Source organism: Trichocoleus sp. FACHB-40 (assembly GCF_014695915.1).
GTDB classification, from domain to species: domain Bacteria; phylum Cyanobacteriota; class Cyanobacteriia; order Cyanobacteriales; family FACHB-T130; genus Funiculus; species Funiculus sociatus.
In genome coordinates, this window is sequence record NZ_JACJPF010000044.1 from 57,672 (window position 1) to 115,342 (window position 57,671).

The 57,671-nt window shown below is 44.2% G+C and carries 54 protein-coding genes (2 of these 54 cut by a window edge); 35 read left to right on the forward strand and 19 right to left on the reverse strand.

Features of this window, described 5'->3' with window-relative positions; genetic code table 11:
* Positions 1-788 carry the beginning of a serine/threonine-protein kinase gene (locus H6F63_RS08035; protein ID WP_190636389.1) on the reverse strand. The gene continues 1,348 nt to the left of window position 1, outside the view, so only the first 788 of its 2,136 coding nucleotides appear in the window; it begins with the start codon at positions 786-788; its stop codon lies beyond the left edge, outside the window.
* A gap of 168 nt (positions 789-956) precedes the next feature.
* On the opposite strand from H6F63_RS08035, the gene H6F63_RS08040 reads away from it, so the two are divergent.
* The 4 genes from H6F63_RS08040 (at position 957) to H6F63_RS08055 (ending at position 7,091) form a co-directional block, all read left to right on the forward strand.
* Positions 957-1,142, forward strand: a complete 186-nt coding sequence (locus H6F63_RS08040) for a hypothetical protein (protein ID WP_190636391.1) — start codon at positions 957-959, stop codon at positions 1,140-1,142.
* Positions 1,132-2,904 carry an MASE1 domain-containing protein gene (locus H6F63_RS08045; protein ID WP_190636393.1) on the forward strand — a complete coding sequence of 591 codons (1,773 nt, stop codon included), beginning with the start codon at positions 1,132-1,134 and terminating at the stop codon, positions 2,902-2,904. The genes H6F63_RS08040 and H6F63_RS08045 overlap by 11 nt, the downstream gene beginning before the upstream one ends.
* A 179-nt stretch (positions 2,905-3,083) precedes the next feature.
* A complete protein-coding gene (locus tag H6F63_RS08050) occupies positions 3,084-5,321 on the forward strand; it encodes a PAS domain S-box protein (protein ID WP_190636394.1) in 2,238 nt (745 codons plus the stop codon).
* Positions 5,322-5,585: 264 nt separating this feature from the next.
* Positions 5,586-7,091 (forward strand): phenylacetate--CoA ligase family protein, encoded by a 1,506-nt coding sequence (locus H6F63_RS08055; RefSeq protein ID WP_190636395.1) that lies wholly within the window; start codon positions 5,586-5,588, stop codon positions 7,089-7,091.
* Between the two features lie 2 nt (positions 7,092-7,093).
* Here H6F63_RS08055 and H6F63_RS08060 read toward each other — a convergent pair whose 3' ends face one another.
* Positions 7,094-7,414, reverse strand: a complete 321-nt coding sequence (locus tag H6F63_RS08060) for a helix-turn-helix domain-containing protein (protein WP_190636397.1) — start codon at positions 7,412-7,414, stop codon at positions 7,094-7,096.
* 133 nt (positions 7,415-7,547) lie between these two features.
* On the opposite strand from H6F63_RS08060, the gene H6F63_RS08065 reads away from it, so the two are divergent.
* The 4 genes from H6F63_RS08065 (at position 7,548) to H6F63_RS08080 (ending at position 10,798) form a co-directional block, all read left to right on the forward strand.
* Positions 7,548-8,036, forward strand: coding sequence for a VOC family protein (locus H6F63_RS08065; protein WP_190636399.1), 489 nt, complete (start codon positions 7,548-7,550; stop codon positions 8,034-8,036).
* 477 nt (positions 8,037-8,513) lie between these two features.
* Positions 8,514-8,876 (forward strand): VOC family protein, encoded by a 363-nt coding sequence (locus H6F63_RS08070; RefSeq protein WP_190636401.1) that lies wholly within the window; start codon positions 8,514-8,516, stop codon positions 8,874-8,876.
* A 27-nt stretch (positions 8,877-8,903) separates the two neighbouring features.
* Positions 8,904-9,527 carry a type I restriction endonuclease gene (locus H6F63_RS08075; protein WP_190636403.1) on the forward strand — a complete coding sequence of 208 codons (624 nt, stop codon included), beginning with the start codon at positions 8,904-8,906 and terminating at the stop codon, positions 9,525-9,527.
* A complete protein-coding gene (locus tag H6F63_RS08080; protein WP_190636405.1) occupies positions 9,524-10,798 on the forward strand; it encodes a recombinase family protein in 1,275 nt (424 codons plus the stop codon). The genes H6F63_RS08075 and H6F63_RS08080 overlap by 4 nt, the downstream gene beginning before the upstream one ends.
* A gap of 153 nt (positions 10,799-10,951) precedes the next feature.
* Here the strand turns inward: H6F63_RS08080 and H6F63_RS08085 are convergent, their stop codons facing one another.
* Positions 10,952-11,230, reverse strand: coding sequence for a hypothetical protein (locus H6F63_RS08085; RefSeq protein WP_199297879.1), 279 nt, complete (start codon positions 11,228-11,230; stop codon positions 10,952-10,954).
* A 390-nt stretch (positions 11,231-11,620) separates the two neighbouring features.
* Here H6F63_RS08085 and H6F63_RS08090 point away from each other — a divergent pair, with 390 nt between their 5' ends.
* Both H6F63_RS08090 and H6F63_RS08095 read left to right on the forward strand, forming a co-directional pair.
* Entirely contained in the window at positions 11,621-13,240 is a 1,620-nt protein-coding gene (locus tag H6F63_RS08090; RefSeq protein ID WP_190636407.1) for a glycosyltransferase family 39 protein, read from the forward strand.
* A 199-nt stretch (positions 13,241-13,439) separates the two neighbouring features.
* A complete protein-coding gene (locus H6F63_RS08095; protein ID WP_190636409.1) occupies positions 13,440-15,386 on the forward strand; it encodes a chloride channel protein in 1,947 nt (648 codons plus the stop codon).
* A gap of 177 nt (positions 15,387-15,563) precedes the next feature.
* On the opposite strand, the gene H6F63_RS08100 is transcribed toward H6F63_RS08095, so the two are convergent.
* The gene (locus H6F63_RS08100) at positions 15,564-15,977 is read right to left on the reverse strand and encodes an AbrB family transcriptional regulator (protein ID WP_190418925.1); all 414 of its coding nucleotides are present in this window, start codon (positions 15,975-15,977) and stop codon (positions 15,564-15,566) included.
* A gap of 379 nt (positions 15,978-16,356) precedes the next feature.
* Here H6F63_RS08100 and H6F63_RS08105 point away from each other — a divergent pair, with 379 nt between their 5' ends.
* The 7 genes from H6F63_RS08105 to H6F63_RS08135 all read left to right on the forward strand — a co-directional run bounded on the left by H6F63_RS08105 (position 16,357) and on the right by H6F63_RS08135 (position 22,915).
* Positions 16,357-16,800 carry an Rrf2 family transcriptional regulator gene (locus tag H6F63_RS08105; protein WP_190418927.1) on the forward strand — a complete coding sequence of 148 codons (444 nt, stop codon included), beginning with the start codon at positions 16,357-16,359 and terminating at the stop codon, positions 16,798-16,800.
* A gap of 53 nt (positions 16,801-16,853) precedes the next feature.
* Positions 16,854-17,831 (forward strand): adenosylcobinamide-phosphate synthase CbiB, encoded by a 978-nt coding sequence (gene cbiB / locus H6F63_RS08110; RefSeq protein ID WP_190636411.1) that lies wholly within the window; start codon positions 16,854-16,856, stop codon positions 17,829-17,831.
* A gap of 234 nt (positions 17,832-18,065) precedes the next feature.
* Positions 18,066-18,683: a peptidoglycan-binding protein gene (locus tag H6F63_RS08115; RefSeq protein WP_190636413.1), complete on the forward strand. Its 618-nt coding sequence runs from the start codon at positions 18,066-18,068 to the stop codon at positions 18,681-18,683.
* 146 nt (positions 18,684-18,829) lie between these two features.
* Positions 18,830-19,366, forward strand: a complete 537-nt coding sequence (gene pyrR, locus H6F63_RS08120; RefSeq protein ID WP_190418933.1) for a bifunctional pyr operon transcriptional regulator/uracil phosphoribosyltransferase PyrR — start codon at positions 18,830-18,832, stop codon at positions 19,364-19,366.
* Between the two features lie 78 nt (positions 19,367-19,444).
* The gene (gene fni, locus H6F63_RS08125; protein WP_190636415.1) at positions 19,445-20,473 is read left to right on the forward strand and encodes a type 2 isopentenyl-diphosphate Delta-isomerase; all 1,029 of its coding nucleotides are present in this window, start codon (positions 19,445-19,447) and stop codon (positions 20,471-20,473) included.
* Between the two features lie 129 nt (positions 20,474-20,602).
* Complete coding sequence (gene sppA / locus H6F63_RS08130) at positions 20,603-22,417, forward strand: signal peptide peptidase SppA (RefSeq protein ID WP_190636417.1); 1,815 nt, start codon at positions 20,603-20,605, stop codon at positions 22,415-22,417.
* A 261-nt stretch (positions 22,418-22,678) separates the two neighbouring features.
* Positions 22,679-22,915, forward strand: coding sequence for a hypothetical protein (locus H6F63_RS08135; RefSeq protein WP_190418939.1), 237 nt, complete (start codon positions 22,679-22,681; stop codon positions 22,913-22,915).
* A 30-nt stretch (positions 22,916-22,945) separates the two neighbouring features.
* Here H6F63_RS08135 and H6F63_RS08140 read toward each other — a convergent pair whose 3' ends face one another.
* Both H6F63_RS08140 and H6F63_RS08145 read right to left on the reverse strand, forming a co-directional pair.
* Entirely contained in the window at positions 22,946-23,638 is a 693-nt protein-coding gene (locus H6F63_RS08140) for a GDYXXLXY domain-containing protein (protein ID WP_190636419.1), read from the reverse strand.
* Between the two features lie 83 nt (positions 23,639-23,721).
* Complete coding sequence (locus H6F63_RS08145) at positions 23,722-25,179, reverse strand: DUF2157 domain-containing protein (protein ID WP_190636421.1); 1,458 nt, start codon at positions 25,177-25,179, stop codon at positions 23,722-23,724.
* Positions 25,180-25,329: 150 nt separating this feature from the next.
* Here H6F63_RS08145 and H6F63_RS08150 point away from each other — a divergent pair, with 150 nt between their 5' ends.
* Complete coding sequence (locus H6F63_RS08150) at positions 25,330-26,274, forward strand: RsmB/NOP family class I SAM-dependent RNA methyltransferase (RefSeq protein WP_190636423.1); 945 nt, start codon at positions 25,330-25,332, stop codon at positions 26,272-26,274.
* Between the two features lie 164 nt (positions 26,275-26,438).
* Here the strand turns inward: H6F63_RS08150 and H6F63_RS08155 are convergent, their stop codons facing one another.
* Positions 26,439-26,849, reverse strand: coding sequence for a PPC domain-containing DNA-binding protein (locus H6F63_RS08155; RefSeq protein ID WP_190636424.1), 411 nt, complete (start codon positions 26,847-26,849; stop codon positions 26,439-26,441).
* 123 nt (positions 26,850-26,972) lie between these two features.
* On the opposite strand from H6F63_RS08155, the gene H6F63_RS08160 reads away from it, so the two are divergent.
* Both H6F63_RS08160 and H6F63_RS08165 read left to right on the forward strand, forming a co-directional pair.
* The gene (locus H6F63_RS08160) at positions 26,973-29,429 is read left to right on the forward strand and encodes a dynamin family protein (RefSeq protein ID WP_190636427.1); all 2,457 of its coding nucleotides are present in this window, start codon (positions 26,973-26,975) and stop codon (positions 29,427-29,429) included.
* Positions 29,430-29,580: 151 nt separating this feature from the next.
* Positions 29,581-29,964, forward strand: a complete 384-nt coding sequence (locus tag H6F63_RS08165) for a KGK domain-containing protein (RefSeq protein ID WP_190636429.1) — start codon at positions 29,581-29,583, stop codon at positions 29,962-29,964.
* A gap of 76 nt (positions 29,965-30,040) precedes the next feature.
* Here the strand turns inward: H6F63_RS08165 and H6F63_RS08170 are convergent, their stop codons facing one another.
* Positions 30,041-30,322, reverse strand: a complete 282-nt coding sequence (locus H6F63_RS08170) for a DUF4090 family protein (RefSeq protein ID WP_190636431.1) — start codon at positions 30,320-30,322, stop codon at positions 30,041-30,043.
* 33 nt (positions 30,323-30,355) lie between these two features.
* On the opposite strand from H6F63_RS08170, the gene H6F63_RS08175 reads away from it, so the two are divergent.
* Positions 30,356-30,598 carry an HNH endonuclease gene (locus H6F63_RS08175; RefSeq protein WP_190418955.1) on the forward strand — a complete coding sequence of 81 codons (243 nt, stop codon included), beginning with the start codon at positions 30,356-30,358 and terminating at the stop codon, positions 30,596-30,598.
* A 126-nt stretch (positions 30,599-30,724) separates the two neighbouring features.
* Here H6F63_RS08175 and H6F63_RS08180 read toward each other — a convergent pair whose 3' ends face one another.
* From H6F63_RS08180 to H6F63_RS08190, 3 genes are all read right to left on the reverse strand, one after another.
* Positions 30,725-31,690, reverse strand: a complete 966-nt coding sequence (locus H6F63_RS08180; RefSeq protein WP_190636433.1) for a DUF362 domain-containing protein — start codon at positions 31,688-31,690, stop codon at positions 30,725-30,727.
* A 133-nt stretch (positions 31,691-31,823) separates the two neighbouring features.
* Positions 31,824-32,123 carry a hypothetical protein gene (locus H6F63_RS08185; RefSeq protein ID WP_190448141.1) on the reverse strand — a complete coding sequence of 100 codons (300 nt, stop codon included), beginning with the start codon at positions 32,121-32,123 and terminating at the stop codon, positions 31,824-31,826.
* Positions 32,124-32,202: 79 nt separating this feature from the next.
* Positions 32,203-33,624 (reverse strand): aspartate ammonia-lyase, encoded by a 1,422-nt coding sequence (locus H6F63_RS08190; protein WP_190636435.1) that lies wholly within the window; start codon positions 33,622-33,624, stop codon positions 32,203-32,205.
* Between the two features lie 258 nt (positions 33,625-33,882).
* Between H6F63_RS08190 and H6F63_RS08195 the strand changes: the two genes are divergently transcribed.
* The 4 genes from H6F63_RS08195 to H6F63_RS08210 all read left to right on the forward strand — a co-directional run bounded on the left by H6F63_RS08195 (position 33,883) and on the right by H6F63_RS08210 (position 39,589).
* Complete coding sequence (locus H6F63_RS08195; RefSeq protein WP_190636437.1) at positions 33,883-34,824, forward strand: tetratricopeptide repeat protein; 942 nt, start codon at positions 33,883-33,885, stop codon at positions 34,822-34,824.
* 296 nt (positions 34,825-35,120) lie between these two features.
* Positions 35,121-36,101 (forward strand): protein-methionine-sulfoxide reductase catalytic subunit MsrP, encoded by a 981-nt coding sequence (msrP, locus tag H6F63_RS08200; protein ID WP_190636439.1) that lies wholly within the window; start codon positions 35,121-35,123, stop codon positions 36,099-36,101.
* Positions 36,102-36,472: 371 nt separating this feature from the next.
* On the forward strand, positions 36,473-37,603 hold the full coding sequence (locus tag H6F63_RS08205) for a tetratricopeptide repeat protein (RefSeq protein ID WP_190636441.1): 1,131 nt from the start codon (positions 36,473-36,475) through the stop codon (positions 37,601-37,603).
* A 468-nt stretch (positions 37,604-38,071) separates the two neighbouring features.
* Positions 38,072-39,589, forward strand: a complete 1,518-nt coding sequence (locus H6F63_RS08210) for a carboxypeptidase M32 (protein WP_190636443.1) — start codon at positions 38,072-38,074, stop codon at positions 39,587-39,589.
* Between the two features lie 162 nt (positions 39,590-39,751).
* On the opposite strand, the gene H6F63_RS08215 is transcribed toward H6F63_RS08210, so the two are convergent.
* Complete coding sequence (locus H6F63_RS08215) at positions 39,752-42,505, reverse strand: cation-transporting P-type ATPase (protein WP_190636445.1); 2,754 nt, start codon at positions 42,503-42,505, stop codon at positions 39,752-39,754.
* 447 nt (positions 42,506-42,952) lie between these two features.
* On the opposite strand from H6F63_RS08215, the gene H6F63_RS08220 reads away from it, so the two are divergent.
* From H6F63_RS08220 to H6F63_RS08230, 3 genes are all read left to right on the forward strand, one after another.
* The gene (locus H6F63_RS08220) at positions 42,953-45,022 is read left to right on the forward strand and encodes a cation:proton antiporter (protein WP_190636446.1); all 2,070 of its coding nucleotides are present in this window, start codon (positions 42,953-42,955) and stop codon (positions 45,020-45,022) included.
* A gap of 158 nt (positions 45,023-45,180) precedes the next feature.
* Positions 45,181-45,780: a CAP domain-containing protein gene (locus H6F63_RS08225; protein ID WP_190636448.1), complete on the forward strand. Its 600-nt coding sequence runs from the start codon at positions 45,181-45,183 to the stop codon at positions 45,778-45,780.
* A 152-nt stretch (positions 45,781-45,932) separates the two neighbouring features.
* Entirely contained in the window at positions 45,933-46,754 is an 822-nt protein-coding gene (locus H6F63_RS08230; RefSeq protein WP_190636450.1) for an SDR family oxidoreductase, read from the forward strand.
* 104 nt (positions 46,755-46,858) lie between these two features.
* On the opposite strand, the gene H6F63_RS08235 is transcribed toward H6F63_RS08230, so the two are convergent.
* The 3 genes from H6F63_RS08235 to H6F63_RS30425 form a co-directional block, all read right to left on the reverse strand.
* Positions 46,859-47,200, reverse strand: coding sequence for a hypothetical protein (locus H6F63_RS08235; protein WP_190636452.1), 342 nt, complete (start codon positions 47,198-47,200; stop codon positions 46,859-46,861).
* Positions 47,201-47,778: 578 nt separating this feature from the next.
* The gene (locus tag H6F63_RS08240; RefSeq protein WP_190636454.1) at positions 47,779-47,925 is read right to left on the reverse strand and encodes a hypothetical protein; all 147 of its coding nucleotides are present in this window, start codon (positions 47,923-47,925) and stop codon (positions 47,779-47,781) included.
* Positions 47,882-48,004 (reverse strand): hypothetical protein, encoded by a 123-nt coding sequence (locus H6F63_RS30425; protein WP_277876363.1) that lies wholly within the window; start codon positions 48,002-48,004, stop codon positions 47,882-47,884. Before H6F63_RS30425 ends, H6F63_RS08240 begins: the two co-directional genes overlap by 44 nt.
* 440 nt (positions 48,005-48,444) lie before the next feature.
* On the opposite strand from H6F63_RS30425, the gene H6F63_RS08245 reads away from it, so the two are divergent.
* Together H6F63_RS08245 and H6F63_RS08250 are read left to right on the forward strand one after the other, a co-directional pair.
* Positions 48,445-49,824: a glycoside hydrolase 100 family protein gene (locus tag H6F63_RS08245; protein WP_190636456.1), complete on the forward strand. Its 1,380-nt coding sequence runs from the start codon at positions 48,445-48,447 to the stop codon at positions 49,822-49,824.
* A complete protein-coding gene (locus H6F63_RS08250; RefSeq protein WP_190636458.1) occupies positions 49,821-51,233 on the forward strand; it encodes a hypothetical protein in 1,413 nt (470 codons plus the stop codon). The genes H6F63_RS08245 and H6F63_RS08250 overlap by 4 nt, the downstream gene beginning before the upstream one ends.
* A gap of 184 nt (positions 51,234-51,417) precedes the next feature.
* Here H6F63_RS08250 and H6F63_RS08255 read toward each other — a convergent pair whose 3' ends face one another.
* A complete protein-coding gene (locus H6F63_RS08255; RefSeq protein WP_190636460.1) occupies positions 51,418-51,807 on the reverse strand; it encodes a hypothetical protein in 390 nt (129 codons plus the stop codon).
* A gap of 187 nt (positions 51,808-51,994) precedes the next feature.
* On the opposite strand from H6F63_RS08255, the gene rppA reads away from it, so the two are divergent.
* Positions 51,995-52,678, forward strand: a complete 684-nt coding sequence (gene rppA, locus H6F63_RS08260; protein ID WP_190636463.1) for a two-component system response regulator RppA — start codon at positions 51,995-51,997, stop codon at positions 52,676-52,678.
* A 54-nt stretch (positions 52,679-52,732) separates the two neighbouring features.
* Here the strand turns inward: rppA and H6F63_RS08265 are convergent, their stop codons facing one another.
* Positions 52,733-52,885, reverse strand: a complete 153-nt coding sequence (locus tag H6F63_RS08265; protein ID WP_190636588.1) for a hypothetical protein — start codon at positions 52,883-52,885, stop codon at positions 52,733-52,735.
* On the opposite strand from H6F63_RS08265, the gene H6F63_RS08270 reads away from it, so the two are divergent.
* The 3 genes from H6F63_RS08270 to H6F63_RS08280 all read left to right on the forward strand — a co-directional run bounded on the left by H6F63_RS08270 (position 52,845) and on the right by H6F63_RS08280 (position 56,603).
* Positions 52,845-54,128: a HAMP domain-containing sensor histidine kinase gene (locus H6F63_RS08270; RefSeq protein ID WP_190636465.1), complete on the forward strand. Its 1,284-nt coding sequence runs from the start codon at positions 52,845-52,847 to the stop codon at positions 54,126-54,128. The genes H6F63_RS08265 and H6F63_RS08270 overlap by 41 nt on opposite strands.
* A gap of 176 nt (positions 54,129-54,304) precedes the next feature.
* The gene (locus H6F63_RS08275) at positions 54,305-55,192 is read left to right on the forward strand and encodes a hypothetical protein (RefSeq protein ID WP_190636467.1); all 888 of its coding nucleotides are present in this window, start codon (positions 54,305-54,307) and stop codon (positions 55,190-55,192) included.
* A 52-nt stretch (positions 55,193-55,244) separates the two neighbouring features.
* Entirely contained in the window at positions 55,245-56,603 is a 1,359-nt protein-coding gene (locus H6F63_RS08280; RefSeq protein ID WP_190636469.1) for an amino acid permease, read from the forward strand.
* Here the strand turns inward: H6F63_RS08280 and H6F63_RS30430 are convergent.
* Entirely contained in the window at positions 56,600-56,734 is a 135-nt protein-coding gene (locus tag H6F63_RS30430) for a hypothetical protein (RefSeq protein ID WP_277876364.1), read from the reverse strand. The two genes, H6F63_RS08280 and H6F63_RS30430, sit on opposite strands and share 4 nt — an antisense overlap.
* Positions 56,735-56,756: 22 nt before the next feature.
* Between H6F63_RS30430 and H6F63_RS08285 the strand changes: the two genes are divergently transcribed.
* On the forward strand, positions 56,757-57,419 hold the full coding sequence (locus tag H6F63_RS08285; RefSeq protein WP_190636471.1) for a methyltransferase domain-containing protein: 663 nt from the start codon (positions 56,757-56,759) through the stop codon (positions 57,417-57,419).
* A 154-nt stretch (positions 57,420-57,573) separates the two neighbouring features.
* On the opposite strand, the gene H6F63_RS08290 is transcribed toward H6F63_RS08285, so the two are convergent.
* Positions 57,574-57,671 carry the final stretch of an amino acid ABC transporter ATP-binding protein gene (locus H6F63_RS08290; protein ID WP_190418997.1) on the reverse strand. 673 nt of this gene lie beyond the right edge of the window, so the window shows 98 of its 771 coding nt (coding positions 674-771); its start codon lies off the right edge, out of view — the gene reads right to left on this strand; it ends in the stop codon at positions 57,574-57,576.

The following is a 57,671-nucleotide window of genomic DNA, read 5'->3' on the forward strand; positions in this document are numbered from 1 at the left end:
AGCGTAAGCAAAACTAACAAACTTGCTGCCAAAGCGTACAAATCGCTGTTGGGAAAAACCAATCCCTTGTCCATCTGCTCGTCAGGAGCGTATCCCCGCTTTCCTAAGCGAGTAGCGATCAAAGGCGGGGAATTGCCACTTCCCAAAGTAAACTGCGATTCCACCGTTGCTGCAACTTCCTTCACGCCGCCAAAGTCAATCAGCACCGGAAGCTGATCGGAACTCCGCAAAATCATGTTTTCTGGAGAAATATCGCGGTGAATCACCCCCAGCGAGTGGATATACTCCAACACTGGCAGAATGTGCAGTAGAATTTGGCGTACTTCCCCTTCACTAAACCGTAACCCCTGAGATTTTCGAGCATCGAGCAACGAACGGTAGGTTTGACCCTCCACATAGTCCTGTACTAAAAACAGATATCCTTTGCTTTGCTGGTTCACCCGAAACATTTCTCGAAAGTTGGGGATTTGCGAATGTCGCAGCTTGTAGAGTACGCCCGCCTCTCGCTCAAATAGTTCCTCAGCTTTCTGCAAAGCATAAGCGCCTTGAACCTTGGGAGCAAATTCCTTTAAAACACAAGGTTCATTGAATCGGTTCAAGTCTTCCGCCAGATAAGTGCGTCCAAAGCCACCATGCCCCAGTTCGCGCACAATGCGATAGCGATCGCCTAAAATCATCCCGGTCACAATATTATTGCTGACGAACTCCGGCAGCGGTTCGCCACAATGCTGACAAAAGCGGCAATCGGTGGGATTCTCGTGTCCTTTGGTGCAATACAGGGGCATCATTAACCTGGGGCGATTCTGTGGAAGATTCAAGTTAGGTATAACAAATTGACCGAGAATATACCAACTGCTCCGTCTTTAAAAATAATTCTTTGTATTCTTCAAATCTACTTTCCCCTGCCTCAGTGGGAATACTAAATTCGAGGCATATCGTGGCGTTAGATATTAAAAATGAAATTTTTTGCATTGCCCAAATCGGCGGTACGGTTGACAGCCGTGGTGTTTGTTGCTGTCATCTACTATAGTGCTGCTAAACTTGGGCTTTTACTGGTTTCCCTCCCTGGAAACGTAACACCAGTTTGGCCTCCGGCAGGTATCGCCTTGGCAGCTATCCTACGGCTGGGTTATGGCGTTTGAGCCTGGTATCTGGCTGGAGGAGTTCCTTGCCGTCAGCACTTCGATCGACAGATCGCCAGCCGTGGTGTTTGCAGTTGCTAGTGGCTGTGCCGTGGGAGATGCCTTGACACCGGTGTTGGGTGCTTTTTTAATACACCGATTTATCGGGTACAGCAATCTGCTAAATCGGGTGAGTAGCGTTTTTAACTTTGTATTAATTGGAGGGATGCTGATCTGGTTAGTAGCTGCCAGCTTCGGCACCACCAGTATGTGTCTGGGTGGCATTGCACCTTGGAGTGCTTATAAAGCGATTTGGTGGACTTGGTGGCTTGGGAATGTAGGTGGCGTTCTCGTCTTCACACCAGTGCTGCTAATTTGGAGCCAACCAATTTCAAATTTTAGATTGCCGATTTTGGATTGGGCGTTGCTAAAAACAGGTAAAACCCGCAAGCAATTTAAAAATCGAAAATTTAAAATCCAAAATCTAAAATTCGTTGAGGCTGTACTTTTGGGAGCGCTGGTGATGTTCGTTAGCTATATCACCTTTAGGCATGGGTATTCCATCGAATATATGCTGATTCCCCTACTCGTATGGGCGGCGTTTCGGTTTGGTCAACGCGGCGCAACGCTGTCAATCCTCATGGTGTCCGGAATGGCAATTTTGGGTACGGTCAAAGGTTTGGGTCCGTTTGTCCGCGAGTCGCGCAACGAATCACTTTTATTATTGGATTCGTTTATCGGTGCCGTTGCCGTCACGACTCTGGTTTTGGCAGCAGCGATCGCAGAACGCGAACAGGCGCAGAACGCAATGCTACAATCAGAAACCAATTTGCGAGAAAAAGCTGCTCAGCTCGAATTTACCTTACGAGATTTACAACAAACTCCAGCTAAACTAATTCAAACCGAAAAAATGTCCTCTCTGGGGCAGCTGGTCGCCGGAGTTGCCCACGAAATCAACAACCCTGTTAACTTCATCTACGGCAATCTCACCTACGCAGATCAATACACCCAAGATTTGCTCAATCTCCTCTCCCTCTACCAGCAGCACTATCCTCAACCCGTTGCAGCAATTCAAGATAAACAAGAAGTTATTGATCTTGATTTCTTGATGACAGACCTACCTAAACTGCTTTCTTCAATGAAGGTGGGAGCTAATCGAATTCAACAGATTGTCCTGTCTTTACGCAACTTCTCCCGCGTAGATGAATCAGGAATGAAGTCGGTTGACATTCACGATGGGCTAGATAGCACTCTGCTAATCTTACAAAATCGATTCAAAGCCCGATCTGGGCATCCTGGTATTCAGGTGATCAAACAGTATGATTCCCTGCCATTAGTGGAGTGTTACGCAGGACAACTAAACCAAGTATTTATGAATATTCTTGCCAATGCTATTGATGCTTTGGAACTGGAAACTGGGAACATGGGACTAAGGGACGAGTGCACCTGTTCACCTCCTAATCCCCAATCCTCAATTTCCCATTCCCCAGTCACCACTCAAGAGTCCCCAATCCCTACAATTTCGATTTCTACCAAAGTTCGAGACGACAATCTAGCAGTTATTAAAATTGCAGACAATGGTTCAGGTATGACTGAAAATGTGAAAAAACAACTATTTGACCCGTTTTTTACTACGAAGCCAATAGGCAAAGGCACTGGTTTAGGTTTAGCTATTAGCTATCAGATTGTTGTAGAAAAACACCAAGGTAATTTAAAGTGTATTTCAGAAGTTGGACAGGAAAGACAATTTATTATTGAAATTCCGATTGTACATAAAAATTAAAATTTTGTGGCTTAGGCAAACGGTTTCGGCGCGTGGCTATGATCGCTTAGCGTCTGGTTGATTACAGTGATACAAAATCATTCTAATGTGTTTTCGATCACACTGGGAATTAAAGTATTGCCTTAAACAGATAGAGGGGGCAATTCTTATATTAGTAAAATATATAGGTCTGACAAGCAATGCAAATCAATACATCTAGCCAAAAATTGATTAACGAAGCTGCCCTGAAGCAACTAGAAGAAGCTCTACTGATGAGCGAGCAAAGATTCCATGCTACCTTTGAGCAAACTGTTGTTGGCATTGCCCATATAGCATTAGATGGAGGGTGGCTGCGAGTTAACAAAAAATTTTGTAAGATTTTAGGCTATAGCCATGAGGAATTGCTAACTTTATCGCTTACAGATATTACCCACCCGGACGATATTGATATTAATCTTTCATCTATAAGTCAGCTATTGACAGGCAAAATTCAGACGTTCTCAATTGAGAAGCGCTACATCCACAAAAGCGGTTTTTGTGTCTGGATTAATTTATCTCAGTCTCTTGTGCTTAAACCTTCTGGGGAACCAGACTATTTTATAGCAACTATCGAAGACATCTCGCGGCGCAAAGCTGCCCAGGAAGCGCTAGAGAAAGCAAATGAACAATTAGAACTCAGAGTAGAAGAACGTACAGCGGAACTGAAAAATACTATAAGTTTATTAAGCAACGCTTACGCCCAACTTAAAAGACAAATTAGCACTTCCTCTGAAAAGCAACATCAACAAATCATTCTTGATGCCATGCCAGCGATGATTTGGTTCAAAGATAGAGAAAATCGAATTTTAAAAATAAATAAAGCTGCTGCCGCATGGATGGGGATGAACGTGGAAGATATCGAAGGCAGATCTACCTATGATATTTATCCTGCTCAAGCAGCAAAATATCATCAAAACGACCTAGAAGTAATCAATTCTAGAAAGCCTAGACTTGGAATCATTGAAAAAATAAAAACCTACTCAGGAGAAAATATCTGGCTTAATCTAGATAGAGTTCCTTGGCATGATGACGAGGGAAATATTGGGGGTGTCGTAGTTTTTGCCAGAGATATTACAGCGCAGAAACTGGCAGAAGAAGCACTTTTATTGCTGAGAAAGGCCGTAGAATCTTCTAGCGATGCAATTGCTATGACCGATATTAATGGCACTTCCATCTATCACAACCATGCTTTTATAAATTTGTTTGGATACACTGTAGATGAACTAAACAATGCTGGGGGACAGGCGATAGTTTACACCGATTCGTTGGTAGTACAAGAGGTGTTTTCTACAGTGATGAAAGGTGACTCTTGGCGGGGGGAAGTAGAGATTAAAACAAAGAGCGATCGCATTGTACCAATTTCGCTTCGTGCTGATGCCATTAAAGACAAAACTGGCAAGATTATCGGGCTAGTTAGCATTTGTAATGATATCACCAAACGCAAGCACGCAGAGTCCCAATTAAAACAACAAGCGACTCAGTTGGAACAAACCGTGCGGGAACTTCAGCAGACACAATCCCAGCTGATTCAAACCGAAAAATTGTCTAGTTTAGGGCAGCTAGTTGCTGGTGTCGCCCATGAAATCAATAACCCCGTTAGCTTTATTCACGGCAATCTACCCCATGTTTGGGATTACGCCGAAGATTTACTGGGTTTAGTAACGCTTTATCAGCAAGAATACCCCAATCCCACACCAGAAATTTTGGATGAAATAGAAGCCATTGACCTCAATTTTATTAGGTCAGATTTGCCCAAAATGCTATCTTCAATAAAAGTGGGAACGCAACGCATTTGTGAAATTGTGCGTAGCTTGCGAAACTTTTCTCGCCTCGACGAAGCGATGATGAAAGGTGTTGATCTGCACGAAGGTATCGACAGCACTCTGATGATTTTGCATAACCGTCTAAGAGCAAGTCCAGATCATCCAGGTATTCAGGTAATCAAAGAATATGGAAAGTTACCCCTTGTTGAGTGCTACGCCGGGCCACTTAATCAGGTGTTCATGAATCTCATTGGCAATGCAATTGATGCTTTGGAAGAGTTAGTAGCCAGCCGTCAGTTGTCAATTGTAAATGGAAAAATTGCTGACAATCCCCAGATTCGTATTCACACTGAAGTTATAGAAAAAGACAAAGTTTCAATCCGAATTTATGATAATGGCTCAGGAATGCCAGAATCGGTAAGGAAGCGGCTATTTGACCCCTTCTTTACGACAAAAGCAGTAGGCAAAGGTACAGGTTTAGGCTTATCAATTTCGCACTCAATTATTGTACAAAAACACGGCGGAAATTTAAGATGTATTTCTGCACCAGGAGAGGGCACCGAGTTTATCATCGAAATTCCAATTTACCAACCAAATCAGGAACCGCCCCATGTGTTAGATGAAACTGAAATTTAAGTACAAAGGTTCACCAAGAAAATCGCAGTTAGTAGTAGCGCGTAAGGGCTGAAATGCTGGATTGATAAAATTCTCAAAATCCAAATTTCCAAGATTATAGGCTTGCTTTACCCAACAAATTAGGATAGACGCGCTAGTAGATTAGGGTTGAGGTGAGCATTACCCAACACAACATGATCATTTGTTAGGTTTCGCTGTGGCTCAACCCAACTTACTAGCGATCAGCACTATAAGGGGAAGCACTTTCAAAAAAGAGAGGCAACAATGCAGGAAGAACAAAGTCAACGGGCAATTATAGCTTTTCAAGCATTCCTAAATACACCCTTTCAGGAGTTACTTGAAGAGCATTGCAATTCTTCTCCAGAAGCTGCTGCTAGGCAATTATTTCAGGATGTTGCTGCTAGTATACCCGCTTACAAAGCTTTTCTGAAAGAACAGGGTGTCAATCCTTCATCTATTCAAAGTTACCAGGATTTTCAAAAGCTTCCCCTGATTACTAAAGAGAATTACCTGTCGCGTCACTCACTCCCAGACTTGTGCCGGAATGGGCAATTAGAAAGCTGCGACATAATTGCTGTTTCATCAGGTTCTACTGGCAAGCCTACATTTTGTCCTCGCTTTTTGAGTGATGAATTTCAGATTGCTACACGTTTTGAGCAAATTTTTTACGATAGCTTTTATGCTGACACGCGCCGCACCTTAGCTGTAATTTGCTTTGCTTTGGGAACTTGGGTGGGGGGAATGTACACAACAAATTGCTGTCGCTATCTTGCCAGTAAAGGCTACCCCATTACTGTTATTACTCCCGGAAATAACAAAGAAGAAATATTCCGAGTTGTGCAGGAACTTGGTTCAGCATTTGAGCAAGTTGTACTGTTGGGATACCCGCCGTTTATTAAGGATGTTATTGATAGCGGCATTGCACGGGGTGTAGAGTGGCAAAAATATCAAATAAAAATGGTTTTTACTGGAGAAGTTTTTAGTGAAGAATGGCGTAGTCTTGTAGGTGAACGAGTTGGTTCCCGTAATCCCTGCTATGACTCAGCTTCGCTGTATGGAACAGCAGATGCAGGCGTTTTAGGAAACGAAACACCTCTTAGTATTTGCATTCGCAGGTTTTTAGCAAATAATCCAGATGCGTCTCGTACTTTGTTCGGTGAATCGCGCTTACCTACCTTGGTACAGTATGACCCTTTGAGCCGCTTTTTCGAGGTTATTGATAGCACGTTGCTGTTTTCTGGCGATAACGGTATTCCCTTGGTGCGCTATAACATTTTGGATACGGGGGGTTTAATCTCTTATGATGCGATGCTCCAGTTCTTGGCAGAGTGGGGATTCAATCCTGTAGAAATATTGCAGCTACAAGGTGGGAGAGGAATTCATCCTCTACCTTTTGTCTATGTTTTCGGGCGCTCCAATTTTACAGTTTCTTACTTCGGCGCGAATATTTACCCGGAAAATGTGACGGTGGGATTGGAACAGCCAATTATTCGAGAGTGGGTGACAGGTAAATTCGTATTGCAAGTTAAGGAAGATGCAGATAAGAATTGGTTTTTGTCGGTTGTGGTGGAGTTAGCGCCTGGGGTGGAACAAAGTCAACAGAAGCAAGATGCGATCGCATCCTCCATTCTCAAACAGTTACTACGGCTTAACAGCGAATTTGCTAACTACGTCCCCGTAGAATACCAAATGCCGCAAGTTACACTAACTCTAACTGGCGATCCTGAGTATTTTCCCATCGGAGTTAAGCACCGCTACACCCGCAAGTAATTTCACAACTGGGTTCCGAATTCGTGCATAGCATCGATAATCGGTTTCAAACTTTCCCCTAAAGGTGTTAGGGAATATTCCACTTTGGGGGGGATTTGCAGATAAACCTCCCGATGGATAATTCCGTCTTCCTCCATTTCTCTAAGCTGCTGCGTGAGCATCTTTTGGGTGATTCCATCCAATGCTCGTTGCAGTTCACCAAACCGTTTAACTCCTGTCAGTAGTTCTCCCCAAATAAAAAGCTTCCAGCGTCCGCTAATCGCTTTTAAAGCGGTTTCCGCCGGACAAGTCTTTCTCTCGTGACTCTGGCTTTTGGCTTCCATAGTATCTTTTTGGGTACTAGCTTACTTTAAAGTGCATACTTTACATACTATCTTTACTGTTCTTAAAATTTAAGTATCCAAATACATCCAAAAATCGTTAGTCAAGATTTTACGTTTCAATGAGGTTAATTTTATGATTCCTGTCACAGGTTTAAACCATGCAGTCCTTTATGTTCGCGAACTTGAGCGTTCAGTTGAGTTTTATCAATCAGTTTTTGGTTTTGAAGAAGTATCTCGTCTACACGGAATGATGGCTTTTCTGCGAGTAAAAGGCTCAACAAATCATCACGATTTGGGATTAATAGCCTTGGGTTCTAATGCTCCATCTCCACCAAAGGGAACAATTGGACTTTATCATCTAGCGTGGGAAGTAAAGACAATTGAAGATTTAGCAAACTCTGCTCAAATTCTCAAAAATAACGGTTATTTTCGAGGCGCTAGCGATCACGGTGCCAGCAAATCAGTCTATGGTCAAGATCCTGATGGCTTAGAGTTTGAAATTACCTGGCATATCCCCCGCGAAGATTGGGGAAACTTTGAAAATCAGGCAATAGTTGCGCCGCTGAATTTGCAAAGCGAAATCGAGCGTTACGGTATAGAAAAATTAACAAGTAAAAATTGATAATTTCTTGCTCCTAAGTTCAGTCTATTAACGCTTTTAGCGAGGCTTAAGCCTCGCTTTTTTTCAGTTTGTGGAGTGAGGGAGAGCCTCAGAAGAAAAGGTTGTCAGGCTCAGCAGGGAAGCGTAAATTCAGTGTTCTGAATCACCTTCTGGCAGTTCCGCTGAAGTAGCTGGCTTATATAAAATTTCGGACTTTATAATTTTATTTGAATGCGATTTATAGCAATCCTATTTGAGTTGTGAGCCAGCCCTTTAGGTAGCCGACTTCTGTAATAAGTCGGCTATCTTGCCTTCATGAATCATTTAGGACTGCTATAGTTGCATCGCTATTAGTAATTTTTAGCTTATTTCTTCAAGCTAACTCTGAATGGCATTCACTGAGTTAGGCTAATTTGGATTTTCTCTGGTTTGAGAGCGATCGCGCATCCCTAACCTGCTGCATAATTAAAATTACGCCTATCTCTAACCAAACCAGCTATGCAAATTATCCAATGCCTCCACGCAGCTATTCTCGTTTCTGACTTAGAACGAGCAGAACATTTTTATGGCAAGGTACTGAGATTATCTAAAATAGATAGAACGCTTAAATTTCCGGGAGCATGGTATCAAGTCGGCGAGTTTCAAATTCACCTGATTGTCGCTGACTCTATACCATCGGATATGGTAAATTCCCAAAAGTTAGGTCGCAACCGACACTTAGCTTTTTCTGTGGAAAATTTAGATGCTGCTAAAGAGCAGATTATAAATAACAACTGTCCCGTACAAATGAGTGCCTCTGGTAGAGCAGCTTTTTTCACCCAAGATCCAGACGGTAATATAATTGAATTGAGTCAGGTATAAAAATGACAAATAACTACTGAAAAAAATATGGTTCAAACAATCCAAGCCAGTAAAATCACCATCGGATATCTGATAGATAAATTTGACTTGCAACGGGTGACTGATGACAAATTTTTTACCGAATGGTTAGCTGATTTGCCCGAAATATCCGAGATAGAAAAAGAAACTTTAGACCGTATTAAAAGCAATTTTCTTCATTTGATTGAACGCCAGCAAATGATAGAAAGTATCGTCAAAATGGTGGTACTGTCTCCGCTGCTGGAATTGGCAGGTTTTTATCAGCCTCCTTTTGAAATAGACGGAGAAAAAGGAGTAGAAATCTTTGTCGAAGATGAGGATGAAGTTATTAAGGGAGATATTGATGTTCTGATTTTAGGAAACCATTTGTGGATATTCGTCATTGAGTCTAAACGTAGTAGCTTATCCCTAGACGCAGGGATACCCCAAGCTCTAGCTTATATGTTAGGCAACCCTAACCTGGAAAAACCGTGTTTTGGATTTGTCACAAATGGCAGCCATTTCATTTTTCTGAAGCTGATCAAACAAGATACACCGCAATACGATATGTCCTATGATTTTTCAATCCGGCGAGGAAATGACTTGTATCGTGTTTTTAGTATACTAAAGCACCTTGCCGCCTTAGTGCAATGAATATTATTGCGTATTTGTACAGCGATCCTTTGTTGGAATCAACACCTAATCCGAATGTGTGGGGTTGGGAGGTGGATCGGGTTTATCAAGATTTGGGAGGTCGGGATCAGCTGCAACAGTTGTTAAAAGATTGCCAAGCAGAACCTGCTGAATATCTGCTGATTCGACGCTTAGAAGAATTGGGAGACTCGGTTGATGAAGTATGCGATCGCATCTCCAATCTTGAATCTCTCGGCATCAAACTCATTACCACTGAATCAGTAGGATATAATCAAACACCACTAGAATTATTAAAAGAAATTCAGGAAAGCCAGCGATCGCGCCGCCTCCGTAAAGGACACGCAAAGCGGCGACTCAAAGCTGCGCCGGGGCCGGGAAAAGCTCCTTACGGCTACAAGCGAGGTAAAGACCGTTACATACTTGACCGCAGTGCAGCGCCTGTGGTGAAAGATTTTTTTGAACAATATCTACTCTACGGTTCTCTGCGCGGTGCGGTGCGGTATCTAGAAAAGAAATACGGTAAGAAAATTTCCGTATCTACCGGACAACGCTGGCTCTCTAACCCAGCTTATCGGGGTGACACAGCTTATCAAAATGGTCAGGTTCTATCGGATACTCATGTCCCCATTGTTACCAGGGAAGAAGCGGCACAGATTGACCGACTAATACGCCGTAACCGCCATTTGCCACCTCGCACAGCAAGTGCAAATCGTTCTTTGGCGGGGTTGGTTGTGTGTAGGGAGTGCCAGTTACCGATGACGATAACTCGCGTTACAACTCGTGGCAAACAGGGAGAATATCTCTATTTGCGTCCAACCAAGTGCAACAAACAGCCTAAATGTGGTGCAATTTCCTACGAGCAAGTTTTGCAAGAAACTATTGAGAGAATTTGTCAGGATTTACCTTTTGCAGTAGCGGGGATGAATGTACCAAATATGAATGGAATTAAGAGCGCAATTACAAGTCAAATTGCTACAAAACAAGATATTTTAGCTCAATTGCCTAATTTAACTGCTAATGGCATTTTGGATTCAGAAACAGCAGATATACGCGCCTACAAACTTCGCACAGAAATATCTCAACTACAAGGAAAGTTAGCGAGTTTGCCGCCAGTAAATTTGCAAGCGATCGCGCAAGCAGTTTCCATCCCCCAATTCTGGCTAGACTTATCAGAATCAGAGCGAAGATTTTACTTTCGAGAATTCATTCGTCAAATTGAAATTACCCGACAGGCGGAAGCGTGGCAGCTAAAGCTGGTTTTTATCTTTTAGTAATTAACTCTTAGTTCAGATTGCGTCCGTTAAAGCAGTAAATCTTATATTTTTTAACTAAATAAATAATGGGACGAACCCCCGCTCAATCAGAGATTTCATCCCCAATCCCTTTATTTAATATCCCTAATGGATTTAAAAACAATTAGCACTTTAGCGTCTAGAATTTTGTTGGTCGTATTCGATTCCTCTATTAACTTCTGTAATTGCCTGGTTTGTTAAACGTAGCGCTGCTGCCCGATGACCTCCTTTATCGGTAGAAGCTTTTTCCAAATCTGCTTTAGCTTCTTTCAAAGAAGCTAGTGCAGACCGCATCCGGGGTTGATATTCACGCTGTGCAGTAGCTTGACCAGCCCAAAAGCCTCCACCCAGAGTGGTTCCCAAAACAACAGCTACCAAAGCAGCACGACCAATTGATAGTTTCGCATCCATATACAAACTTCGTAAAGTTGATTTTATTGCCTAGTTTAGACTACATTAAACATGATTTAGTTCTCCGATAGCATTTCCATACATTATTGCTGTATGCCTAACAGAAGTCTTGTCGAGCCGCTTTAAGATAGAAAATGCGGCTCTATTTATAGATTTATGCAAACTTTAATAGTAGATGGAAACTTACTATAGCGTTTCTCAGTTGGGTGCAATATATCGCGGTTCTGACGTTCAGTCCATGTTGGTAGGGACATGGCAATGCTATATCCCTACAGATGTATCGCACCCAACCCTGGAATTGCTATAGGCGATCCTCATCAGATGATTTAAAGAGTTAGATCGCAGGAAGTTGCTTCTGATTGCCGCTAGATAGCACGAGCGTTGTTAAATATGGATCGTCAAACTTTTGCTTGGGGCCGTTCAAAAAACAAGATTATTGGGGCTGACAGATGGGTTGAGTGGCTTTGGGTTTTGGGGTTGCTCCTAGCGGCTATTGTCTTGTTTGGGATTAATTTAGGCGGACTACCTTTGCGAGATTGGGATGAGGGTACAGTTGCTCAGGTTGCGCGTGAAATTTTGCAGGCACCAGCAGGCTCATGGCGATGGCTTTATCCGACGCTATCAGGTACAGAATATCTAAATAAGCCGCCTCTGGTGCATCTGCTGATTGCCGGAGCTTACAAGGTTGGCGGTGTCAATGAGTGGACATCGCGCTTGCCTGGGGCAATGCTAACAGCCTTCTCAGTGCCACTGCTCTATGGAATTGGTCGGGAATTATTTCGGCAACGCATTCCAGCTCTTTTCTCAGCTTTGACTTATCTAACTTTAGTGCCAGTGGTGCGTCATGGGCGACTGGTGATGTTGGATGGGGCGGTGTTGTGCTTTTTGATGTTTATGATGTGGTGCGTGTTGCGAAGTCGTCGAGACTTGCGCTATGCACTGGGTGCCGGAGTGGGGTTTGGGCTGATTTGCCTCACTAAAGGCATTCTGGGATTATTGCTGGGCGCGATCGCATTAATATTTTTGGCTTGGGATACTCCCAGATTGCTCACCTCTCCCTATCTCTGGGGCGGTTTGCTGCTTGGCAGTGCGCCAGTTGCGGCTTGGTATGCTGCCCAGCTGTGGCGCTACCAGCAGATGTTTATCAACATCGGCATTTTCAATCAATCATTGCAGCGGATTTGGATACCAGTTGAGAATCACGCTGGGCCTCCCTGGTACTACTTGCTGGAAATTTTAAAATACGCATGGCCTTGGTTACTCTTCTTTCCCCAAGGGGTTCGTCTCGCCTGGGAAAATCGCACTTCAAGCTGGGCAAAATTAGCATTGGTATGGGGTGGGGTTTATTTAGTTGCCATCTCGGTGATGGGAACCAAACTTCCCTGGTATGTGTTGCCAATTTACCCAGCATTAGCTTTATTCTGTGGTGCAAAACTAGCTGAAGTTTGGTACTGGCCCAGCAGTCAATCTTATCCCCGCTTTTGGACACCTTGTTTAACAGTGATGGGTTTAGTTGCTATTGTTGCGAGTATTTATTTTGCGGTTTTCGCTCCCAAACTAGACTGGCATTTGTCACTGGTGCTGGCATCTGCTGCTATGACTTTACTTGTAGCAGCATTTTTAGTGTCCCGAAAAAATCTGCAATTCATCCCAATTTTGTTTTGGGGAACCTATGTGACGCTGACAATATTTATGACATCCTCTCACTGGGTTTGGGAGTTGGCAGAACAATATCCTGTTAAACCCGTTGCTGCCATAGTTAAGCGCGGCACTCCCATCGGTGAAAAGATTTATACATCTTTTCCCGATGAACGTCCTTCTCTGAATTTTTATAGCGATCGCCAAGTCATCCCCAATACACCCGAACAACTCAAACAACTTTGGAAAACAGCACCTTCACCTTATTTATTAGTTGACCAACCCACCTTTGACAAGCTGAAATTCCAGGGTGTGAAATCGATTAACAAGGCAGAGGGTTGGCTGTTAATTACAAAGAAGCCTAACGACTAAAGTCGTGGCTACACAAAAGAAGCCTGCGAAGGCAGGCTTCTTTAAGCCTGTGAGTATATTTACGCACCTTAAAATAAACCAATTCCCATTTTCAATAAAAACCTTATAGCTTATAGCTTATAGCTGATAACTCGCGGTTAGAATGAGATTTATAAATAAAAATTAAGCTTCTTCTCATTTTTACTCCCAAACCTCCTCAATGACCGCCACTACTTCGTCAGATGTCCTGCTGTCGGAATCATCCGCAGCTGCTTCCCCTGCGTCTCGCGTTACTCACGTTATCAACCACATCCAACCCTCACCGGAAACGGTGGTTCTCCTCCTGGCTGTCTTAATTGGCACAGGCACAGGAATGGGTGTAGTTACATTTCACTACTTAATACATCTGATTCACAGCTTGATGCTGGAGAATTTGATGGGCTTAATCTCCGGCTGGGGTGCGTGGACTCTAGCCTGCGTTCCTACAATTGGCGGATTAATTGTTGGGTTAATGCGGCTTGCTTGGCCTGACTTTGGCCCCAACATTTCCTCACTAATTGCTGCTACACAAGGCGCGAAAGAATTGTTACCCCTGCGACCAGTTACGAAGATGGTCGCAGCTGCTGTTTCCTTGGGTACGGGAGCCTCCTTGGGGCCGGAAGGGCCTAGCGCGGAGATTGGTGCTAATTTTGGGATGCTGTTGGGTCAAGTGCTGCAAGTTTCCAGAGAGAGGCAGCAGTTACTCTTGGGTGCAGGGGCAGCTGCTGGTGTTGCGGCTGGATTTAATGCACCGATTGCTGGGGTATTTTTTGCCTTAGAAGTGGTGCTGGGAACGACTTTCGCCACTTCAGCAGTAAGTGTGGTATTGCTAGCAGCAGTTGTGTCATCTTTGATTGCTCAGATTGGGTTGGGCGGTCAACCAGCTTTCACTCTGCCAGTATATGAAGTCCGCAGTCCCCTAGAATTACCTCTTTATATGGGACTGGGTATATTAGCGAGTTTGGTATCGCTGGGTTACACCCAGTCAATTCAACTGTCGCGGCGTTTCTTTCGCGGGCAAATTGCCGGTTTTGAATGGATGCAAAGGGTGCCGCGATCGCTTTGTCCGGTAATTGGCGGTGCAAGTCTCGGCTTAGTGGCTTTACATCTACCCCAAATTCTCGGCATCGGCTATGAAACAATTGCCGCCATGCTTCAGGATGTTGATTTTTCTTTGGGGTTACTGCTTACCCTGCTGGTCTTTAAGCTAGTGCTGACAGCAATTAGTGCGGGTAGTGGTTTGGTGGGCGGCATCTTTGCCCCGGCGATGTTCCTGGGTGCCTCGGTGGGGGCAGCTTACGGCAAAATTTTGGCAGCAGTGTTAGCGCCTGCATCCGCCCACATTGCCGCACCACCTGCTTATGCAATGGTGGGGATGGCAGCAGTCCTTGCAGGCAGTGTCAGAGCGCCCCTGACATCGATTCTGCTACTGTTTGAGCTAACGCGGGACTACCGGATTGTTTTGCCGCTGATGGCAGCAGTCGGCTTAAGTGTCTGGTTGGTGGATCGACTCAAGCCAGCGCCAACCAAAGGTCAAAACGTCCAGCAGCTGGATATTAATGTGGAAAAAGACCTTTCTCAACAGGAAATCTTAACTTCATTGCCAGTTGCAGAAGCAATGCAAACACCTTGTTTGATGCTGGCTGCTTCTTCTTCAGTTTTAGAGGCAGGTTTAGCTTTAACTAATAGTCGTTCTCGCAGTGCTTTAGTGATTGACGACACCCAGCAGTTAATTGGTATTGTCACTTTACAGGATATTAATCGAGCGATGTCTGTAGCGCGATCGCCTGTAATTTCCTCAGCCCAAACCAGCGTTTTAAGCAGCGCCGCTACCAACTCGACCGACAATTTGGCTTATCAGTCGCTTGCTGATATCTGCACAACCGAAATTCTGTATGCAACTCCTGATGAACCTGTGGCTGATGCCTTAGACCGGATGGCGGCGCGGGGACTCCACCAGTTACCAGTTGTTGACCCGAATAATCCTCATCATGTATTAGGTGTCTTGGAAAAAGATGGAATTGCTTTGGCGTGCAGTGTTGCCGCTACTCGCAAAACATTGCGTCGCTATCTCCCTGTGACACTGCCGAAAGAGTTAAATTTACCGCCGCTCAAGAAAACTGCTTAAGTTAGTTATTAGTTATGAAGTTGCGACTGATCACTAATAACTAGCTTTTGCAGGTCGCTCCCACCGCATCTCCTGCAAAAGCCAATTTACATATTGCCTTAACCGGGTATAGAGACGTTGTATACAACGTCTCTACATTCGTCAGGCGTTTTTACTAATGACTAACGACTCCCTGAATCAGGATGCCTCTTCTAATTCTTCGTCTAAGTCTCCTTCTTCCCGGTCAAGTTGTCGCAGATGAATATGTTTCCGTCCCAGAGATATTTCAAACTCATCCCCAGATTGGAGACCCATCTGTTTAGTATAAGCAGAGCCTATCAGCAAATTACCGTTAGACTGGACGCTAATTCTATAGCTGGCACTGCGGCCTCCTCGTCCATTGCCGTTTTGTTTGCCGTCTAACTCAATCCCTTCCGCATCAATAAGGGCATTCAAGAACTTCATCATATTTACTCGCTCTACGCCGCTTTTTGTAACGGTGTAGTAGCCGCAGGCTCTTGCCTTTTCTTCCTTGCTGAGGTTTTCTAACTCTTTAACTTTCTTGACTAGCGTCTCACCAGTTAGAGTTTCGATTTTTTTCTTTTTATTCATCAACTTGCAACGAGAAGTAAGTAATGGAGGGCGGGGATGGTGTTTTAGCTTGACAGTAGCTAAGAATAAAAAACCTTAGCTTTATATCAGCTCATAAAACTATATCATACAGATATCGCTTTATTAATTCAATATATTTGTATTCTTTAAAGGAGAACTTTTTTTATCAGAGTGTTGAATAAGTATAAATATCTGTACCTTGTGAACAACTCAGGTAAGTCAATGATGGTTGTTCCTTTGAAAGCATCAATGTGAAAAAAGATTAAAGAGTGTAGGATGTAGGGGAACGGGGAATGGGGGACGGGGAATGGGGAATGGCGAGTGTTAATTTCCAAGTCATTATCCCCAATCATTTTTTCCCAATACCCTTTTTACCAGTATGAAGCTGACAACTCGCGGACACTACAGTGTAAAGGCACTGCTGGATTTAAGTTTACAACCAGGGTATAGACCGACTTCAGTAAAAGCGATCGCGCATCGGCAAGACCTCCCCGCACCCTATCTGGAAAAATTGTTGATAGAATTGCGACGAGCTGGTTTAGTCAAGTCAGTTCGAGGCGCTCATGGAGGATATCAACTGTCCCGCGAACCTGCAAAAATTTCCCTCGGACAAATATTAGAAGCAGTAGGCGAAACAATCGAACCGCTACCTCGCCACACCCCAGACGCAGAGCTTGCGGAAGATTGGGTAACATTTACTCTTTGGCACAGATTGCACCAAAAACTTAAAGAAGCGTTGTACAGTATTACATTGGCAGACTTATACTATGACGCTCGTAGCTGGCAAGCAGCCCAAGGGGAAGAAACCAGTTTTGTTGTTTAGTCATTAGTCATTAGTCATTCTTAAATAGATTGAAGACTAGAAACTAGGAACCAATGACTGCTGACCCATCGCTGTTTGTTGTTTTAGCGATCGCTGCCAGTATTGATTACATCATCGGCGATCCTTGGGGATGGCCTCATCCAGTACGAGTCATGGGCTGGATAATTTCTCGCTATACCCAAATAGTCTTCAAAATATGGCAGCATCCCCTCGCACTGCGATGGGCGGGAATTATTCTCGCAGTTGGGCTAAACTTAGGCAGCTACTTTGTAGGGTGGTTAATTGTTCAAGCCGCCAACTCGCTACATCTTTTAATCGGAATTGCTCTAGAGAGTATTTTACTTGCCAGTTGTTTCGCTGGTCGCAGTTTGCGAGCCGCAGCTGAAGATGTATTGCAACCTCTAAATTCAGGCGATATTATCACTGCGCGTTCCAAATTGAGTCAATATGTAGGACGCGATACTGAAAATTTATCAGAATCAGAAATCCTCCGCGCTGTTTTGGAAACCGTAACAGAAAACGCCACCGATGGAGTAATGGCACCACTTTTTTATGCCATTGTCGGAGGATTTTTACCCCATGTGGAAGCTGTTCCCCTTGCCCTTGCCTACAAAGCTGCCAGTACCCTTGATTCTATGGTTGGTTACAAGGAAGCACCCTACACAGATTTGGGCTGGTTTAGTGCCAAATTAGAAGATATTCTTACTTGGTTGCCTTGCCGATTAACTGTAATTACTTTAGCTTTAATATCCCGAAAGCCGGGGTATGTTTGGAGCGTGTGCCAGAGGGATGCTATTAAAGATCCCAGTCCTAATTCTGGTTGGAGTGAGTGCGCCTATGCCGCAGTTTTGGGAGTCCAAGTAGGAGGAACAAACTGGTATCGCGGCGTTGCTAAACACAAACCCCTACTGGGAGATGGGATTAACCCGATTACTTCAGTAGAAATTCATCGAGCATTGCAGCTAACGCGGTATTGCTTTCTGATTTGGCTAGGAATAGCGATCGCTACCTTAATAATACTGTCCGTATAAATCACCAGGCATCATCATTATTTTTATGCGATCGCCCGTTTGGGTGAATCCATCGGGCGATGGTACTTAAGTAGGCAGTAGCATAGATTGGATATAGTTTCAAGCCCTGATATGGATTTAGATCGCCTTCCGGGTTCGTAAACCTAGAATTCCTTCTAGGGAAATGGAGCCTATTCAAAATCCAACTGGGTGTATTTACTTTTTAAGTTCCTGTAAAAATTTTGCACTAAAACTATGGAAACTCTTGCATACCTTCACCTATCCACCGCCTACGAAGATTCTCAATCTCAGGCTCGCGAAGTTAAATTATTCCCAGGACTGAATTGGAAAAACTTCCCTAAAAAAGCAAGTTTTCGCTTGCTATCCCTTGCCCTCACCTTAGCCGTTGTGGGTACAGCGGGTAATGCCCTGGCACTTGGGAGAGGCAATAGCGGCTCTCAAGTAGCCACCCTGCAAAGAAATCTCCAAATCGCAGGCTATTATAATGGCCCAGTCACTGGATATTATGGCGATCTGACTAAGGCAGCTGTGATAAGATTTCAGCGATCCAATAGATTAATAGCAGATGGCATAGCTGGCTCTAGAACTTTAGCCGCACTAGAAGGTCGTGGTGGTGAAAGTCCTATAACTGGTGGTGGTTTTGGTCGCAGCACCTTACGACGTGGAAGCAGCGGTTCTGGTGTAACTACGCTTCAGCAAGTTTTGAGAAGCGGAGGCTACTACAACGGGCCGATTACTGGCTACTTTGGTTCGTTAACAGAATCCTCTGTGAAAAGATTTCAACAAGCCAATGGGCTATATGCTGACGGAGTGGTAGGACAGAGTACCAAATCAGCGCTTGCAGCTGACTAATTCTTTAGCTGTGCGGCGACCGCCGCACAGCTAGTTTTAAGAAAACGAGGCGACCGCTTCTAAACAAATAAGTTTAATAGAACGGCTTTTTCAATTAAACTACAACGATTATGATTCAGATGCCCTACTAAATCCGTAGATTTAATATGTCTTCCGAAGTTGTAGAAATTCTCTCTTGCGACGAAATCCGTCGTACCCTTAACCGCGTAGCCTCTCAGGTGGTGGAAAAGTCACGAGACTTGTCTGAGCTAGTGCTAGTAGGCATTTACACTAAAGGCGTAGCATTAGCCCAGATGTTGGCGCGTCAGATAGAAGCACTCGAACAAGTTGAAGTTCCGGTGGGGGCTTTGGATATTACCTTCTATCGGGATGACTTGGATCAAATTGGCATCCGAACGCCTGCGAAAACTGACATTCCTTTCGATCTATCTGGTAAGACGGTGGTGCTGGTAGATGATGTCATATATAAGGGGCGCACCGTCCGCGCTGCTTTGAATGCGGTTAATGATTATGGTAGACCAGCGGCGATTTGGTTAGCGGTTCTGGTGGATAGGGGACATCGGGAGTTGCCGATTCATCCGGATTTTACTGGGAAGAAACTGCCAACGTCGAAGGAAGAACAGGTTAAGGTTTACTTGCAAGATAGTGATGGACGGGATGCGGTGGAGTTAATAAAGTTTTGAGAGGTGTTTTGGGTGAGCGATCGCGTCGGTGCGACAATCGAGATTGTCGATAAACCTGCCAGTATAGATTTTTGAGCTATGAGAGAAACCCAGACGCGAAAGGCAGACCACCTGCGGATTTGTCTGGATGAAGATGTGCAATTTCATCAGACTAAAAGTGGGTTTGAGGGCTACCGCTTCACCCATTGTTGTTTGCCAGAACTAGACCGCAGTGAAGTTGATATATCAACTACGTTTCTCAGGAAACATCTGGGTGCGCCATTGCTGATTTCTTCAATGACTGGAGGAACCCAACAGGCTAGGACAATTAATTATCGTCTTGCTGAGGTGGCGCAACGCTACAAACTAGCGATGGGGGTGGGTTCCCAGCGGGTGGCGGTGGAGAATCCCCAAGTTGCCGATACTTTTGCGGTGCGATCGCTTGCTCCTGATATTCTCTTATTTGGTAACTTGGGCGCAGTACAACTTAACTATAAATATGGCATTGATGAATGTCTGCGCGTAGTTGACTTGCTCGAAGCCGACGCGCTGATTCTGCATCTCAATCCCCTGCAAGAGTGCATTCAACCCAGAGGCGATACTAATTTTCGGGGTTTGCTTGATAGAATAGCTGATTTGTGCAATAAGCTTTCTGTGCCAGTGATAGCAAAAGAGGTGGGCAATGGAATTTCAGCAGCAATGGCTGTGAAGTTAATCGAGGTCGGTGTGAGCGCCATTGACGTTGCTGGGGCTGGTGGGACATCATGGGCAAAGGTGGAGAGTGAACGAGCGGAAAATGCCCAGCAGCGACGGTTGGGATTAACATTTGCTGATTGGGGGTTGCCAACAGCAGAATGTATTACAAATATTCGAGCAGTTGCCCCCGATATTCCCTTAATTGCCTCCGGAGGATTGCGGACGGGTTTGGAAGTCGCCAAAGCGATCGCGCTGGGAGCAGATTTAGCTGGTCTAGCATGGCCTTTCCTACAAGCAGCCGTTGAATCAGAAGATGCTCTCGACGCTTTAGTTGAGGTGTTGCTCGCTGAAATCACCACTGTATTATTCTGCACTGGTAACGCCACCCTGCCCGATCTGAAACATTCAAATTCTCTACAACCATTACGATGAAATTGGGGATGGGAATTGGGAATTGGGAATTGGGAATTGGGAATTGGTAATCCCACTTTCCCCCAGTCCCCAGTCCCCAATCCCCAGCCCCCCTTCCCCCCTTCCCCCTTCCCCCTTCCCCCTTCCCCAATGCGTAATTTTCTAAAACAAACCTTTGCCAGCACACTCGGAAGCCTATTTGGACTCCTCCTATTTTTTGGTTTGGGGACAACTGGGCTAATATTTTTGTTGGTTGCAGTTGCATCTAGAGATACAGGGCCGCAAGTTGATAATAAATCGGTGCTGGTTATTGACCAGTCTATAAATATTACCGATAGCGAACCGAGTTCCAGCACCTCAGAAGCTCTCAACGAAGCCCTATCAGGTGATAGTCCTGACACACTAACTCTGCGAACAGTTTTGGATTCTATAGAGCAGGCAACCAAGGATAAGCGAATTGTCGGTTTGTATTTAGATGGCAGCGAGTCGTCTAGTTCTGGAACCGGGTTGGCGACGCTCAAGGAAGTGCGTTCGGCGTTGGAAAAATTCCGAGCATCTGGCAAAAAGATTATTGCCTACAACATGGATTTGGGTAAAAAGGAGTATTACTTAAGCTCCGTAGCAGACACCATCGTGCTTAACCCATTGGGGATGATGGAAATGAACGGTCTGCGCTCGGAATCTATGTTCCTGACAGGAGCTTTTCAAAAGTACGGCGTTGGCGTTCAGGTCGTGCGAGTAGGAAAGTTTAAGTCAGCGGTAGAGCCGTATGTGTTAACAAAATTAAGTGCGGAAAATCGACTACAAACTCAAAATTTGCTGGGTGATTTATGGGGAGAATTTCTGACGACGGTGAGCAAAAGCCGTAAATTAAACCCGAAACAGCTACAAGCGATCGCAGATACTCAAGGAGTTTTAGCAGCACCGGAAGCTAAAAAACGCGGCTTTGTCGATCGGGTTGCCTATCTGGATCAGGTGGTCGCAGAGCTGAAAAAGCTAAGTGGCAGTGATAAAGATGATAAATCGTTTCGGCAAATTAGCCTCAGTACCTACGCCAAGGTTGCCAAAAGAGAAGCAAAGGAGCGAGTTTCTGAGAATAAAGTTGCTGTAATTTACGCCGAAGGTGAGATAGTTGATGGGGAAGGCAGTTCTAGACAAGTTGGTGGCGATCGCTTCGCCAGACAATTGCGACGTTTGCGACTCGACAAAGATGTGAAAGCGGTAGTGCTACGGGTGAATAGTCCCGGCGGTAGCGCTTCGGCATCAGAAGTGATTCAGCGGGAAGTGCGGCTTATTCGTCAGGTGAAACCAATTGTCGTCTCTATGGGCGATATGGCGGCATCCGGCGGCTACTGGATTGCTACCTATGCCAACCGAATTTATGCCCAGCCGAATACCATCACAGGTTCGATTGGTGTCTTTGGGTTGCTGCTAAATGTGCAAAAGCTTGCCAATAACAACGGCATCACCTGGGATGTGGTAAAAACCTCCAACCTGGCCGATTCTCAAACCATTTCTCGCCCGAAAACGCCGCAAGAACTGGCGATTTACCAGAAATTTGTGAACCAAATTTACGGTCAGTTTGTTACCAAAGTGGCAGAGTCCCGCAAGATACCAAGAACCAAAGTGGCAGAAATTGCCCAAGGACGGGTTTGGTCAGGTCAAGATGCCAAGCAGTTAGGTTTGGTTGATGATATTGGTGGTGTGGATAAAGCTATTGAGTATGCTGCTAAGCAAGCTAAGTTGGGGAATGATTGGCAACTGGAAGAGTATCCCAAAGCTCGCAGTTTTGAACAAAGGCTTCTCAAGCAGCTTGGTGGTGACGAAAGCACTCAAGCTAAGAAAGCGCCCGATCCGCTGACAGCAGAATTCCTAAAGTTACAAGAGGAGTTGGCGACTTTCAAGGCGATGAACGACCCCAGAGGCATTTATGCCCGCTTGCCCTATAGCCTGCGGATTGATTAAACTTTCTGCTTTCGGCTTGAGTGAATTCTCGTTCCCAGTCTCTGACTGGGAACGCCTATTGATGAGGCGACCGCCTTAGCCTGCTTTCGGCTATTCTTAAGGCGGTCGCCTCCCAGAGATATTTCTTAGGCTGAGCCTAAAAGGGAAAATTTTCCGGAGTACGGAAAAAAGATTCAGAATTGTGGAATTTACTGTAACACTCTGCCTAAGAGTAGAGTAGACTGAACAGTTAGTTCCTTACAAAAATTAAAACATCTATCTATGGTTATAAAAACCAACCGCTTTACCGTGCTGATTGTTTCCTGTAGTGCTGCTGGGGTACTGGTGGGAGGCGTCTCGAACTGGATAGAAAGTCATCAGTGTTTGCAAGCTAAAACACCTACCACAGAGTGCCTATTGCAAGATCCCACTCTTAAAACTATTCAGGGCATGAGTATGGGTTTGATAGCAGGAGCGGGAGCGGCGCTGGGTGCCACTTTCCAACTGAAGCGGCAATAATATTAGGCAATTATACAGCATTTAGCTGTCTTAAAATCTATAGTTGCGATCGCTCACCCAGAAACTAATCGGTACGGCACGCCCAAGGGTATCCACCTTCACTTCCATTACTATAGGTTGTCGTTGTTTGCCCCCACGAGCTTGACTAATATCGTTGTTAATCTCATCCCGCCGATTCTCTGGCATATAGTACGTTTCTAAGCCGTACTCGATAGAGTTTCCTGTGGACTTGCCTTTTAAGGCTATCTGATTATCAGGTAAATACGCAGGGCGATCGCTACTTACTCTCACAGGTTTCCAAGGCTTGGGAGAGCTAGATTTATTGGAAGCAGGCGCTTGTAAAATTACATAGAAGCGAGTCCCTGAAACTAAATATTCTGAAGAAGGCGCAGGCGGCGGCACATTTATCGACTTTCCACCTGCTTGTTGCTTAAGTAACTCTTTCCAGCCCGGAAGACGGCGCAGGGTGTCTAGACTGGAAATGTCATAACTCAAGGTCTGTGAGTATCCGCGTAGGAAGTCGTAAGGATCTACTGGCACAGTCTGTAAAACTATAGATTTACCAGTCATTACAGTATAAAACGGCACCGCAGGAGCTGCGAGAATCACGCTTGTCTGGAACAGCAGGGGAACCCAGAGTCTCCAAGATGGTATGCGTCCAGATAGCGATCGCTGTCCTACAAATGTAGGATTGGTTGATGAGGATTGAGAACTTTGTGTCATGTCGATTTTGGATTATGAATTCAAAGGCATTACATAACAATCACTAGCTTTGGTAAGCATTGCCCACCCTACTACTGACATTTTCAATGTTTAATTGACAGAGTGCGGACATAACGCTCAAACCAAAGCCCGACAGCAATTACAACCACGCCGCATAAAATAAATAGCAGAGACTTTAAGACTAATCCCGTCTCAATTAGCACAAACCAAGTGACAATTCGCAGGGTTACTAACACCATACCACCCCAAAAAGGTTGGCGTTCTCCTTGTGCTAATCCTGCACGCATCAAGCCACCTGCAAACAGAAACAACAGCACGTTAAAAATCAAGGTTGCCAGTTCGGGAATTGGGGTAAAGCTCAGATGCCAGATGGGTATCGCAGCTACTAAACTGATGAAGATTCCAATGGCGATTGTGGTGATCAGACTATCGGAGCGATCGCGTATTCTTCTGGAAAGCCATGCTAGACGCAACCACTCAAAGATGGCTAAGCCGCTTAAAATTAACGCATCCACTAGGGGAAGCCAGTTTAAATTCCTTGGTTGATCTCCAGAGTAGTCTGTGGATAAAATTCTCCAGAAGAAAAATGAGGACAAGATATAAAGCACTACGCCCAAAAATGCCAGCGATAAACTGCGGGCGAGGGGCTGAAATGACCCTGTAGTTGCTAAGGGTTGGGGTTGTCGGTTTGAAGAGTAGAAGTCACCGTAAACCCACAATGAGTCATCATAAGCCCATAATAAAGCTGGTGGCAGGGCGAAGGCGATCGCCAACAGCAAACCTGTTGACCGAAAAGAAAACCATCCCCAGCTCAAAGGTTGTAAATTGGCCAGTAGGGAAGATATGACTGCGATCGCAGCTAATCCAAAAATAACGCGAGAGCGACACCAGTAGGCAAGCGGCAGAAACATCAACCCAGAAATTAGCGGCATATGTTGCCCCATCTGGGATGACCAAGAAAATTCCTCTCCAGCAAGCGTTTCTGACCAGCCTTGTCCTACGTAATCCGCCCAAAAACCCCAGTAACCCAACCCGATAATAATAATCGCGACTACACTCAAAGACGTTAAACGCAGGCTGTAAGCCATTGCCAACACGCCTATTCCCCAGGCGAGCAACAACTCGTAGAACTGACCGCTGATGTGGAACATCTGACCCATCAGCCCCATATTCGCCCCTAAAATCAGCGATCCTAACAGGAGTAAACCATGACCGAGGCGATGTTGCGCCCCCTTGGGTTGTCGCCACAAATAAAAACCCGCCGTATTCACCCCGATAAACAAACTCAACAGTAGCGTCACCTTGCCATTGCGTGGCAACTCCTGCCAGTTCGCTGCTACAAAGGTAATTATCCCCAAACCGATGAGGACACTCCCCAAACCCAGCAAAATCATTACGAAGCGATCGCGTGCGGCAGTATCCAGAGTATTAAACTGATAACGCTCTGATAATTGTTCGTATAGGTCAGTATCAATTAGCCCCTCAGCTTGCCAAAGTTCTGCTTCTTGGCGTAACTGGCGGCGAAACTTATCTGAAACCATAATTTTATCCCAGTTTCGCTCTTATATTTTACTGGCTTCTCTTAAAATAAGTTTTAACCTGCTTACCTCATTGACTTCAAGTAGTTGTGACAGTTTAAATACTGGCAAATAAAAAAGTCTTTGAAAGTTTAAAAAATAGATTGCATACATATGGAAACCCCTTCTAAATTACTGCTTAAACTCAGTCGGCGTTTGTTCGATGATACTTCCGAACAAGAAAAATTTGTAGAGGCATTAATTAATCCTAAATCCTTTCCCCCTTGCATCCTTTGGTGTAAAAAAGAACCTGAAGATTTGCCCTTTGTTGTCGAAACACCGACTTCTTGGCAACCAAGCTTTGTTAACCGCTTAGCCTTGAAAGAAAAACCCGGTAAACATTCACTGCACGAACAAGGATATTATTACTGTCTCGACTTTTCTTCGGTTTTTGCAGCTTCCACTCTCTTAACCATTGGGTCGCCAGTAAATTTAATTTTTGATATGTGCGCTGCACCAGGTGGCAAAAGTGTCTTTGCGTGGAAAGCTTTGCAACCAGAGTTACTGATTTGCAATGAAGTCATAGGTAAACGGCTGGGGATGCTTATTTCCAATTTGAAGCGGTGTAATATTCAATCTTCTGCGGTTATTAACAAAGACTCAGATATCTTGAAAACCACATTTGACCGCACCAGCAACCTTGTGATTGTTGATGCTCCTTGTACTGGACAATCTTTACTTGCCAAAGGGGAGAAAGTACCTGGATGCTTTCACCCAATCGCCATTAATAAATGTGCCAATAGGCAAAAGAGAATCATAGCCAATTCTGCACAAATTGTAGCTCCTCAAGGATATCTTGCTTATATGACTTGTACTTACGCACCTGAAGAAAATGAGCAGGTTTGTGAATGGCTTTTGGAGAAATTTCCTCAATTTAAAGCGATAGAAGTTTCGGGTTTATCAGCCTATCAATCTCATATTACTACTATGCCTTGTTATCGGATGTTGCCTCAAGATGGCTTAGGCGCTGGAGCGTTTACTGCCTTATTTAAGAATACGGAAGAAGGTGAGGCGAAGCAGATTGATTTAGATGTTTTACCTATAATTACTCGTTTATAGGAGGTAGGTTTGGCTGAGGTGACGAAAACCAATTCAACATAAGCGTTTGTTGGGTTTCAGTGTCGTTTAACCCAGCCTAAAATTATTCTTAACTAGGCTTTCGTTTGCGTCTTTTGGGTTAAAAATTTATTGAACCGCAGAGGCGCAGAGAACGCAGAGGAATTTTAAGAAGATTTGGAGGTATTTGGGAGGATTTCTAGTTCTTGATAGCCTGTCTGTTCGTCAAGTGTTCTTAAGAAGGTAAAATTTTCACTTTCGCCTATAACTATTTCGGCGGTTGTGTAAATAATGCAACCGTTATCAAGATGTCCGCCGATGGTTTTTCCTTGTTTATCGGAGATGGCAATATGCAGATGAATGCCAGTAGTTGCTAGGGTGCCATTCAGGGAAAGAATCTCAAACTTATCGTTTAAAACTGTACTATCATTTTGATTTGCAAAGCGAATGGTTGCTAGTTTAAGGCTACCAATTGCAGTTAAAATAAACCCGGCTTTTATCTCTTGCTGTACGGTAAATTCTTTTAAACTTTTTCTTAAGTCTTGGTTTGGTTTCAGTCGGACAGCAAATATTTTCATAAGTTACTTAAGTAGATACACTGGTATCTATTCTTAGATAATGTTTTACTCAGTAATATTACTATACCTACCATTAGATAATATTTTTAGAATAGTGTTAATTTATATTCGCAGGATGAAACCGTGACTGAGTTGCCGCCTCAATGTCAAAATCTGAAAGAACAGGTTGAGTCGATACTACAATTGTTGCATCAGGAGCCGTCGCTGCGATCGCAAGATGTTACACCCGTCCAAACTTCCCTCGGTAAAGCTATTTCTCCGAAGTTTGAAATTGTGTTTGCGGGTGCTTTTAGTGCGGGTAAATCAATGCTAATTAACGCACTGTTGGAACGGGAATTGCTTTACAGTGCAGAGGGACACGCTACAGGTACGGAATGTTATATCGAGTATGCCGAACCCGATAAAGAACGAGTAGTGCTGACATTTCTAAGTGAGGTAGAAATTCGGGAACAGGCGGGTGCGCTGTCTCAGCTGCTGGGATTAGGGACAGCTAGCAATATTAATCAATCTGAAGTAATTCAATTGCTAAACGATGGATGCAAAGCGATTATCGAGATCGAGGGTGGAGAAAGTAAATCAGAAAGAGCAAAACAAGCGAATGCGTTGATGTTGTTGCTAGAGGGATTTGTAGCAAACCGCGATCGCATTAACACTGTTAATAATGCTACATATTCAATGGAGCAGTTTAACTTTTCTAATCTCAAGGAAGCTGCTGGTTATGCTCGTCGTGGCAGCAATAGCGCGGTTTTGAAGCGGATTGAGTATTACTGTTATCATCCTCTGTTGCAGGATGGCAATGTGATTATTGATACGCCTGGAATAGATGCGCCAGTGGAGAAAGACGCACAACTTACCTACGCTAAGATTGAACACCCGGATACTTCAGCGGTGGTGTGCGTTCTCAAACCCGCGTCTGCTGGCGACATGACCAAGGAAGAAACGGAACTGCTGGAGAAAATGCGCTCAAATTCGGGAATACGCGATCGCGTATTCTTTGCCTTCAACCGCATCGATGAAACTTGGTACAATAGCCAGTTAAGGCAACGTTTAGACGAGCTGATTAGCGCTCAGTTTCGGGATACTAGCAGAGTTTACAAAACTAGCGGTTTACTAGGATTTTACGGCAGTCAGATTAAACAGACAAGCGGACGCGATCGCTTTGGTTTAGATTCTGTCTTTGCTGAGAGTGTCAAAGGCTTGGACGGACGAGAAGAAACGCCACAGTTCGTTACATCCTTTAACAACTACTGCGCTAACTCAGGTAAACTACCCTCTAACAAATTTCGGATTTCTGTTAATAGCTACGAAACGCCAAATGAAAATTATGTGCGTATTCTCGCTGAACAAGGAACACCCGTAATTCAGCAGCTAATTCAAGATAGTGGTATTGAAGAATTTCGTGCTGCTATTACAGAGTATCTTACCAAAGAGAAACGTCCTCAACTGTTTAAAAGTTTGGCTGACGATCTCGAAGACGTTTGCATCAGCTTAAAGAAATATTATCAGTCCACGCTGCAAGGATTAGATAGTCAGCCTCGCGAAATTGAGGCGATGAAAGCGCAAGAATTACAACGGTTAAATCAGGAACTACAGCAAGTTGGCGAAGAATTTCTCGAACATATCACAGAAGAACTAAAGCAGATTGTCACAGGCAAATGCGATGCTTTCGAGGCAGATTTTCGCCAGTTGCAATCTCGGATGGTTCGTCGTTTAGATGAGTTGCTGGATACTTTCTCGGTTGCAGATGCTTATCGTCGCGCCATCGGGAGTCATCGCCGCAATTCTACCGCACCTTTGATTGCTGTTTTAGTCGAGGCACTTTATTACCTTGCCAATCAACTTGAAGATATCTTGGTAGAGTCTTCTGAACAAGTAGTTACCAGTTTGTTTAAACGCCTCACAGAGCGAATTCGCAAGTCTGAATATTACCGACAACTCTATCGTTTGTTAGGCAATGATGGCGGAATTGAGCAACAATTGAAAGCCTTAGAGACACAGGTAACGAACGTTCTCAAAGCTGCTGCGAGTGACGAGTGTAATCGCTATGTACGGGAAAGTGCGCGGTTTTACGATGAAGGCACGTTTTCAATTTATCAATTTCGTCAGACATTATTGCAAACTTCTCAAAGTTACGGTTGTGAAAGCATGGTGGAAGCAGAACCAGCAATTCGTCAGCTATTGAAGTTAGATTTCGAGCCAAAAGTTAAAGCTACAATCAGTCGCGATTTTCCTGCAACTGTCAATCAAGCACTTAATACCCATTTGGATCGAATGGCAACGCAGCAACGTAGCGAAATTTTGCAACAATATACTCAAGCTCGTGCTTATTTAGAGCAAACTTTAGAACAAGAAGCTGAGGAAAAAATTGCTAATAATCGCCGTTTGCAAAATGCAATTGAGCAAAAAGTAGCAGTCTATAATTCAGCCGTGACTGGGATTAATAGCTGTTTGCAGGCGATGGGTTTGTACGATCATCAATTACCTGTAATTGGTCAATCTGATGTTATTCCAATTGTTTCTGATTTAGAGGATTCCCATGTTAGTGCGATTGCTAATGGGGTTGTTCATTCAGAAGCATAGTTTATAGCCTTGGCGATTGGAAATCGCGGCTACACAGACGAAACCCGCCTGCGCGGGTTTCAACTCTATTAGTTCGTGTAGGCGAACTTTGTTTATATAGCCGCGAACTCTATTTGCTGGTTCCTGTAAAAATAAATATTTGGAGATTAGCATGGAAAACTGGATAGACGTGATAGATTTCAACGAGGATGATGTTTTTTCATTTCCAGAACTCTTCAAAGTCGGTAAAGTCAGGAAAGCAGTGAATGAAGCATCCCATACTGACTCAGTAGTAGAGGCGCTAATTTATTCATTGTCATTTAAACAAGTATCAATAAATAAGATTGATAACCTTCAACCTCACAATATATTATTTAACAAAGGTATAGATTGTGAAATACTCAGAATAGGTGCTAAAGGCTGGAAAAAAGGAAGACTTAGACTCAAACTCCAAGTTAGTGTAGAGTTTTGTCCTGATGAACCTGATGCTGAAGAAACGGGAGAAATTAGCCAACCAGACTCGCCGCTTGACGATCTCCGTAAGATAATTAACTAAGAAAATTAGGAGGAAAATTCCTAAATAAATCCCCTGGAGTTGCATTCCTCCGGGGGAAAAGGTACGGTTGCTAATGCTATTTAGCGCCGTAGTAAAAGGCAACTTCTTTGTCTTTCAGCGGTGCAAAGTCGGCATCTAAAAGCATTTGATTGAGTTCATCTTGGGAAATATGCTTAGCACCAATGCGAACAATCCTGGAACGCATGGTATTAGATACGCCGCTGCGCTGACGACCAGCTTCCAAACCCATCACTTTTTGATATAATTCAAGTTTGGCTGTGGGAATTGGGGAACCGTCAAAGTCAATTCCTTTAGCGATCGCTACATCAATAGCATTAGCGCCTGTAGTTTCAGTCATCTCAGCCTGGGATCGTGTTTACAGAAGTATTTTATGACTAAAACGCCCAGAATTCGCATCCCCCCACAAGTGAGGAAGTATGTGTTTGAACGCGATCGCTATCAATGTCAAAGCTGCGGCAAAACTACGCTAGAAACCAACCTGACCATCGATCACATCATACCCTTGGCGCGGGGCGGTTCTAACGATATCAGCAATCTACACACCCTCTGTCTTACCTGCAACCAGCGCAAAACAGACAATTTAGATCCTCGGTTCCGGCGTTATTTCGTCTAGACAGAAAAAAACCGCCTCTAGCATGAGTAAGGGCGGTCTTCCTAAGCAATCGGAGGGTAATATAGATTATCCTGGTAATTTTGTATCCTACTGTAACAACTTTTACAGAATACGCCTCAACTTGACTTATCTGCCAGCATAAGCGTTCATGGGTTCTTTGATAAACCGGATGTAGAGATGCCTGAAAGTAGATTTAATCACGCGAGGCATGGCGAAGTCGATAGGCATCATCTTAGTAGGCAGTTTCCAATCCAGCACCTTTAAATCTTCTGGGTGCAGTTGCACAAAGTCAATCGCCTCTAGATTTGAGCAAAGACCTAATCTCATCGAAGCTGCGACTGTGGGAACCTCAAGGGGATTTACATTGAGCATTTCGACAATGGCACGATCTAGAGCAAATACATCACTAGAAGCCGCTAGAATGCCTAAAGGGCGGGGTTCGCCACCGGAAGGGCCGTTTCCTTCGTGACCGATAATTCCATCTAAAATGGTTAAATTGGGATTAATTGCTCTGGCGGTTTCTACCAACATTTCCCCAAAGCGATCGCTATCTTTCCCCGCCTCCATGTGCCACCACGCTTTCATTTTTCCGGGTACGCAACCAAAGAGATTTTTTACACCCATTGTCATTGTTAGTTGACAATGAGATTTTACTTTGGGCAAGTTAATTACTACATCTGCATCGAATGCTTCTTTGCACAATAGCAGATGATTGAATTCTTTGTTAGCTGTTTCGTAACGCTTGCCGTGAAATTCTACAATTGGCAGATTTAATTCTTCCATCAGGGGAAGATAACCATTAGCCTTTGCCACACCCATCGCACTACCAAAAGCGGGACTATCCCCAAAGAAAGGTTTACCGCCAGCTTCTTGCACCAGTTTGGCAACGCAGTGAACGATTTCTCGACGAGTGACGCACTCATTGCCTACACGACCACCTGTGAGTAGATTAGGCTTAAGTAGGACGCGATCGCCTGCCTTTACAAACGCTTCTATCCCTCCTAATGGTGCCAGTAAGCTTTGCACAGATTCCCGCAATAATTGCTGTTCGTAGGAATTAGCCCGAATTAAACTAACAGAAGATTTTCTCATTTTGAATTTTGGATTGAGCTAGCCTGTATAACTTAAAAGAATGTGTAGTGCTGGGTTTCGTTCCAAAGGCCCAGCCTACTCAATTTCTGAATTTTAAATTTTGAATCAATAACTCAAAAATCAAAACTCAAAACTATTTTCGGTTGCCACGAGTTAAAGCAGTCACTCTTTCGGCATTGGAGAAAACATCTTCTCCGTGGAGGTGAGGCATAGAAGGCTTTACTTCAACTTTGATAATATTGGCTGTGTTGATAAAAACTGTTTCTTCAGCTAGATGAAGAATCCACCATGATTTATCTAAAAGACGGCGGACTTCTTGCCGCATTTCCTGCTGAGTTTCTATAGCCTCAGCAGGTTCATAGATAGTGAATGATTCTGTGTTACCGTCGATATAATGAAAGGTTAATTGTGTTGCACCTGATTGACTGTGCATTAAAAATACTCCTGGTTAGATAGTCATTAGTCATTAGTTATTATGGCAGCACTAAGGACTACTGACTAATGACTAAAAACTAATTAATCTTGGCTTCTGGCATGGCGCTCATTTCCTCTAAGTCTAAAACTTTGGCTAGTTCTTCAGAACTCATCAAACCTCGTTCTAGTACAATTTGTCTTAGAGATTTGCCAGTTTCGAGGGATTCTTTGGCAACCGCAGCGGCATTAAGATAGCCGATGTGAGGATTGAGGGCGGTGACGAGGGCGAGACTTCCTTCTGCGTAGGCGAGACAGCGATCGCGATTGGCGGTAATTCCCTCTAAGCATCGTGTAGTGAGTGCTGCTAGAGTATTGCCCAAAATTTCGATACTGTGAATCAGGTTATAAGCAATCAGCGGCATCATCACATTTAACTCTAATTGTCCGGCAGAGGCAGCAAGCGCGATCGCATTGTCATATCCCATCACCTGAAAACACACCATCGTCGTCATCTCTGCCATCACCGGGTTATACTTCCCTGGCATAATCGAAGATCCCGGTTGCACTGGCGGTAACTGAATTTCTTTTAAACCAGTTTTTGGCCCCGAATCCATTAGTCGTAAGTCGTGGGATATCTTGACGCAATCCTGCGCTAGGTTCCGCATCGCACCGGAAACGTTGACAAAAGGTGCCATACTCTGCATTGTCGCCATCAGATGCGGGGCTGGGCGCAAGGGTTGGTCGATTAATCTTGACAATAATTGGGCAACGCGATCGCAATACTGAGGATGGGTATTTAGTCCAGTTCCCGCCGCCGAGCCACCCAAACCGAGTACCATCAAATCTTCAGATGCTCGTTCTATGCGGATCAAGTGGTCTGAGAGAATTTGCGCCCAAGCGCGGAAACTTTCGCCGAGTCGCACTGGAACCGCATCTTGTAGGTGAGTTCTGCCAGATTTGACGATATCCTGAAATTCCTCAGCTTTGTTGTCTAAAGCAGCGATCGCATCCGACAATGCAGGGAAAAGCGTTTTTTCTAAAGCCACCAACGCCCCAATTCTAATCGCTGTAGGAATCACATCGTTAGTAGACTGACCGTAGTTTACGTGGTCGTTGGGGCTGACGCGCTTGTAATTGCCTTTCTCATCGCCCAGCAGTTCTAGCGCCCGATTGCTTAGCACTTCATTGACATTCATATGGTGCGACGTTCCTGCACCCGCCTGATAGACATCCACAACAAACTGATCGCGGAACTTCCCAGCCAGGACTTCATCAGCTGCTTGGACAATTGCCTGACTGATCTCGGCGGGAATGCAGCCAAGTTCCCCATTAGCGATCGCAGTTGCTTTCTTAATCAACACGCAAGCATCGACGTAGGTAGGCAAAGGCTTCAGCCCACTTATCGGAAAATTTTCCATCGCCCGCAGTGTCTGAATGCCATAGTAAGCAGTTTCAGGAATCTGCCGCTCTCCCATTGAATCTTTTTCAATCCGGTAGGTTGAACCTGTTGTTTGAGTCATGTCTGTTGTCTATCCCTCTTTAAGATGAAATCATCCCATGTCTGACCGATTTTGGATTGGGAATTGGGGAATTGGGGAATTGGGGAATTGGGGAATTGGGGAATTGGGGAATTGGGGAAGAGGAAAAAGTCTTACCTAGTCCCTAGTCCCTAGTCCCTAGTCGCCAGCCCCCAACCCCCAATCCAAAAATTTTTATCCGGAATGTTGAGTCATGGTATTGTTTTGGGAATCATAAATATGAGATCATCCTAAAGAAAGATGCCATATTCTATGCAACAGACTATAAAACTCGAAGCTGAATTCTTTTTCCAGCAGGGATTGCGCCAGCTCCAGGCAGAAAAATTTGAGGCAGCAATCTCTAGTTTAGACAACGCCCTGAAGTGTAAGCCGGATTATACCGATGCCTTGTCCCAGAGGGGCTTTGCTCTAGGAAACTTAGGTCGCCACGAAGAAGCGATCGCTTCTTTTGAAAACGCTCTGGCAATTCAGCCAGATGCCTCCTGGGTTTGGTTCAACCGGGGAATTGCTCTAGGAAAATTAGGCCGCTACTACGAAGCATTAAACAGCTTTGACCGAGCCATTGAGTTCAATCCGGACGCTTCCGCCGCTTGGCACAATCGCGGCATTACACTGGTTGACTGGGGTCAGTATGAAAAAGCAGTTGCCAGCTTCGACCGTACCCTGCAACTGCGACCAGATGCTTACTGGGCATGGTACAACCGAGGCAATGCCCTATCCAGCTTAGGAAGATACCTCGACGCGCTCAACAGCTTTGATAGAGCGATTGAGTTTAAGCCAGATTCCGCCAATGCTTGGCACAACCGGGGCATTGCCCTGAGTGACTGGGGCAACTATGAAAAGGCAATTTCCAGCTTCGAGAGAACTATCGAAATTAAACCCGACTACTACAAAGCTTGGTTTAATAAAAGCGTTGCTCTGGGGAAATTAGGGCGCTATGCCGAAGCGATCGCCTGTTGCGATCGCGCTTTAGAACTTAAGCCGGATTATCCCACTGCCTGGTATAACAAAGCTTGTTACAGCGCCAAGGTTAGCCAAATTGAGATAGCGATCGCTTCCTTAGAACAAGCCATAAGTCTATCTCCAGAAAAATACCGCCATCTGGCAAAACACGATTCAGATTTTGACAACATTCGAGCCTCAAAGCCGTTTGAAGCTCTTATACTCGCTGAAAGCGATTAAACCCTTGTTTTATTTATTATTTCCATCTGTGGCACGGTTGAGGCTCCCAGGCTTGACCCTGCCACAGATGGATCTATATCTGGCTTAAATCCCTATTAAGGATCTATTATTTAACTCAGTCAAGCTTCGCATTGCACAATTGCGTAAGTATATACATCTTTTTAACCAGCCCTTGTCTGCTGGGGTTAAAAGTCAAGAGTGCTGATTAAAGCGTTAGGATTTAAGAGTTAGGAGTTCAAGAATAAAGAACTCCTAACTCTTAACTTTAATCCTCACTACTAACTTTTACCTTTCAAATGGCAATAATTCGCATACCCGAATCCTGGGAAATTCCAGAACGAGAAGTAACATCAGAAGCCGCATTTTTTAATCGGCGTCGCTTTCTCAAATCGCTGATAGGTGCCAGCGTGGGAGCTACTATCCTGCCAATTCTCGGCTGCGATGATTCTTCTGAAAACATGGCACTAGAAAAAACATTAAATACAGCAAAATTAAAGGCAAATGTAAATCCTGCTTTTTCCGCAGTTGATCGTCCTGTCACTGACCAATCTCTAGCTGGACAATATAACAACTTTTATGAATTTGGTGGCACAAAATCGATTTGGCCCGCAGCGCAGGCATTGCCAACCGATGACTGGAAAATTGAAGTCAGCGGTTTGGTGAAAAATCCCCGCACCTACGACTTAGACGATATTAAGAAAACATTTCCTCTAGAGGAGCGCATTTACCGCTTTCGCTGCGTGGAAGCGTGGTCAATGGTGATTCCGTGGATTGGATTTGGGATGCGCGAACTTATCGCCGCCGTCGAACCAACCAGCCAAGCCAAATTCGTTCGCTTTACCTCATATTACGACAAAAATATTACCACTGGCCCTAGCTTCCACTTAGGTAAATTACCTTGGCCTTATACTGAAGGTTTGCGCCTTGATGAAATGGCGAACAAATTAGCGTTTTTTGCAGTAGGCGTTTACGATCATATTTTGCCAAAACAGCACGGTGCGCCGCTAAGAGCCGTCTTGCCTTGGAAATATGGTTTTAAAGGCGCAAAATCTATCGCCAAAATCGAATTTCTTGACACTCAACCCGCCACATTTTGGAACACACTAGACTCGCATGAATATGACTTTGAGGCGAATGTAAACCCCACAAAACCTCATCCCCGCTGGTCACAAGCAACCGAAAAATTTGTCAGTAAAGGGCCAAAGCTGACATGGGAAAAACGCCCGACTCTCCCTTACAACGGTTATGGGGAATATGTAGCAAGTTTGTATGTTTGAATTTTGCTTTTTCGTTTCTAGTCTCTGACTAGAAACCCATTATGGGAGGCAGAGTCTCCCATAAAATAATATCAGGTAGAGCCTGATAGTAGGCATTCCCAGTCACAGGCTGGGAACGAGAAAAACTATAAAAGGGAAGTCTTCTCTTTTTAGAAAAGGAGTTTTCGATGTCCACCCTAGGATACCAATTCAAGGGTTGGGTGCGATACATCTGTAAGGACATGGCATTGCCATGTCCCTACCAACGTGGATTGAACGTCAGAACCGTCATATATTCCACCCAACTGAGAAACCCTATACTGTGCTGCTACTTTTTAAGAAGCAAACGATAGAATTTGAGATAAAAGCGTTGTGCGCGTAGGTGCCGCCAAATGACAAACTACATAGAAGAAGCTAAAAATCTTTTTAGTCAAGGATTGGCTTATTTAGAGTCAAAAAACTTTGAAGTTGCGCTTACTTATTTTAACCAAGTAATTCAGCTAGTATCTTACCATGCAGATGCCTGGGCTTGTCGGGCGCTGGCATTGGGACATTTAAAACGTTATCAAGAATCAATTGATAGCTTTGACAGGGCGCTTGAGTTTAATCCAAATGATATTCGTATATGGCTAAACAGAGGTATTGCGCTGGATGAATGGGGGCAGCATGAGAAAGCGATCGCTAACTATGACAGATTACTGGAGATTCAACCAGACAATTACGAAGCTTGGGCAAATAAAGGTAATGCTCTAGCCATGTTGGGGCGAAATCCAGAAGCGATCGCTTGCTATGACAGAGCTACAAAAATCAATCCTAATTATTACAAAGCTCACAGCAATCGCGGCAATGCGCTGGTTAATTTAGGCAAACATCAACGGGCAATTTCAAGTTATAAAAGAGCGTTAAAAATTAATCCTGATGACCCGGAAGTATGGTATAATATGGGCTGCTGTTTTATGGTTTCGGGCGGCGATGAAGATGCGATCGCGGCTTATGACAAAGCCATAGAAATCAAGCCAAACCATACAAGTGCTTGGACTAACAAAGGTACGGTAGTGTCTAAGTTAGGTCGCCAGCAAGAAGCGATCGCCTGCTACGATAAAGCCCTAGAAATAGATCCAAACGAGACTCACACCTGGAACAATCGTGGTTTAGTGCTGCGGAGATTGGGGCGAATAAAGGAAGCGATCGCCTGTTACGACAAATCTGTACAATGCGACCCAAATAATTATGAAGCTTGGGATAATCGCGGTTATGCCCTGACAAAATTGGGTAAGTATAAAGATGCGATGACAAGTATCGATAAATCATTAGAAGTTAATCCCAATCATGCTAACGGAATTTACAACAAAGGTTACTGTTATGCTTTGCAGGGAAAAGTCACATTAGCTGTCGATTATTTGCAACAAGCAATTCAATTAAATCGTGCTAAATATCTACCTGCGGCTAAAACCGATCCTGATTTAGATTGTCTGCGTAAAAATAAGCGATTTCAGCTTTTGATTGGGGAGATTAAGGGATAATACAGGGCTTAGGGATATCAAGCCACAAGAAATAGAATTTTTTCTTTTTATGTGTAGGTTAGCTAAAAGATGCCTAGTCTAATTAAAAATTAAAACGCAAAGCTAAAAAAGAAACAATCCGCATTCTCTAGCTACACTACGTTTGTGGATTGTTGCTTTTTGTCTGTTGTCAGCTATAAGAAAATCCAGGTTATCTAAAACTTTTTATGATGGAAAATTAGATAGGTTATTCGTTTTTCATAAAGATGGTTTAATTAAATTTATCATAATTTATGAAAGGTAGAAAATTAAACCTTTAATGCTAAAAAATAATTTAGGAAATACTGTTGCAGCGATAATAGTGCTGTCTAACTCAGGAAAATGTGTCAAAATAGCAGTCTACAGGATAGCAACAATCGAGACGGGGTGCTGGTCTGAGCTTGGCTCTTCTGCGTCACATTATACAAAACAAGCATACCTCAGCTAATCATGCAAACTCTCCAAAAGACTCACCCTAAACTTCAAGAACTCAGAACCCGCCTCACGGAAATTGACGACATTTACTCAGCTGCTTCGTTACTTTACTGGGATCAAGCTACTTATATGCCTCCTGGTGGCGCAGCTGCAAGGGGTCGTCAAATGGCTACTTTGCAACAGATTGCCCACACTAAGTTTAGCGATGCAACTATAGGGCAACTGTTGTCAGATTTGCTCTCCTACGAGGAGAGTTTGCCCTCTGATTCTGATGAAGCTAGCCTGATTCGCATCACTAGGCGCAACTACGATCGTGCAGTGCGAGTGCCAGCTGATTTTATGGCGAAAATGTCTCTGCATAGAACCGCGTCTTATAACGCTTGGGCGATCGCTCGTAGCGAAAATAACTTTGCCGCCGTGCAGCCTTATCTGGAAAAGACGCTGGAAATATGTCAGGAATATGCTAACTTTTTCCCAGGCTATGACCATATCGCCGATCCGCTGATTGATGGTGCTGATTACGGGATGAAAGCAACGAGTGTGCGATCGCTTTTTTCCCAATTGCGAGAAAAACTGGTTCCTATGGTCGAGGCGATTGTTTCCCAACCTGTAGCGGATGATACTTGCTTACGCCAGAGTTTCTCGGAAGCAGAACAGCTAGATTTTAGCCTCAAGTTAATCGAACAGCTAGGCTTTGACTTTAATCGGGGGCGACAAGATAAGACGCTGCACCCGTTTATGACAAATTTCTCGATTGGAGATGTGCGAATTACTACCCGGATCAGAGAAAACGATCTGAATGAGGGACTGTTTAGCACCATCCACGAGATGGGACACGCACTGTACGAGCAAGGTATCAACCCCAAGTATGAAGGGACACCCCTAGCTGGAGGAACCTCATCCGGTGTGCATGAGAGTCAATCTCGACTGTGGGAAAATCAGGTAGGACGCAGCCGCAACTTCTGGAAGTTCTTCTATCCGCAACTGCAAGAGGTTTTCCCCCATCAACTTGGTGATATTTCCCTAGAGACATTTTACCGGGCAATTAATAAAGTTGCGCGATCGCTTATCCGCACCGATTCTGACGAAGTAACGTATAACTTGCACGTTATGATTCGCTTCGATTTAGAACTGGAACTCTTAGAAGGTAAACTGGCAGTGCGCGACCTTCCCGAAGCTTGGAACCAGCGTTACAAATCCGACCTCGGTGTTGTTCCGAAAAACGACAGCGAAGGCGTAATGCAGGATGTCCACTGGTACACTGGCACAATCGGGGGAATGTTCCAAGGATACACCCTTGGCAACATTATGAGCGCCCAATTTTTTGCAGCCGCACTCAAAGCTAATCCAGAAATTCCCACCCAAATTGAGCAAGGAAATTGCCATACTTTGCACAATTGGCTCAAAGAAAATATCTACCAGCACGGTAGCAAATATACAGCCGCTGAACTGGTTGAGCGCGTAACTGGTAAAGAGTTGAGCATTGAACCATTTATCCAGTATATTCAGCACAAATTTAGCGATTTTTCTTGAGGATTGTAGGTTAGACCCGTGCGATAGCGAAACCCAACAAACCTAATATTAGCGTTGGGTTTCGTTACCTCAATGCAACCTACTTGCTACTACAGTTATCCAGCGTTCGGATAAGGTGAGGGGATTCCGCGTAGGTTAGCTAAGGCGCAGGATTGGGGTGACTTAGTTAGGAGGGTCAAAGCGATTAACTAAGGAGGCTACTGCAATCATTGGCAAGCCCACCAACAGGCAAATTATCCATTGATTTAAGTTCAGTGGTGCTGTATAGAATAAGTTATTCATCAGGCTCCACTGACTGAAGATTATCTGCAAAATGACAGTGCAGATAATACCAATAATAATAGCTGGAGCAGCGCTAATTTGTTGAATTCTCCCACTGATTTTATCAATGATAGAGCTTCCGAGTTTGCTAATGCTTAATAGATAAAAGATTCTACCAGCTACTAAAGCTTGGATTGCCATCGTGCGGGCTAAAGGGAGATTTCCTGTAGTTTGTCGTATCCATTCAAATACGCCAAAAATAACAATCCAGTTAAATGCAGATATTACCAGGATTCGCTGTAATAAACGACGCGAAAGCAAGGGTTCATTGGGGTGGCGCGGGGGTTGTTGCATCACCCGCCCAGATGGAGGCTCAAAAGCTAAGGGAACAGTCATGGTGATGGAATTCACCATATTTAGCCAGAGAACTTGTAAAGATAAAATCGGCAATTCTATAGCTAATAACACGCTGAGCAAAATCGTCATCGATTCCCCACCATTTACTGGAAGAATGAAAGCGATCGCTTTCATTAGATTGCGGTAAACTGTACGACCTTCCTCAACAGCAGCTTCTATCGAGGCAAAGTTATCATCAGTCAAGATCATATCAGCTGCTTCTTTCGCCACCTCAGTACCAGCACCCCCCATTGCAATTCCAATATCTGCTTGTTTGAGTGCGGGTGCATCGTTGACACCATCCCCCGTCATAGCGACAACTTCACCTTTGAATTGTAAGGCTTCAACGAGACGAAGTTTCTGTTCTGGGGCGACACGGGCAAACACCGCTCCATCTTCTACCGCATTTGCCAATTCTTGTTCATTCATTTGGGTGAGTTCTTGTCCGGTGAAAGCCAGAACTTCCCCATCTTTGTTAAATCCCATGCGAGAAGCGATCGCTTGTGCGGTGACTGCATGATCGCCGGTAATCATCTTTACCTGAATACCTGCTTCTTGACAGGCTTGCACGGCTTTTATAGCTTCGCTTCGGGGCGGATCGATCATGCCTTGCAATCCGATGAAAATCAGATTTTTTTCAATATCTGTATGCTCTAAGGAATTCTGATTAACATCGACATTCTTTTTAGCAAAACCCAGCACCCGTAACCCCTCGCTTGCCATTGCATCAACTTCCTGATGCACGGTATTTTTATCAACAGGGGTAAGATTTCCTCGTCCATCCAACATCTGCCCTGAGCGATTAAGAATTGCTTCTACTGAACCTTTAACATAGACAATTTTTGATTTTTGATTTTGACTTTTGGATTGATGAACCTCTCCAGCTTCCTTATGTAAGGTTGCCATGTACTGAAACTCTGACTCAAACGGAATAACATCTAATCTGGGCATTTCCCGTTCTAAATTTTTCTCAGAAAATCCTACTTTGTTAGCAACAGCAATTAATGCTCCCTCAGTTGGATCGCCAATAACACTCCATTGCCCATCCTTTATTTCTAGGCGCGAATCATTGCACAAAATCCCAGCCTTTAAACATTCCTGAAGCACAGGAATATTCTTTAAATTAACTGGCTTTTCATGTAAGAAAATTTCCCCTTCTGGAACATACCCACCACCGCTGACGGTATAATTTTCACCTCCTGTATAAATAGCTTGAACCGTCATTTGATTTTCAGTTAGAGTGCCAGTTTTGTCAGAACAAATGACTGTAGCACCGCCCAAAGTTTCCACCGCAGGTAACTTGCGGACGATCGCATGACGGCGAGCCATGCGGGAAACGCCAATCGCCAGCGTCACTGTCACAACTGCTGGTAATCCTTCAGGAATCGCACTCACAGCCAAGGCTACGGCAGCTTCAAACATTGCCACCCACGAGTTGCCGTACCCCAGCCCTACCACAAACGTTAGTGTAGCTATCCCCAGAATGATGTACAGTAATTTTCGACTGAATTTATCAAATTTACGGGTTAACGGAGTTGTTAGATTCGTTCCTCGATCCATTAACTGGGAAATGCGCCCGGTTTCTGTCGCCTCTCCAATAGCAACAACAATACCGCGTCCGGTGCCAAATGTTACAAAGCTGCCAGCATAAGCCATGTTGGTTCGCTCTGCCAGAGGTGCGTCTTTCTGAATTGGTTGAGTGTCTTTTTCAACAGCAACTGACTCGCCTGTGAGGGCTGATTCATTGATTTGCAAGTTACGTGCTTGTACTAGACGCAAATCGGCTGGCACTTTGTCCCCAGAGGTGAGTAGTACAATATCGCCTGGTACTAATTCAGTAGAAGGAACTTGTACTTTTGATGAGTTGCGGATGATATTTGTGTCTGTTTTTACTGAGGAAGCTAAGGCAGCGATCGCGCTCTCGGCTTTGGATTCCTGAACAAAACCAATGATGGCGTTAATTAGCGTTACGCCCCAGATCACCCAAGCATTTACCCACTCTCCCAAGAATGCTTTAATCGCACCAGCAATTAGCAAAATGTACAGCAGCGGTTGATTAAACTGCAAAAGAAATCGCACCAAAGGGCTTTTTCCGGCTTTACCTTTGAGTTCGTTAGAGCCAAACTGCTCCTGTCTCTTTGCTACTTCAGAAGATGTTAAACCTGTTTCTAAATTACTGTTTAACTCACTACTAATTTCCGGCGCAGGCATATGGTGCCACTGTTGTTCCAGCCGTTTTTCTTTGGCTATTGCTGTCATATTGTTTGCTCCAAGATGCTTGCCCTAGCAGTTTAATTTTTAATTACACTACTAGGGCTTAGTGCCTATTTATGAATATCCCCAGATTTTTACATCTTGGCAAACAAATATGACAACAAAATGACAGCAATGCTGCAAATCCAATCTAAGCAAGTTAGGGTAGAGATTAGTTCAGGTAAGTAGATGGATCTAATTATTTGTGGGCATGGGTTTGTTGGGTGCGGTTCCAATGGCCCAACCTAGAGCAGATATTTAGTTTAATTATGTCTACCTATATAGTTAATTTCTATACAATCAATCAATCTAACCTGAGATGTAAATTTCGCGGTAAGACTTTTGGTAATCTGGCTGTTTGTTGTTGCAAAAAATTAGTCCCAGAGAGATGTATAAACATCTAACTTTGTATAGATGAGAAGTGTTTGTAAGTAAAAACTAATTAGAAAAATTATGGGAAATATTTTGCTCAACCTGGAAAACTGGCGGCGATCGCTTACTGAGTTTTTGACTCCCTCAGTGTTCTCTGGCCCGATCACCGATCCGGTTCCAGTTTTCCTAACCATTATGGCGATTATGCTAGTTGCACCGCTATTATTTGAGCGGATGAAACTACCAGGAATTGTCGGCTTAATCCTCGCCGGAGTGGTTGTAGGGCCGTATGGATTAGGTGTTTTAGAACGAGATAGCACCATCATTTTATTAGGCACCGTCGGATTGCTATTTCTTATGTTTATGGCTGGACTCGAAACCAGCCTGGACGATTTGAAATACAACGCAGATAAAGCAGCCATATTTGGAATAGCAACCTTTGCTTTGCCGATGGTATTGGGTACAGTTGCCATGCTGCTTTTAGGATACAGTTTTTTAGCAGCAATATTGGTTGCTTCTTGTTTTGCTTCCCATACACTTTTGGCATTGCCAGTAGTTACAAAATTGGGAATTATGCGAACTCAGGTTGTGACCGCAACTTTGGGAGGAACTTTAATTACTAATGTCTTAGCGCTTCTGGTTCTAGCCGTTGTTGTTAAAGCTCACCAAGGCAGCCTCAACCTTGGTTTTTGGCTATTTCTGATTCCGGCTTTAAGCATTTATACGTTTGCAACTTTATGGGGAGTTCCTAAAATTGGTCGTTGGTTTTTCCGGCGTTTTGGTAACGATGAAGGGGCAGAATTTACTTTTGTATTAGCAACTTTATTCGTGGTATCTTATGCGGCTGAATTAATTGATATTGAGCCGATTATTGGGGCATTTTTAGCGGGGATTGCGATTACTCAAATCATTCCCCAACTTAGTCCGCTAATGAATCGAATTCAGTTTATTGGCAATACCTTGTTTGTGCCATTTTTTCTGATTTCGGTAGGGATGTTGATTAATCCAGGGATATTAGTTAGCGAACCGCGATCGCTCTTAGTAGCCGCAGTAATGATTTTGGCAGAAATAGTTAGTAAATTTGCCGCAGCTTGGGGATCTGGTAAAATTTTTGGCTTCAAGTTTCCCGGAGTTATGGTAATGTTTGGTCTTTCCGTTGCCCAAGCTGCATCGACTTTAGCAGCGGTTACGGTAGCTTACCAAATTAAATTGGTGGATCAGGTCACTGTTAATGGCATTATTGCCATGATTTTGTTTACCTGTATTGCTTCGCCTTGGGTTACTGCCCGTTGGGGGCGAGATATGAACCCAGAGGTAGCAAGTCCGGCTAGCGGAGGAAAACAGCAGTTAGGCGATCGCATTTTAGTTCCCGTAGCTAACCCCAACACTGAAGATAATCTATTGCAACTTGCTCTGATTTTGACTAAAAATGCTGGGGGAACTTTACTACCGCTTCACATTTTAACTGACAATCTGGGGCCAATTTCAGCTGATGCCAAGGCGCAGCAAATCCAGTTATTAGCGGCAGCAGAAACTATTGCTCATGCTTCTGTAACCTCAGTTGAGCCAATTGGCAGAGTGGATGACTCAGTTGATAAGGGAATTATACGAGCTGCCCAAGAGCGTAATGCTAATTTAATCGTTTGTGGTTGGAAAGGGTATTCTAACTATCGAGATAATTTCTTCGGCGGTGTAATTGATAATGTAGTGCGTCGAGCAACAGTGCCAGTGTTAGTCGCCCGATTTTCTCACCCAATTGAGAATACAAAACGGGTATTTTTAGCATTCACTGAAAGAGAAATATTATCCTCTCAATTTGGGCAAGCGGAGAAGCTGGCACGAACTCTTTCCGTGGAAATAAAGGCATTACTGCAATTGTTACAGGTAACGACAACTTTTGGGCGTTCCTCAAATTCAAATTTAGAAGTAACTGGATTTGGCCCAGAAGTTCCAATTGTGCGAGTGCAGGGAAACTTTGTGGAAAAGGTTTCTCGAATGCTGGAAACGGATGATTTATTAATATTAACTGGTGGGAGCCATCCTGATAGATTTGGTTTGCCAGCCGTAGGAATTGCGCCAGAAGCGATCGCGCGTAGTCGTGGAGATATTTCTATGTTAGTTATCCACTTTCCCCGCCAGCCAATAGGATAACTTTTAAGAAGGAGCATTTTGCCACTTACCGAGAATATCTAATACTCCCAAGGCTGAAAAAATAAATGCGGTAGTTGCAAAATATTATCTACCATGTAATTAAGGAGAATGCTTTCCATAAGCGCGATCGCTTATTTCAACGGTAGTTAACAAAGAGTATGCCTGCCAACAGTTTGAGTGTGAAAATAATTCGTCAGCAACTAGGTTTGATATCCGGCGCGTTCATCGCTTTAATTGTGGCAGGGTGCGAACCTGTCACAGATTTTTTACCGCGCTTACCTGGGCAGGATGTACCCGAAAAACCGCAATTACCCAACAGCGTAGCTCAATCACCTGCCACTGCACGGGATGAAGCGCAAGTCCGTCAGCGTATCAACAAAATTCGTCAGCAAAATGGCTTGAATCAACTTAAAAATAACGAAAAATTAGCACAGGTTGCACGCAACTACAGCCAGCAAATGGCTCGTGAAAACTTCTTCAGCCACGTTAGTCCGGGGGGGAGTACCCTGTCTCAACGGGTGCGTGCTGGGGGAATTTTTTACTGGGTAGTGGGAGAGAATCTGTTTAAGAGTACCAACGCTCCCCAACCAGTGCCGTTAGCAGTGAAAGGCTGGATGGATAGCCCTGGACATCGTGCGAATATTCTGCGTTCAGAATACGCTGAGACTGGTATCGGGGTTTGGCGGGAAGGTAACACTTATTACATTACGCAATTGTTTATGCGATCGCAGTTTTCTCCAGGAGATTTATTTAATTAGTCCTCAAGTACGTTCAAGCAAGTATTGTGCTTTTGGAAAAAAAAATTCACATGAACCGTCAGATTTATGTTGAATAATTCCTAAGACAGTGGAGACCGGGCAATGCCGAACTTACTGTATAGAGGAAGACAGCATTCTCATTAAAGAATAATATGGCTGACACAGTATTGATTACAGGTGCTTCTCAAGGCATCGGCAAAGCAACAACGCTTTTGTTTGCCCGTCAAGGGTATGACATTATACTGGCGGCTCGTCAAATTGACCGTTTAGAAGCTGTCGCTTCTGAGGTGCGATCGCTTGGTCGAGAAGCGATCGCCATTTCCACGGATGTTCGATATCCCGAACAGGTGAACAATTTGGTTGAGAAAGCGATTGCTCATTTTGGTCATATTGATGTGCTGATCAACAATGCAGGTATTTTTACATTAGACCCTGTGGAGGAGTTCCTGCTTAGTGATTGGCAGCAGGTTATAGACACGAATGTTTGGGGCTATATTCACACAATTCATGCACTTTTGCCCCATTTCCTGGAGCGGCATACCGGAACAATTATTAACGTCAGTTCTATCGGTGGGATCGTGCCGATTCCTTACCAAATACCTTACACGACTAGCAAATATGCTATTACTGGGCTGACTAAATCGCTACACGCAGAATTATCACCCAAAGGTATTCAGGTTTGTGGAATTTATCCAAATTTTATCAGCACTCGTCTAACAGAGCGAGCAATCTTTCGCGGTAAAAATGAGGAGACTGCTAGCGCTCGTTATCAACTGGTGGATGAAGCGCTAAATAGTCCCGTGCTAGAGAATCCTGAAGATGTGGCTCAGGCAATTTGGAAGGCACTTAAGCATCAACGGTCTGATGTACTTGTTGGCACAACTAAACTATCGAAAACAGCTTATCAGTTGTTTCCCGGCTTGATGAAGTCGATATTCCGGCGCGTCTTTGGGATGAGAGAACGCCACTTTTGACCAGCCATTGCTGAATGAAGATAAAGGAGTGACAAAAAACATAGGCAAATTTTTCATCGCCTATGTTTTCTGGTGATGCCGCTTTATATTAGCTGAAAGGTTTGCTATTTTGGGGAATAATCAGAGCAACCGATCGCTTTTTCAGTGAGAACAGTAGAAGGGTGTATAGCACACTTTAGATAATGGTTGTTTGAATAAAATTGACATTTCTTACACGGAGCTTGATGTAAGCGCTTTATGTTAACAGCAATTTCATCTCGTGCAGCCATCCCAATTTTTGACAGCATAAAATAAAGAACTGCCCAGCCTACGACAAAGCCAATGGGACTCCAAAATATCAAATCCGGCGGGGAGACCACATCGGGTTGTGTCTCATTGACTCTTTCTTCACTCAATGTTGCTTCATTAAGTGCTGCATATTCTTTTAAAAATTCATTATGATACATATTTTTTACCTCTGGTAAAAAGCACCTAACAAATGATTTATGTCCATTGAGATTTTTCCCACCCTATTCCCAGAAATCGACTTCAAATTGACGATGGGCGGAAGCTTTAGTTACACAAAATTCTTGTGCCTTCCTCAAGATTGACTACTCAGAAGGTCACTATTAGAAGTTTACCCAAATATAATTAGTGCTATCTCTATCGATAGATTGACTTAAAATTCCGAGTTATGCGATTTTCGATTCTAGATGGGGTTTACCTAGAGACGCGATCGCGCTTGTCTATACCCTTTACCCGACATTGGGACTTATTGAAATGGGTTCAAAGTTAAATAATATCATAATTGTGCTGACAAAAATATCACCATTGTTTAAGAGTAGCGATGTCTTCTAAAGAAAGTTCTAAAAGCAGCCCAAGCTGTTGATTAATTGTGTTTAAGCAAGCATTTAAAGCAGCGGCCAATTCGTAGCGACTCAGCACTCGATTACCGAGGTAAGTGTTATCCGGATAACCAGCAATGCCACCCTACCGCTGATTAAAGGATTTTAAAGCTTGAAAAGCCCAATCAGCAGGTTGTAGGTCAGATAAGCTGGGAAACTGAGGTAATTGGGTCGTTAGCGTCCTGTTGCTCGTCAAAGAACGGATTTTCTGGCTCATTCATTGGGCGGCGTAGTTTCATCAACTTAGGGTTGAGCGATCGCGATCGCATCCAGAACTTCAATGACAATAAGCGAAGTAGAGACAGCTAAGGAGACACTTAGAATCGTTCCATTGATGACTGGGAAATTACCAAACGAGACAGACATCTTTCTATTTCTCCTCACAAGGATTGTCCCAGTTTAGGACGACTCTTAACTCTAACTATTGGCATAGTTACTCGGTAACATTCAAAGCGACCGCTCCTCCATTAGCAAGATGCGATCGCCTCTTGAATGCTTTACCGTAAACTCTGATATTACGCTACAGTTGAAAGTAATAAAATTTGAACTTAAGCCTTATTTTTCAACAATAAAGAAAAGACGCATCAGAAAGATACCGTGAAAGCAAGAACAAACCCAGGCGGGTTATTATTGGGGTTCCTACTGGCTATAGTCCTCCCCGGCATAGCACAGCAGCCGGAGCAACAAAGGATAGAACGAGTAAAAGGTTATCTAGCAACGCTGGAACACCTTGAATTTAGCTGTCAGGCATTTTTCCTGGGATGCTTACGGTATTGTTTTCCACAATAAAAAAGGCTAAGTAATTGATGAATACCAAAAGCGAACTATTGAAAGAAGCTTGGGAAAGGCTTGAAAAGTCTATTGTTTATTATGATGGTCGTCCCATTGGCACGATAGCCGCCAACGATACTGAGTCGGAGGCGCTAAATTACGATCAGTGTTTTGTTCGGGATTTTGTCTCCTCAGCGCTGGCTTTTTTGATTGCCGGAAAGCCGGAAATTGTCCGCAATTTTTTGCTTGCAACTTTAGCTTTGCAGAGTCACGAACCGCAAATGGACTCTTTTAAACCTGGCCCCGGATTGATGCCAGCCAGCTTCAAAGTTGAGACAAGAAAAAATGGCGAATATTATTTAACTGCTGATTTTGGGGAAGATGCGATCGCTAGAGTTCCGCCTGTTGATTCCTGCTTGTGGTGGATTCTCTTATTACGTGCTTATGTGAAAGCCACAGGCGATATTTCTTTTGCTCATCAACCTGAATTCCAAGAAGGAATCAGATTGATTTTGGAACTGTGTTTAGTTCATCGATTTGCGATGTACCCAACGATGTTAGTTCCCGATGGAGCTTTTATGATTGACCGCCGTATGGGTGTCTATGAACATCCTTTAGAAATCCAGGTGCTGTTTTATGCAGCTTTACGTGCGGCTGGTGAACTGCTCCTACCAAATGATTGCAATAATTCCTGCATCCATAGTCTCAATCAGCGGTTGCAAACCCTTACTTATCATGTTCGAGAATATTACTGGCTTGACCTCAAGCGCTTAAATGAAATTTATCGATATAAGGGCGATGAGTTCGGTAAAAAAGTAGCAAATAGATTTAATATTTATGCCCAATCTATTCCTGGCTGGTTAACTGAATGGCTACCACAAAGTGGAGGTTATCTAGCAGGTAATCTTGGGCCTGGAAGGATGGATTTTCGTTTTTTTGCTCTGGGGAACCTGATGGCAATTGTCACCTCTCTAGCCAGCGAAAAGGAATCGCAAAGCATTATGAATTTAATCGAGCAACGTTGGGACGATCTGGTAGGATATATGCCAATGAAAATCTGTTTCCCCGCGATTGACGGTGAGGAGTGGCGAATCATCACGGGTTGCGATCCTAAAAATACACCTTGGTCATATCATAATGGTGGTAATTGGCCTGTTTTACTTTGTTTCCTAACTGCGGCGGCTCTGAAAACGGGTAGGATAGAACTTGCCCAGAAAGCCTTTGATATTGCTCAGAATCGCTTAAGCGAGGATCGGTGGCCGGAATACTACGATAGCAAGAATGCTCGATTGATTGGGAAGGAATCGAAGAATTATCAAACGTGGACTATTGCAGGTTTTTTAGTTGCGAATAACCTACTAGAAAACCCTTCTCATTTAGCCTTACTTAGTTTTGATGAATCACTTAAATCATGACAACGAAATTGGCTATAACTAAGCCCAATCAAACTCGGAATCGCTGGCTGGTAAAATTAATCGCCATCATTGCCTTGGTAAACTTCTGCTTTGTCGTATTTGACCTAAGCTATGTATCTTGGCGCGATTTTTATCTTCACCACTGGGCAAGTGTTACCCAGGTTTATGACCCCATCAAAGGTATTGAACCGCACCGAGAAACACAGAACTACCTCAACAAGGTGGATGAACTTGAAACACAAGTTTTGCAAAATGGATTGCAGTCGTCTCCGGTAGAAAACTTATTACAGGAATTGCGTACCCTCAGCAATGAAATGATTGAGGATAATCCGTTTGCGGTGGCGAATAAAAGTGGCATTTTGGAAAAGATTAAAAATCAGATACGCGATCGCGTTCACATAAAGTCCTCCCATAAAGCCTTTGCCTTGTTTTGGAGTCAAGAATATCTATCTCAAGCAGGTTGGCAACAAGAGCTGAATTTTTTCAATACCAAAACTCGTCCCCTAATTCAGACTAACTACTATCGCAATATTGGAACAAATGGCAAATTTATTGATAATTTCTGGCAGATTGACTTGCCGTTTGTTATTGTATTTGCTCTAGACTTTCTGATTCGGACTTTTTCTATCAGTCGCCGTTCTCCTGGGTTAAATTGGTTTAAAGCAATGGTGCGGCGATGGTATGATATTTTCTTCTTGCTTCCCTTTTTGCGGTGGCTACGAGTAATTCCTGTAACACTTCGCCTTCACCAAGCTGATTTATTAAACTTAGAGCTTGTAAGAAGAGAAATTAACCATGATTTGGTTGCTAATTTTGCTGAGGAAATGACTGAAATCGTAGGCATCGGATTAATAGCTCAGATGCAAGAGTCAATTGGGCAGGGTGATGTTGCACGCTGGCTATTGCATCCGGAAACTCGCCGCCCTTATATTCAGGTAAATAATACAGATGAGGTGAAAGCGATCGCTACCCGTCTAGTAAATCTCAGCGTCTATGACGTTCTACCCCAAATCCAGCCTGACATAGAAGCATTAGTGCATCACACTCTTAAAAGTACCCTAAATCAATCCCCAGTTTACCAACAACTTCAGAATATCCCTGGTCTGAATCACCTTCCTACTCAGTTTACTGAGAGATTGGCGAAAGATTTATCTCAGTCAACATACAGTAATCTGAAAAAAGCTCTTGAAGATCCAGTTGTGGGAGAACTATCCAGCCGTCTTCTCAAAAATTTTCGAGATGCTTTAGAGAAGGAGTTACAGAAAAAGCATAACCTTCAAGAAATTCAATCCTTACTTGTAGATATGTTAGAAGAAATCAAAATTAACTACGTTAGAGGAATTGCCGAAGCTGGAGTTGAAAAAATATTAGAAGAAGCAGATCAGCTGCATCAAATTATTCATCATTAGGCGTGTTTAGACACAAACAAAAAAAATTGTGGGTGTATATAGCAATCCTAGCCTCTAGCTAGGAACGAGTATCCTACTAGCTATTTTTGTCTCCCTGTTGGGAAATTCACTCTTAATACAATACTTCTCGGTTAGGAAAAACTGTAGGTTAGGTTGAGCGATCGCTCAACCTAACCTACTTGACTTAGTATTTCACTTGATAACGCACTAGCTTCCTAACATCTTCACGAGATAATTTTAGTTCTTGAGAAATCTTCGTTTCTACCCCGCTTAGGTCTGTCACCGGAAACTCGAATTCCAACTTTTTGAGTGCAGAATCTGTGGTTTTCACCTGTACTCTGGTAAACCCTTCACTCTTTTTAATGTCAGCTTTGATTACTAGCACTGTTACCGAAAGCTGTACCTCTAGTTGTGTATCAGCTTGCAGCTTGTCTACTGTCCCGTAGGGACGACTCAATACCTTGTCTGTCAATATCCCACCCCCAACCCAAAAGGCAATTCCCAACAAGGGTAAAGGCAACCAAAATTCTAGCCCTAAAGAATGCAATTTTTGTAACCAGGGGGGCGAGGACATGGGGAGAAGGGATAGGGGGCGAGAAGTGAAAAAGTAAAAGAAAAAGAATATTCACCGAAAACAGTTTGTTTTCTTGTGTGTTTGCTTAAATTATGACTGGTGGAAGACGTACTGAGGTCATAAATTTCTTTACCCTGAACAACATAGTAGGTGATTCTTTTTCACAGACTTTTCACTAAAACTCTTTATGAAAATCTTATTGGTAGAAGACGACCCGGCACAATTAGAACCGCTACACGCTGCTTTGTTGCAAGCCGGACATATTGTTGATGGTATTGAAGATGGGGAAATTGCCCAATGGCTGCTGTCTCAAAAAGACTATGACTTGTTAATCTTAGACTGGATGTTACCGAAAGTTAGTGGGTTGAGCCTTTGTCGCCAGTATCGACGCTTAGGTAAAACCGCACCTGTACTGATGCTAACTGCCAAAGACACCACGCCAGATAAAGTTACGGGTTTGGATGCTGGTGCCGATGACTATCTAGTTAAACCCACAGATATTGTAGAACTGTTGGCGCGGGTGCGGGCATTGGGAAGGCGCTCGCCACTTTGGCAAGGAGATATCCTTCGCATGGAAGATTTACAGCTGCACTTGAATAGCCTAAAAGTGGAACGAGAACAGACAACTGTCCAATTATCAGCCCGCGAGTTTCAGTTGCTAGAGTACCTGCTACGTCACCCTCATCAAATCTTAACTCGCGACCAGATTGAACAAGCTTTATGGGAGTGGGGTACAGAACCGGAAAGCAACGCTGTAACCACCCTAGTCCGCAGGCTGCGGCAACGCTTGCAGTTAGTTGGTGCAGCCGACTGGATTGAAACAGTATATGGTATGGGCTATCGTATCAATTCTTTTGGAAGTAAAAAATGAAGGGGCTGGGGGCTGGGGACTAGGGACTAGGGGCTGGGGACTAGGTACTAGCGACTAGGGACTAGGTAAGACTTTTTCCCAATCCCCAATCCCCAATCCCCAATCCCCAATCCCCAACCCCCAATCCCCAATCCCCAATCCCCAACCCCCAATCCCCTCATTTTTGATGTTTGGTCGTAGTCGTCGCAATTTGGCTCGTTGGTTCACCCTATCAATGGGGAGTATTTTGGTTGTCTTTGCGGGAGTGGTTTACTATCTGGAAGTTACAGATACGCTCTTAACTCTGGATCAATTACTTTACAAACAAACTAAAGTGATGGCAGCCAGCGTGAATTATGAGCGTCGCGATGGTAAGTGGGAGGTAGATTTAGAAAATGTGCCGCTGTTGGGAAATAACCTACAGCCACAGGATAGTGAACTGGTGTATGCGCGTTGGTACGATGTTAAAGGGCAACTGGTGCAATTTTTTGGCATACCTCCCACAAAGCAGCTGACACTGACAGCTGGATTTGAAACAATCAAAATCGCCAACGACAAGACCCTGGGAATAGCTACTAAACCTGGGCTGCGTCAGGTAACGCTACCCGTTTACGAGAAAGGTGTATTAATTGGTTATCTCCAGGTTGCAACTGGGCTATTGTCCAGTCAAGCTAAGCTGGATAATTTTCGGCTATTTTTAACGCTGGCGGTTCCTGTCACTTTGGGGATAATTAGCCTTGCTGGTTGGTTTTTGGGGGGGCTGGCGATGCGACCGATTCGCCAGACTTACGACCAACTACAACGCTTCACAGCGAATGCTTCTCATGAGTTGCGGACACCTTTGGCGGCGATTTTGACTAATGCACAAGTTGGGTTGCTGTCTGATGATAATTCACAGCAACGTCTTCGGTTAGAGAAGGTTGTTGATGTTACTAAATCAATGAGTTCTCTGGTTAGTAATCTGCTGTTTTTGGCTCGTAATGATGGGTCATTGTCCCCTGAATGCGTGAAAGAGATTAATCTAACTATTTTGCTACAGGATCTAGCAGACAACTATGCAACGCAAGCCGCAGCACAAAATCTCAGTTTCGTTACTAATTTGCTGACTAAAAGTGTGGAGGTGCGAGCCGATGCAGATTTGTTACGTCAGGCGGTGATGAACCTGCTGAGTAATGCTTGTAAATATACTCCGGCTGGTGGTCAAGTTGAATTGCAACTGTTTACGCGATCGCGTCTGGCTATTATTCAAGTTTCCGACACTGGGATTGGAATTTCCCCTGCGGATTTGCCCCATATTTTTGAACGGTTTTATCGGGCGGATAGCGATCGTCGCGCTAAAGGTGGTTTTGGTTTGGGGTTAGCGATCGCTCAACAAATTGTCGCAGCACACAAGGGCAGGATCGATGTCTCCAGCGTAGTCGGGCAAGGGTCAACTTTTCAAATCGAACTGCCGCTCAAATTAAATTCCTAATCCTCTGTCACTTTCTAGTCACATTTGTTTTTAACACTTAAAAATAGCAGGAATTGGAGATTGCCTACCCAATCAGGAACGCGAGGGTGCTGGTTTCTCCAGCAATTTCCCCTCACGTTCCTGATTGGTTAAGGTCTTTTTAAGACAGTTTTGTTTCCGGATTCACTAAAAATATTATGTATTTCAGGCGCACTGCTTCCGTAATCAGTCTGGCAGCTCTAGCTGTTGTTGGTAGTGGTTTTGCAGCTTTAGCTGAAACTAGCGATTTCACCCCACAGACGGATGCGATCGCTACCTCATCCACTGAAAATCTAGAGGCGATCGCACCGCTCAAATCTGACCAAGATCCGAATTTTGTTGAACAAAAAGTTGATTCTGTTGCCACTCAGACAGAATTACCAGAGAATATGCAAGAATTCACTGCATCAGCAGAGTCTAACAAAGCTCAAGTTGACATTGCTCTGAATCCTGAACAAACAGCAATAAAGGCTGATAATGTTGTAAAACCAGAGCAAATTGTAGACAAAACGGTTCTGAATTCGGCATCGGCTCTTAGGGCTGAACCAACAAAGTCTCAAATCCCAGAAGCCACCAATAATAATGAAACGGCTGCTCCTGAAGTCGCTCAACTTAATGTAACACCCGGTAGAGCTACACGCTCTGGGCCTAGTTATATCGGGGTGGCTGGTAACATCGGTTTTGGCGGCGATACTACTTTAAGTGAAGGTGCCTTTGCTGTCATTAGCAAAATTGGAATTACCAGAACTTTGTCTTTGCGTCCCGCTGCTTTGATTGGCGATGATGTAATGTTTTTGATTCCCGTAACTGTCGATTTTCCGACTCAAGGAGTGCAAGAAACTAGATTTAGTATAGCCCCGTATGTTGGCGGCGGTGTGGCAATTTCTACTGGTGACGATAGCACCATTGGCGCACTAATTACTGGTGGTGTAGATGTTCCGCTATCATCACAATTTACCGCGACGGCTGCCGTGAATGTCGGTTTTGTTGATGAAACAGAGGTGGGACTTTTAGTAGGAGTTGGTTACACTTTCTCCGGATTGTAAAGCGAGTTTCATTTGAAAAAACGATCGCTCTTTAAGGATGATAGTGCCATTTATGAGCAGACGTGCGAACTATAGCTCGACAAATCAAGCCTTAGTAATGAGCAATGCAGCTTCCCCCAAGCCAACGCTGGCATTTGTAGACGCGATCGCCTTGATTGTGGGCGTTGTCATCGGTGCAGGAATTTTCGAGACACCAGCCCTTGTTGCTGCCAATGCGGGTAGTGCAGGATTCGCCCTTTTGCTTTGGTTATTGGGCGGCGGAATGTCCTTAGTCGGCGCTTTGTGCTACGCAGAGTTGGCAACGGCGTATCCGCACGCAGGTGGCAATTACTATTATCTGATGCGTGCCTTCGGCAAAAACCTTGCCTTCCTATTTGCTTGGGCGCGGATGACAGTGATTCAAACAGGTTCAATTGCGCTTTTGGCGTTCGTGTTTGGGGATTATGCTTCCCAGTTATTTCGACTAGGCGATTATTCCCCATCACTTTACGCCGCGATCGCAGTTGTCAGTTTGACAGGTTTAAACATCATCGGCGTTCAGCAAGGAAAGTGGGCGCAGAATTTGCTTTCAGTCGCCAAAATCCTCGGCTTACTCTTAGTTATAGTCGTCGGACTCACTTCTGCTGGAAATCCCGTTACTGAGGTTCCTGCTGCATCGACATCCCAAACAAATTGGGGCTTAGCGATGCTTTTTGTGCTGTTGTCTTATGGCGGCTGGAACGAAGCGGCTTATATTTCGGCAGAGTTGCAGAATCTCAGACGAAACATGGTGCGATCGCTACTTTGGAGTATCGGCATCATCGCGGCGATATACTTAGCGATCAACTTCGCTTACATCAGAGGGTTAGGACTGGCGGGAATGGCAAATTCCGAAGCCGTAGCAGCAGATTTGATGCGTAATGCGGTTGGCGAACCCGGTGCTAGGTTTATCAGCTTACTAATTGCTGTTTCTACCTTGGGTGCTATCAACGCCACGATTTTTACAGGTGCGCGTACTAACTACGCACTAGGCAAGGACTTTGGGCTGTTCGCCTTCCTGGGAACCTGGAAAAGTCGCACCAACACCCCGACTAATGCAATGTTAGTGCAGGGCGCGATCGCTTTAGCCTTAGTCTTACTTGGCACCCAGACACGCGAAGGCTTTAAGACAATGGTAGACTACACCGCCCCTGTCTTCTGGTTCTTCTTCCTGCTGACAGGTGTATCTCTGTTAGTTTTACGGGCGCGGGAACCAAGTATAAATCGACCGTTTCACGTCCCTTTCTATCCCGTAACGCCCATACTTTTTTGCCTCATCTGCGCTTATTTACTTTATTCCAGCCTTGCCTATACAGGTATTGGGGCGCTTGTAGGCGTAGCAGTAGTGATAGCAGGCGTACCGATGTTGCTGTGGAATCGGTGGCGGCATTAGAACGGCAAAAATCTATTTACCCCTGTAGAAGAAACATTGAAGTTTCTCCTCCCTTGCTCTATAGCGTCTTTGCGGTTCATCCCTCCTCGAAATACTTCCCCTTTCCCCAAAATGCCAGCAGTTTTTGACATAACTTAAACGGAGAAAAATGCTATGCAACTACAACAAATCACAAGGTTATTAATTGCAAGTGTGAGTATTGTCAGCTTGGGCATTGCAGGTTGTAGCCAACAACGAGAATTCGATGCACAAGCCCAACCCACTGTTCAAGCCCAACCCACTGTTCAAGCCCAAGCACCTGCTCCCAGCCCTCAAACCCAAGAACGTGCCGCAGATGTACCATTTGTACCCACGCCAAATGAAGTTGTAGCCGAAATGCTAAAAGTAGGGAAAGTCAAAGGTGATGATGTACTCTACGATCTCGGCAGTGGCGATGGGAGAATTGTCATTACCGCAGCAAAACAATTCGGCACTCGTGGCACTGGCATAGACATTAATCCAGAGCTGGTTCAGCAAAGTAAAGACAATGCCCAAAAAGCGGGTGTAGCTGACCGCGTGCGATTTTTACAACAAGACCTTTTTCAAACTAATTTGAGCGATGCAACAGTAGTGACGCTCTATCTGCTTCCTGATATCAACGTGAAACTTCGGCCCAAGCTGTTAAAAGAACTCAAACCAGGCACTCGCATTGTTTCTCATGACTTCGACATGGGGGAATGGAAACCTGAGCGTGTGGTACAAGTGCAAGGCCCTGCTCGTCAGCACACAATTTACTACTGGACTGTACCTGAGAATATCCCGGAAAATTTGCGATGAGGCTGTTGCCCGCTTGGGTAACAATTTAACCATGTTTAGAAAGCCCACCATTGCTGAAATTAGCAGGCAATGGTGGGCAAAACAGAATAAGTTTAGATTAGGTGAAACCCAACCCAACATAAGCATGTGTTAGTTTCTTAATTACGCAGATGTCTTAATTTGATAAATTCTCAGCGAAATTCATGCGGCTCAAAAAAGTACGCAAGCGATCGCTTTTTGGCTGAGTCAAAACTGCCCTTGCTGAACCTTGTT

Coding starts and splice junctions, on each gene's coding strand:
- H6F63_RS08285 (WP_190636471.1), top strand. CDS start 56,757: ATGCAACTACAACAAATCACAAGGTTATTAATTGCAAGTGTGAGTATT.
- H6F63_RS08225 (WP_190636448.1), top strand. CDS start 45,181: ATGCCTGCCAACAGTTTGAGTGTGAAAATAATTCGTCAGCAACTAGGT.
- msrP (WP_190636439.1), top strand. CDS start 35,121: ATGGCAATAATTCGCATACCCGAATCCTGGGAAATTCCAGAACGAGAA.
- H6F63_RS08230 (WP_190636450.1), top strand. CDS start 45,933: ATGGCTGACACAGTATTGATTACAGGTGCTTCTCAAGGCATCGGCAAA.
- H6F63_RS08075 (WP_190636403.1), top strand. CDS start 8,904: ATGGTTCAAACAATCCAAGCCAGTAAAATCACCATCGGATATCTGATA.
- H6F63_RS08065 (WP_190636399.1), top strand. CDS start 7,548: ATGATTCCTGTCACAGGTTTAAACCATGCAGTCCTTTATGTTCGCGAA.
- H6F63_RS08165 (WP_190636429.1), top strand. CDS start 29,581: ATGGAAAACTGGATAGACGTGATAGATTTCAACGAGGATGATGTTTTT.
- H6F63_RS08255 (WP_190636460.1), bottom strand. CDS start 51,807: ATGTCCTCGCCCCCCTGGTTACAAAAATTGCATTCTTTAGGGCTAGAA.
- H6F63_RS08040 (WP_190636391.1), top strand. CDS start 957: ATGAAATTTTTTGCATTGCCCAAATCGGCGGTACGGTTGACAGCCGTG.
- H6F63_RS08170 (WP_190636431.1), bottom strand. CDS start 30,322: ATGACTGAAACTACAGGCGCTAATGCTATTGATGTAGCGATCGCTAAA.
- sppA (WP_190636417.1), top strand. CDS start 20,603: ATGCGTAATTTTCTAAAACAAACCTTTGCCAGCACACTCGGAAGCCTA.
- H6F63_RS08045 (WP_190636393.1), top strand. CDS start 1,132: ATGGCGTTTGAGCCTGGTATCTGGCTGGAGGAGTTCCTTGCCGTCAGC.
- H6F63_RS08145 (WP_190636421.1), bottom strand. CDS start 25,179: ATGGTTTCAGATAAGTTTCGCCGCCAGTTACGCCAAGAAGCAGAACTT.
- H6F63_RS08085 (WP_199297879.1), bottom strand. CDS start 11,230: ATGGATGCGAAACTATCAATTGGTCGTGCTGCTTTGGTAGCTGTTGTT.
- H6F63_RS30430 (WP_277876364.1), bottom strand. CDS start 56,734: ATGTCAAAAACTGCTGGCATTTTGGGGAAAGGGGAAGTATTTCGAGGA.
- H6F63_RS08140 (WP_190636419.1), bottom strand. CDS start 23,638: ATGACACAAAGTTCTCAATCCTCATCAACCAATCCTACATTTGTAGGA.
- H6F63_RS08245 (WP_190636456.1), top strand. CDS start 48,445: ATGAATACCAAAAGCGAACTATTGAAAGAAGCTTGGGAAAGGCTTGAA.
- H6F63_RS08190 (WP_190636435.1), bottom strand. CDS start 33,624: ATGACTCAAACAACAGGTTCAACCTACCGGATTGAAAAAGATTCAATG.
- H6F63_RS08175 (WP_190418955.1), top strand. CDS start 30,356: ATGACTAAAACGCCCAGAATTCGCATCCCCCCACAAGTGAGGAAGTAT.
- H6F63_RS08100 (WP_190418925.1), bottom strand. CDS start 15,977: ATGAATAAAAAGAAAAAAATCGAAACTCTAACTGGTGAGACGCTAGTC.
- H6F63_RS08270 (WP_190636465.1), top strand. CDS start 52,845: ATGTTTGGTCGTAGTCGTCGCAATTTGGCTCGTTGGTTCACCCTATCA.
- H6F63_RS08235 (WP_190636452.1), bottom strand. CDS start 47,200: ATGTATCATAATGAATTTTTAAAAGAATATGCAGCACTTAATGAAGCA.
- H6F63_RS08050 (WP_190636394.1), top strand. CDS start 3,084: ATGCAAATCAATACATCTAGCCAAAAATTGATTAACGAAGCTGCCCTG.
- H6F63_RS08105 (WP_190418927.1), top strand. CDS start 16,357: ATGAAGCTGACAACTCGCGGACACTACAGTGTAAAGGCACTGCTGGAT.
- H6F63_RS08090 (WP_190636407.1), top strand. CDS start 11,621: ATGGATCGTCAAACTTTTGCTTGGGGCCGTTCAAAAAACAAGATTATT.
- H6F63_RS08250 (WP_190636458.1), top strand. CDS start 49,821: ATGACAACGAAATTGGCTATAACTAAGCCCAATCAAACTCGGAATCGC.
- H6F63_RS08215 (WP_190636445.1), bottom strand. CDS start 42,505: ATGACAGCAATAGCCAAAGAAAAACGGCTGGAACAACAGTGGCACCAT.
- H6F63_RS08210 (WP_190636443.1), top strand. CDS start 38,072: ATGCAAACTCTCCAAAAGACTCACCCTAAACTTCAAGAACTCAGAACC.
- H6F63_RS08095 (WP_190636409.1), top strand. CDS start 13,440: ATGACCGCCACTACTTCGTCAGATGTCCTGCTGTCGGAATCATCCGCA.
- H6F63_RS08150 (WP_190636423.1), top strand. CDS start 25,330: ATGGAAACCCCTTCTAAATTACTGCTTAAACTCAGTCGGCGTTTGTTC.
- H6F63_RS08055 (WP_190636395.1), top strand. CDS start 5,586: ATGCAGGAAGAACAAAGTCAACGGGCAATTATAGCTTTTCAAGCATTC.
- cbiB (WP_190636411.1), top strand. CDS start 16,854: ATGACTGCTGACCCATCGCTGTTTGTTGTTTTAGCGATCGCTGCCAGT.
- H6F63_RS08180 (WP_190636433.1), bottom strand. CDS start 31,690: ATGAGAAAATCTTCTGTTAGTTTAATTCGGGCTAATTCCTACGAACAG.
- rppA (WP_190636463.1), top strand. CDS start 51,995: ATGAAAATCTTATTGGTAGAAGACGACCCGGCACAATTAGAACCGCTA.
- H6F63_RS08060 (WP_190636397.1), bottom strand. CDS start 7,414: ATGGAAGCCAAAAGCCAGAGTCACGAGAGAAAGACTTGTCCGGCGGAA.
- H6F63_RS08070 (WP_190636401.1), top strand. CDS start 8,514: ATGCAAATTATCCAATGCCTCCACGCAGCTATTCTCGTTTCTGACTTA.
- H6F63_RS30425 (WP_277876363.1), bottom strand. CDS start 48,004: ATGTCTGTCTCGTTTGGTAATTTCCCAGTCATCAATGGAACGATTCTA.
- H6F63_RS08115 (WP_190636413.1), top strand. CDS start 18,066: ATGGAAACTCTTGCATACCTTCACCTATCCACCGCCTACGAAGATTCT.
- fni (WP_190636415.1), top strand. CDS start 19,445: ATGAGAGAAACCCAGACGCGAAAGGCAGACCACCTGCGGATTTGTCTG.
- H6F63_RS08280 (WP_190636469.1), top strand. CDS start 55,245: ATGAGCAGACGTGCGAACTATAGCTCGACAAATCAAGCCTTAGTAATG.
- H6F63_RS08155 (WP_190636424.1), bottom strand. CDS start 26,849: ATGAAAATATTTGCTGTCCGACTGAAACCAAACCAAGACTTAAGAAAA.
- H6F63_RS08220 (WP_190636446.1), top strand. CDS start 42,953: ATGGGAAATATTTTGCTCAACCTGGAAAACTGGCGGCGATCGCTTACT.
- H6F63_RS08275 (WP_190636467.1), top strand. CDS start 54,305: ATGTATTTCAGGCGCACTGCTTCCGTAATCAGTCTGGCAGCTCTAGCT.
- H6F63_RS08195 (WP_190636437.1), top strand. CDS start 33,883: ATGCCATATTCTATGCAACAGACTATAAAACTCGAAGCTGAATTCTTT.
- H6F63_RS08135 (WP_190418939.1), top strand. CDS start 22,679: ATGGTTATAAAAACCAACCGCTTTACCGTGCTGATTGTTTCCTGTAGT.
- H6F63_RS08205 (WP_190636441.1), top strand. CDS start 36,473: ATGACAAACTACATAGAAGAAGCTAAAAATCTTTTTAGTCAAGGATTG.
- pyrR (WP_190418933.1), top strand. CDS start 18,830: ATGTCTTCCGAAGTTGTAGAAATTCTCTCTTGCGACGAAATCCGTCGT.
- H6F63_RS08080 (WP_190636405.1), top strand. CDS start 9,524: ATGAATATTATTGCGTATTTGTACAGCGATCCTTTGTTGGAATCAACA.
- H6F63_RS08185 (WP_190448141.1), bottom strand. CDS start 32,123: ATGCACAGTCAATCAGGTGCAACACAATTAACCTTTCATTATATCGAC.